This window comes from Algoriphagus sp. SE2 (genome assembly GCF_039563885.1).
Taxonomy (GTDB): Bacteria; Bacteroidota; Bacteroidia; order Cytophagales; family Cyclobacteriaceae; genus Algoriphagus.
Genome location: NZ_JBCLWJ010000016.1, coordinates 1 through 57671 on the forward strand (window position 1 = coordinate 1; position 57671 = coordinate 57671).

The window sequence follows — 57671 nt, forward strand, 5'->3', positions numbered from 1 at the left end:
TGAAGGCAGATCCGTTAAGAAAATCAATTAGCTCTATCGCCATGGCCTGTGTCTTCACAGGACATATTTGTTTCGGCTTGTGAAGACACAAAGTGAGGCGGATAGACACAGACCGAGGCTGAGAGGCTCTGACGCATAGACCTTATATAGCAGGGAAAGAATAGAAAAAAATCTGTTGATTTATTCATAAGGAGAAGGGCTGATACTTGTCCAGCCCCCATCAACTACTATTGTTTGCCCGGTAATATGTTTTGCTGCGTCCGAAACAAGAAAGGCGGCAGCTTTAGCAACATCTTCCGGAGAAGCAGGGTTTCCTAATGGAGTCAGCTTCGACCAGGTCTTCTCGTAATTTGGATCAAGTGCTGTTCTCGAAGTCATAGTAGCACCTGGAGCTACACAATTGACTCTGATTCCAAAGGGAGCAAGTTCCAGGACGAGATTTTTTGCCAACATTTCAATTGCTGCCTTGCTCATCGCATATGCGGCAAGGTTTTCATGACTTTGGTGAGCAGTGACAGAGGAAGTGAGGAGAATAGAGCCGCCGTTTGGCTGGGATTTCATTACCAAAGCAGCTGCTTGCGTGAGAAAGAATGTACCCACCTGATTGACTCTTGTTACCTCCATAAAGTCCTCTCTAGAGTATTCGAGAAAGTTACCAAATAACGTAATCCCGGAGTTTGCAACGACGATATCTACAGATCCAAAATGGGTCATTGCAGCTTCAATCATTTTGTTGATTGTTTCTTGATCACTCGAATCACCCGGAATTGCAATTGTTGGCATTCCAAATTGATTTGAAATCTTTTTACATGCATCCCGGATTAGACCTTCTTCTAAATCATTTAATACAAGATTTACACTTTCAGCAGCCAGTTTTTCAGCAATTGCTAAACCGATTCCCTGGCCTGCTCCTGTTATAATGGCGGTTTTTCTAGTGCTCATGGTACTACTTTAATGAGAATCTCTTTTGACTTCAGAACCTGAGCTTCCCTGAAGGAAGTCAAAATCTACTCCTTCATGTGCCTGGTTTACTTTGTCCAAAAATAAATTTACATACCCTCTTTCGTAAGGGAGTTGAATGGGCTTAAACTCCGCTTTTCGGGCCTCAAATTCTTCTTCAGAAATCAGTAGGTTAAGAGTTCTTGCAGGAACATTTAACTCAATTAAATCTCCTGTTTTCACCAATGCCAATGGTCCACCGATGGCAGATTCCGGAGAAACATGCAGGACGACTGTTCCATATCCTGTTCCGCTCATCCTTCCATCTGAGATCCTGACCATATCCTTGATACCTTTATCCAGGATTTTTTTTGGCAAGGTCATATTTCCTACCTCAGGCATTCCAGGATACCCTTTTGGTCCAACATTCTTCAAAACCATGATAGAGTTTTCGTCTATATCCAAATTGGGGTCATCGATTTTGGCTTTGTATTCATCTATCGTTTCAAAAACTACTGCCTTGCCTGTATGGGTCAATAAATGTGGGCTTGCAGCTGAAGGTTTAATCACAGCTCCGCTTGGGCAGAGATTACCTTTTAAAACTGCGATTCCTGAGTCAGGCTTAATCGGTTTTTCAAAGGTTCCGATTAAATTTCGATCATAACACTCTGCCTTTTCAATGTTTTCTCCAATCGTTTTCCCATTGATGGTTAAGGCATCTTTATGAAGGAATTTTTCCATCTCTTTCATAACAGCGGGAAGTCCTCCGGCATAAAAAAGATCCTCGACCCAAAATTCACCTGAGGGTTGAACATTTGCTATTAATGGGATTTTAGAGGAGAAATGATCAAAATCTGTCAAATCCAATTCCACACCAATTCTTTTTGCAATAGCAGTCAAATGAAGAATGAAGTTAGTAGATCCTCCTAAAGCGGCATTGACCATAATTGCATTTTCAAACGCCTTTCTGGTCAAAATCTTACTCATTTTTAGATCTTCATTGACCATTTCCACGATTCTCATCCCAGCCATATGGGCCAGTACTTTTCGTCTTGAATCTGCAGCCGGAATCGTTGCATTGTCTGGTAATGCTAAACCCAATGATTCTACCATCGCTGCCATGGTAGAGGCTGTTCCCATTGGAGCGCAATGTCCAACAGATCTTGACATGGCGGCTTCTGCTTCTATGAAATCTTCTTGAGAAAGCTTTCCTGTTTTAAAATCTTCTGCAAAACGCCAAACATCGGAGGTGCCGATTTTTTTTCCTTTAAATCTACCAACCAACATCGGACCTCCAGAAACTACCAAAGCTGGAATGTCAACGGATGCTGCTCCCATCACTAATGAAGGGGTTGTTTTATCACACCCACACATGAGGACTACACCATCCATGGGATTGGCTCGAATGCTTTCCTCCACATCCATACTCGCCAGATTTCTGAAAAGCATGGCGGTCGGTTTAATAGAACATTCCCCTAAAGACATAACAGGGAATTCAAGAGGAAATCCACCTGCTTCCCAAATTCCTCTTTTGAGTGCTTCAGCAAGATCTCTGAAATGTGCATTACAGGGGGTGAGTTCCGACCAGGTATTACAGATGCCGATAACCGGCTTGTCACCTTCAAATAGGTGATGGGGAAAACCTTGGTTTTTCATCCAAGATCTATAAATGAAACCGTCTTTTCCAGTTCTTCCGTACCATTCTTGGCTTCTGAGTTTTTTCTTAGTCATAGGTTGTTTTGGCAAATGAGATCAAAATTTACCAAAAATTTTCTGAAGGAGCGGAAGTAAAGAAGAATGTGTGGAAATTAATCTTTTAATGAGCTAATTACTTTTTCAAGCGCATCAAGGTCTATGGTGAAATCTGAGGTGATAGTATCCTGAGAATCACCATGATTTCTAGTGTAATAATATTTTAGCCCTAGCGCATTCGCTAAATTAAAATAACAATTTGTTTTTGCGTCTCCATGATTTCGAAGTTCTATTACTTCGCTATCCTTAGGAAGAAAGATCATATTGGTTAGGGCAGCGCCATGAAGGGAAACTAATGTCTTTGTTTCTGACATTAAAGCAATTTGTTCTTTCAGATTCAGTTTTTCTGTATAAAAAATCTCAAAACCATGTTTGATCATTAATAGCTCCACATCGACTTCATTATGTGTTTTTCTTTTGGGGGCATATTTTCTACTGATATAAATTTTTCGAGTAGGTTTTTTTTCTGACTGTATGCTTAATTTATTACGGGTTGCTTGGGTAAGCTCAATGTTAAAATTTGGGAAAGTGGCCGTTCTAGGTGTCAGCACTAGATTTTCCACATATAGATTTTCATTGGATTGATAAAAGATCGCCTTGACATTTAAGATTTTCAAGGTTTCAGATACATAGGGGAGGTGTCTATATGAATCATGAAGAATTACCTGATCGGAGATCCCCGTATTTAATCCGACCCACAACCTAGGAAGGCAGTCTGTTATCCAGTGAAAATAATCAGCGCTGTATTCGTCTTTTATCCAAATTGCATGAGGAATTTTTCTCCATTTTTTAAGAATGCAATGAGCAATTCTTTTTCCTACTGGTAAAACCCCCAAAGAATTCACGTGTGTGTGAGTGGTGTAAAAACTCATATGTGAGGGTGAGAAGACAGTATCCTGAAGAATAACCGACTTTTCTAAATGAAGGATAGGATGAATTTTGAATTTGCATTCATAATCTCCTTCAAATAACTTTTCATCCTCAGGTTGAAGATTTAAAGGTGGATTTCTCTTAATGTAAATTTCCTCCAACAAAGCCCAAATAGTATTGAAAATAAAAAGATATCTACCCGACAAAAGTCGGGCAGACTTTATGAAATTCTTTCGATTTCTGCTCCTAATGCATTCAGTCGCTCATCTATAAATTGATAGCCTCTATCGATTTGTTCGATGTTATCTATTATTGAAGTTCCGGTAGCAGATAGTGCGGCTATTAGCAATGAAACCCCAGCTCTAATATCAGGAGATGTCATTCGGATACCTTTTAAAGGGTATTTTCTATCCAAACCGATTACTGTTGCACGATGGGGATCACATAAAATAATTTGTGCTCCCATATCAATTAATTTATCGACGAAAAACAGTCTGCTTTCAAACATTTTTTGGTGAACTAAAACTGTCCCTTTCGCTTGGGTAGCTGTAACTAATACTATACTTAATAAATCAGGGGTAAAACCGGGCCAAATTGCGTCTGCAACAGTTAAAATAGAACCGTCTATGAAGGTTTCAATTTCATAATGTTTTTGAGCAGGAATAAAGATGTCGTCACCTCTAATCTCCAATTTTATCCCCATCCTTCGAAACGTTTCCGGGATGATCCCTAATCGATGTACCTGTGCTTCCTTTATGGTAATTTCCGACTCGGTCATAGCCGCCAGACCAATAAAAGACCCAATCTCTATCATATCCGGAAGCATTTTATGCTCGGTACCTCCTAATTTTTCAACTCCTTCAATGGTAAGCAAATTTGATCCTACTCCCGAGATTTTTGCTCCCATCCTATTTAGCATGTCACAAAGCTGTTGTAAATAAGGCTCACATGCGGCATTGTAAATAGTGGTTCTACCTTCAGCCATGACAGCTGCCATAAGGATATTGGCTGTTCCTGTGACTGAAGCTTCATCCAAAAGCATATAACAGCCTTTCAGATTCTTTCCATCAATATGGAAAATTTCATTTTTAGAATCGTATTTGAATTTAGCTCCGAGCTTTTGAAAACCGAAAAAGTGCGTATCCATTCTACGTCTTCCGATTTTATCACCTCCTGGCTTGGATAATTTACCTGTGCCAAATCTTGCCAGCAAAGGCCCTAAGATCATAACAGAACCCCTCAAGGAAGATGCTTTTTTTAAAAAATCCTCTGTTTCCAAATACCCAAGATTCACCTGATCTGCCTTGAATGAATAGGATTCAGGGCCAAGTTTGGTCACTTTGACTCCCATGTCACCTAATAACTCTATCAGTTTATTGACATCACGAATATTTGGGATTTTATGAATAGTGACCTCCTCAGAAGTGAGAAGAACAGCACAAAGGATTTGCAAGGCTTCGTTTTTCGCTCCCTGCGGGATGATTTCACCTTTTAGATGATTTCCCCCTTTGACCCGAAATGATGCCATTAATTTCTACGTTTTTTGTTATGGTTATTAGAGCGACGTTTGTTTGTGTGCGATCTCTTGTTTTTATGGCTATGCTCAGCTTGTAAGGCAGGTTTAAAGTCTCTTCGGGTATTTGATTCAAAAAGCCCGTTTTCCTTAACTTTTTCAAGGTCAATATGAAGTTTTCCTTTTGACAAGGTTTTGATGTCATCTAAGATGATTCCATCGTCAAAATTTTCTCTATTCCAGGTTGTATGAAAACTTCTCATCAATTGGCCAATAAAAATTATTGCAGCCTCTTGCTCCTCATCATTCTCAATATCAATGGCATTTTCAATCAGTTTTTCGATGTTTCTGCCATAGTGTTTGAATTTGATTTCTCCTTTCGGATATCCAATATGTGCCGGTTTCTTCCCAAGCAGTTCTTTTTCAGGCATTGGATAGGGACTGTCAACATCCAGTTTAAAATCAGACATGATATACAAATCATCCCATAATTTCTGGTCATTTTCCTGCTTCAGAGGAGGATTAAGTTGCTTAATAATTTCGATGGCGGTATAGGCACTTGCTGTGCGCTTTTCGCGGTCTTCAATACCTGTGATATAATCAACTAGGCGTTGAACGTTTTTGCCGTATTCTTTCAAAATGAGTTTTTGTTTGTCAGGTTTTAGTTGCTCCATGTGACCTCCCATTTTTGCTTAACAAAAGATAGCAAAAAAATACCAAAAGGCAGGAAGGCAGGTGATTAGTCTATAATTCTGAGCTTCGCAAAGCTAAGTAATAAAGTTTTCTCTCCAAAATGTTCGAATTGAATCCTTGCTTTTCTATTAAGTCCTTCAGTTTCAATTTTTTGAACTTTCCCAAAACCAAATTTGGGATGTTCCACCAGTTGCTCCGCTCGCAGGTTATTCGTATTTGAGGGTTTAAAGTCGGGACTTGGGGTATGTACCTTCATGGTACTATGTCTCCTTGTTTCAGGTTTCTTGTTGATTCCGATGAATCCAGAACTGCCAGATAATCCTTCTTTTCGGAAAGCTCCAGGCATTTCCCTACTGGCAAACCTTTTATTAACTTTTATACATGCCGGATCTACTTCTTCTAAGAACCGACTTGGCTCACAATTTAACAATCTACCAAATCGATAACGAGTTAAAGCATATGTAAAGTATAATTTATCCATAGCTCTTGTCGTGGCCACATAGAATAATCTTCTTTCTTCTTCAAGATCTTCTCTGCTTTGCATCATCATCTGAGAAGGAAATAGATCTTCTTCTAATCCCACCACAAAAACCTGTTTGAATTCTAATCCTTTGGAGGAATGAATTGTCATCAGGGTAATTGCTTCCGTTTGATCTTTATCTTGATCGTTGTCCGTAAGTAAGGCAATTTCCTGTAAAAATGCTCCTAGGCTTTTATCTTCATTTTCGGGGTTGTCAACATATTCTTTGATGGCATTCAGAAGTTCCTGCACGTTTTCGTACCGATTGAGACCTTCGATAGTTTTATCCTCATAAAGTTCTCTCAGCAAACCGCTTTGTTTTGCAATATTGTTAGCTGCCTCAAAAGCATCCTTTCTTTCCACATCGATCTGGAATGCTTTGATCATGGTAGCAAAGTTATCTACCGAATTAGCTGCTCTTTCTGGAAGAAAACTATGTGCATTTTTTACAACTTCCCAAAGGGGGATATCATGGTCATATGCAGCGACGAGCATTTTTTCTACAGAAGTATCTCCTACACCTCTTTTAGGATAATTAATGACTCTTTTAAATGCTTCTTCATCGGCTGGGTTAACCGTAAATCTCATGTAAGCCATCAAATCTTTGATTTCCTTTCTTTGATAGAAAGAAAGTCCTCCCACAATCTTATAAGTAAGATTCATTTTTCGGAGAGCCTCTTCCATAGATCTGGATTGAGAGTTAGTCCTATAAAGAATCGCAAAATCATTATTGCTGAGCTTCTTATTGTTTTTTTCTTCGAAAATTGTATTGGCTACAATCCTTCCTTCCTCATTGTCTGAACTCGCTTTGATCAGTTCGATCTGATCACCTTCAGGGTTAGAAGTCCAGACCACCTTTTTAAGCTGTGCTTTATTTTTATCGATAATTGAGTTGGCAGCTCCCACAATTGTTTTGGTTGACCGATAATTTTGTTCCAGCTTAACTACAAAAAGGTCAGGATAATCTTTTTCGAAGTTTAGGATGTTTTGGATATCAGCTCCTCGGAAAGCATAAATACTCTGGGCATCATCACCCACCACACAGATGTTTTGATGTGCCGAGGCCAGTTTTTTGGTAATCAAATACTGAGAGACGTTAGTATCTTGAAACTCATCTACCATGATGTATTTGAATCGCTGCTGGTATTTGTTCAAAACATCAAGATGATCTCTGAAAAGTAAATTTGTATTAAAGAGCAAATCATCAAAATCCATCGCCCCGGCTTTGAATAGCCTTTCCTGATATCGCTGATAAATCTCACCCATTTTAGGCTTCATTGCAGCCTCATCATCGGCTTTTACAAAAGGGTCATTTTGATAAGCTTCCCAATGAATCAGTCGATTTTTAGCTCCGGAAATCCTGGAAAGGACGGTATTGGCTTTATAAACTTTATCATCCAAATGCATTCCTTTTACAATTGAACGGATTAATGATTTGGAATCATCTGTATCATAAATGGTGAAATTGGACGGATAGCCAATTTTTCCTGATTCTACTCTTAGAATTTTAGCAAAAACTGAGTGGAACGTTCCCATCCAGGTATTTCGTGCTTCAAGGCCAGCCAAAGATTCTATTCTATGTTTCATTTCGCTGGCAGCTTTATTTGTAAAAGTCAGCGAAAGAATATTAAATGGGTCGACTCCTTTGGCGTAAATCAAATGAGCAATTCTATAGGTAAGCACTCGGGTCTTTCCCGAGCCAGCACCTGCAATTATCATTAAAGGTCCTTCAGTATGTTCTACAGCATCTCGCTGAGGTGGGTTTAAACTTTCTAGGTAATCCATTCTAGCTTCTAATCTTTTTTCTATTTACCCAATTTATGAGATTTTCCATCTCTTGTGACTCCAAAGGTATAAGTCTGGTTGCTCCCTAATGTTTTCTTCTAGCTTTTTACAGAAGGTATCGGTAATACTATGCGGCTCATCAGAGTCATAAGGAGGCGTAGCCAAAGGCACAAATTCAAAATTATAATGGCCCCGCTTTACTTTTTTCATTATTCCGAAAAGAACATGAAGATTCATTTTTTTAGAAAGAATCTCAGCTCCCTCGAAAAACACTGCTGGTCTATTCAGAAAATCTCTTTGATATCGCTTTTCGGAAGCTGGTGGGCGCTGATCCGATCCTAAAAGTACGATTCTAGGATCTTTTCTCAAGGTAAGCATACCTCTCCTAAACTCTTTCTTTTCTGTAACATATCCGCCAAATCGTGTCCTGATTTTTTTCATCAGCTCATTGAAAAACGAATTATTTATTTTCAGATAGATGGTCTCAACAGGAACTTCTGAGTATAAATTGATTCCAATAACACCCATTTCCCAATTAAAGAGATGACCAGCCACCATCAAAGAACTTATACCTTTTTTAACAGGAGTATCTAATCCTTCTTGGTTTACTATGACAAACCTGCGGCGGAATTCTTTTTCCGATATTGTCAGGGATTTGATGGTCTCTGCAAATGTGTCAGTAAAATTACGATAAAAACGATTTCGGATCTTTTTTCGCTCTGCCTCTGAAAGTTCAGGAAAGGCATAATAAAGGTTTTCATCTATAACTTTCTTTCTATATCTAATGACAAAACGTGCAACTAGATAAAGCACATCTGTAAATAGATAAAGTACAGAAAGTGGTAGTCGTGAGAACAGCCTAATGAAAAACATAGAATGAGTGCTGGGGATTTGGCAACATAGCGCCTTTTCAACAGACAAAATAAAGGAAAAGCAGGGAAAAGTTCCCGATTCCTAGTTATAATTTGACTCAATCATTACTTTTGAAACATATGTCGGAAGTACAGCGAAGGAAATATTCTCAGGTAGAGAAAAACACCATCTTCGATGGAGAGTTTATGCCACACATAGACTCTATGTACAATTTTGCTTATAGACTCACCTTTGATGAGGATGATGCAAAAGATCTTGTGCAGGATACCTATCTCAAAGCCTATCGTTTTATTAATTCTTTTGAGCAAGGAACAAATGCCAAAGCTTGGCTGTTTCGAATCTTGAAAAATAGTTTTATCAACGAGTATCGTAAAAAAAGTAAACAACCTGCCAAAGTAGATTATCAGGAAGTTGAAACTTATTACAACTCAGATGATGTTGACTATCAAAGCACAACTGATTTAAGAGCTGAATCAGTCAAAGGCATGATTGGTGATGAAATATCAAATGCTCTTAATAGCCTTGCTATTGACTTCAGGACAGTCATTATTCTTTGTGATTTGGAAGGTTTTACTTACGAGGAAATGGCCAAAATTTTGGATATCCCAATTGGAACCGTCCGTTCTAGGCTTCATAGAGCCAGAAACTTATTGAAAGAAAAGTTAAAAGGATATGCCCAGCATATGGGCTACAATACAGAGGAAGAGGAGGAAATTTAAAGTAGAATTACGCATGGAAATGAATGAAGAAACATCCGGTGAACGAAAGTTGAAGTGTGGCGATACTAGCAAATGCTTTGAACTTTTAGAAAGTATTCTTGATGGAGAAATGGATAATTCCAAAGAAGTTTTAAAAGAAAAGTTGGCTAAATGTCAACCTTGCTTTGAGCACTACCATTTAGAACAAGCAATCCGGGATGTATTGAAAACGAAATGTACTAAACATAAGGTTCCAAGTGAATTGGCGGATGGAATTCGCCAGAAAATTCAGGATATCAAATAAAACATGACCCAAGGCAAGGCCATCATTTTTTCTGCTCCTTCCGGATCAGGTAAAACCTCATTAGTCAGACACCTGATTCAAAAAATCCCAAATCTGGGATTTTCTATTTCTGCATGTACCCGTGATAAAAGAGGACGCCATGAAGTTCATGGGAAAGATTATTATTTTCTTTCTCAGGAGGAATTCAAGAAAAGAATTGATGAAGATGCCTTTATCGAATGGGAAGAAGTTTATGAAGGAAATTTTTATGGGACGCTGAAGGAGGAAATCCAACGTATTTGGGACTCTGGAAGAGCAGTGATTTTTGATGTGGATGTAAAAGGTGGATTGGCACTGAAAAAATATTTTGGAGATCAGGCACTGGCGATTTTTGTAAAAGTCCCTTCTCTTGAAGTACTTGCTTCCAGACTCAGTGATCGGGGTACAGAATCTGAAGAATCCCTCTCCAGAAGATTATACAAAGCCCAATTTGAAGCAAAATTTGAACCTCAATTCGATGTGACAATTGTCAATGACGATTTCGCTGTTTCCTCGGCAGAAGCAGAAAAATTGGTTGGGGATTTTTTAGCAAAATGAGGGATAAAATCGAAATAATTGAAAATATTTCCTTTCTCAAGATGATCAAAATTTTGAAGCTTTCGGGTTTTCAATTACTAACAGGTAGTCTGATTTATATTAACCAATTATAAACAGATGAAAATAGGACTCTATTTCGGTTCTTTCAATCCCATTCATATTGGTCATTTGATCATTGCTGATACACTCCATGATAGGACCGATCTTGATCAGGTTTGGTTTGTAGTTAGCCCACAAAATCCATTAAAGAAGAGACAATCGCTTATTCATGAGTTTGATAGACTGAGAATGGTGGAGTTAGCCATTGAGGATAACTTCCATTTCAGGGCATCGGATGTGGAGTTTGCAATGCCCAAACCTAGTTATACCATCGATACGCTTGCTTATCTTACAGATCAATATCCCCAACATCAGTTCTGTTTATTTCTGGGTTCGGATAATCTAAGCCAACTGAAGCGTTGGAAAAACTACCAGATGATTTTAGATAATTATGAGATTTTTGTCTATCCAAGACCTGGTGAATCAACGACATTTGAGCACCCAAATATAAAGCTGATCGATGCGCCTTTGTTAGATATTTCGGCCACTTTTATCCGCAAATCCATATTAGCTGGAAAGTCAGTCAAATACCTTCTTCCTGAATCAGTGGTAGATTATATTCGGGATAGGAAGTTGTATTTGTAACTAGTATTAGATTTTTCATGGTTGAAATTCCTATTAAGTTGAAAATGTAATAAGAATAGAATCTTGGAGAACAAGAAAATTAATATTGAGTTGAATAATCACTTCTAATATCCCTGATTGAGTTATATCCAAAGAGTTTAAACTACCTAAATCATATTATCACTTGGAATAGGGCTTACTTTTTGTTTTCTTGAACTCAAACCCGGTAGCCAATCACTTTTTTAATCATCAAAAAGGACTTTAATGAAAAAACATACCTACGGAAGTGGATTGATAGGCAATTGTGCCTACATAGCTCATGTGGAAAAGGACACCAATATTAGTTGGTTATGCCTACCTAGATTCGATTCTGATTTTATTTTTGGAGGAATGCTGGACCGTGAAAGAGGAGGACAGTTTACAATCTTGCCAGAATCTGGCGAGTTTGAAACCACTCAATCTTACAGGGAAAACACCAATATTTTAGAAACTGTCGTTTCCTATGGAGAAAATAGCTATAAGGTTACGGATTTTGCTCCACGGTTTAAAAATTATGAACGTTACTATAAGCCATTGATGCTTATTCGTAAGGTGGAGTGTTTAAGTGGGACTCCTAGGATTAAAATAAAATGTGAACCCGTTACTGGATATGGAAAATCTAAATTAAATGCCAGCATGGGAAGTAACCATATAAGATATATGGGTATTGACCAAGAACTCAGGTTGACTACAAATGCTCCAATGAGTTATATTATTGATAATAAGGCATTTGCTTTTCATCGACCTGTTTATTTAGTGTTAACCTATGGAAGACCTTTGGAAGCACCTATTGAGACAACTTCTGAAAATTTCTTGCATGCAACAACTTCCTATTGGCAGGAATGGGCAAAATCTACCAGTATCCCCAATTTTCACCAGAAGTTTGTTTTGCGCTCTGCCTTGATTCTAAAAATCCACCAATATGAAGATACGGGAGCAATTATCGCTGCATCGACTACTAGCTTGCCGGAGTCCCCTGACTCGACTAGAAATTGGGACTATCGTTATTGCTGGATACGAGACACATATTACACTTTAACATGTTTCAATAGTCTAGGGCACTTTGAGGAATTGGAAAAGTACTTTGAGTTTATCCACAACCTTAATACAGGAGAAAATGGTCGATATCAACCCTTATATTCCATTACTGGAGATTCCCTTTTGACTGAAGAGATTTCGGATCTTGATGGTTATTTAGGTAACAAACCTGTAAGATTTGGCAACCAGGCGTACACGCATATTCAGAATGATCTTTATGGTCAGGTATTAGTTTCTCTTCTTCCTTTATACTCTGATCAGCGATTTACTGAAGAGGAGAGAAGTAATTCAAAACCTATGATCATGAACTTGCTTAATAAAATTGAAGCAACGATGCATGAAAAAGATGCTGGGTTATGGGAGTTTAGAAATCTCGCACAAGAGCATTGCTATACTTTCTTATTTCACTGGGCTGGAGCTAGTGCGGCTGCGAAAATAGGAATTCGATTGAAAAGCGATGACATGTATCAAAAAGCAATTTATCTCAGAGATGAAGCGATAAAAAAGATAGAGACTTGTTACTTACCCGATAAGAAAGCATATGGCCAGGCCGTGGGGTCTTCTTATATGGACGCATCTACGCTTCAATTGATAACGATGGGGTATTTTGGCGATAATTTAGAGCGTGCAAATGACCATTTAAAAGCATTGGAAGATGAATTGTTGGCAAAGGATTTTCTTTTCTATCGATATAAGCATATGGATGATTTCGGAGTGCCGGAAACTACTTTCCTTATTTGTGCTTTTTGGTATATCGAGGCATTGGCTTGTGTAGGAAGGGTAGATGAAGCAGTTGAAGGTTTTGAAACTTTAATAAAATACTGCAATCATTTGAATCTCTTCTCTGAAGATGTAGATCAAAAAACTGGAAGTCAATGGGGTAATTTCCCTCAAGCATATTCTCACGTAGGCTTGATGAATGCCGCCTTTAGGATAGGGAAGAAGCTAGATAAGCCAAACTTCCTCTAAAAAGTAATCCCGCAAAACTCTTTTTTTGTGGGATTATTTTTTATTTATCTTATTTGAATTCAATCACATGGGCTGAAGTAATAATCTGCTTTTTCCAAATCATCAAGAAAAAGGAAGTTTTCGTTTCAAAAGTTTCATTGATTAGTGCTCTTGATTTAATACTTAAATCAGCATTCAGATACACTTCTTGGCGAGCCGCATTGTAAAGGGAACTTTTTCCAGTCTCTCCAATTCCTAAAAATAAGTCGCTTAAGCATTATTGGTCTCAAGATTTTTGACTAGATAATTGGTTTCAGGCTATACAAAATTAGTTTTAACTTTATTGATAGTTTCAGTTAAGGTATTCTTTCTATTACTAATTATCTGACAGTAATATGGATTATTTTTTTTGTTCGTATTCCACTTTTTTAAAGAGGATAATCTTACTGGTTCTTTTCCTAGAACTTTTGATATTAGCCTGCTTAATCCAATTGATCATATGTTGCTAAAAAATATAGAATATGAGAATACTTGAAAAACTTATAGGAACACTCTTGATCGGACTATTTTTCCTAGGTACTTCTTGTTCCCAAAATACCTACAGGAAAATTAACAAAGAATATAAGAGAAATGTAAAGGAGGTAGCTAAAGCCTATAGAGAAATCCCAAAAACAAAAGAGGAATTAAATTATGATACCTTAATTATTACCGATGAATGGGTAGGCACGACAAACTTTAGTATCAGAAGACCCAACTTTGTCATTATTCATCATACGGCCCAAGACTCTTTAGGACAAACCATCGCTACATTTACAAAATCAAGTACTCAGGTAAGTTCACATTATGTGATTGCAAAAGATGGGACAATAGTCCAAATGTTGAATGATTATCTTCGTTCCTGGCATGCTGGAAGAGGAAAGTGGGGGGCTGTGACAGATTTAAATTCGGTTTCAATAGGAATTGAATTGGATAACAATGGTTTTGAGCCTTTTCCGGAGGAGCAAATAGAAAGTTTGTTGACTCTCTGTAAACGGTTAAAGTGGAAATATGGAATTCCTACAGCAAATTTCATTGGTCACTCGGATATAGCACCTTCAAGAAAAGTTGATCCCAACAAATATTTTCCATGGAAGAAATTAGCGGGGGAAGGTTATGGGTTTTGGTACGAAGAGGAGGTTGTTTTCCCTGAATTGGATGGGGTCAGTTCAATCCCTTTGGAAAATCCTGAGTCTTTTATCCAAGATACTTTTGACCCAATAATAGCACTTAGAATAATTGGATATGATGTCAGTAATCCTGCTTTGGCCATTCAATCCTTCAAGCTTCACTTTGTTCAAAATGAAGTGACGAGTGAGTTAACAGATCTTGATATTAGGATTCTGAAAAATTTATATAAAAAATACCTGTAAAACCTTACAGGTATTTTATGGTTCTAGATATCCGCTAGTTTATGTAAAAGCTGCCGGACTTGTTTTACTGATTTGATGTTATAATTCGCTTGCGTATAGGCATACCCCACTCGAATCGAATAAGCATTTTTTGGCATTGCTTTGAAGGTATCCTCATCAGTCCAGTCATCACCAATAGCTAGGATAAAATCGAATTCATGTCCTTTCATTAATGAATTGGCAGCTCTACCCTTATTGATATCCGGACGCTTAATTTCCAACACCATATTTCCTTCCAAAACCTGTAAATTATGCCCTCTTGCCATATATTTCAAGTGACTGAAAAGCTCACGCATTCTTAGGTCTCCCAATCCACTTTCCACTTTTCTATAGTGCCAAACAAGCGAGTGGTGTTTTTCTTCTATAAATGCTCCTGGAGTCCTTAATACATAATATTCCATGATAGATCGGATATCGTCTTTCCAGCTATCATCCACTTCAGCATAGAGTTCCCATTCTTCGGTTTGATCTTTTCGGTGTACCCAAACACCATGTTCTGCAATCATATCAATTTTCTGACCCTTAAACCACTTGCCAAGCGTGTCCTTGTCTCTACCAGAAATGATCACTACCTGTGCTTTTCCACTCAAATCTTTGACTAGGCCTTTTAGCTCCGCATCTGGCACTGCATCTTGAGGATTGGATTTAAATCCTGTGAGTGTACCATCGTAATCAAGAAAGAAAATAGGGTTTTTGGCTTTTTTAAAACTTGTCTGAATTTCATTCATGACTTTAGCATCTACATCTTTCGATGTGAGTTCTGCTTGTTTAGCTTTCACATGATCGATTCGGTCCATAAAGACTTTTACCCACTGGAAAACATCATATTTCTTCAAGCTTTCCTGCATCGCACTAATTCGAGCTTTCTGCTCCTCTTCATTCATAGAAAGAGCTTCATAGATAGCATCAACAACACCCTGTCTGTCATTTGGATTTACCAAAATAGCGTCTTGTAATTCTTTTGATGCCCCGGCCATTTCGGATAATATTAAAACTCCGGTTTGATTTGTTTTACTCGCTACAAACTCTTTGCATACCAGATTCATTCCATCTCTCAAAGGCGTAACTAGCGCAATATCTGACATACTATAAAAAGCACTTAGTTCCTCAAAAGGGAAACTCCTATAAAAATAATGAACGGGAACCCAGTCCAACGTGGAATATTCACTGTTAATCCTACCAACCAACAGATCAATCTCTTCTTTTAACTCTTTATAAGATTGGACTTTGTCCCTAGAGGGCACTACAACCATAATCATGGAAACCTTGCCACGTAGTTCTTTATGTTGCTTTAATAGCTGATCAAACACTTGAATTCGCTGTGGGATTCCTTTTGAATAATCAAGTCTATCGATCGTCAAGAGTAATTTTTGATCTCCGACTTTTGCTCTAAAGTCTTTTACAATATTCAGTGTTTTTCTGCTCTTTGCCTGTTTCGCAAATTTATTGTAGTCGATTCCCATAGGGAAAGAATCAACATTAATGATTCGGTTTTCAGCCTGAATGTATCCGCTTTCACCGGACATTCCCGTGATTCGCCCAACTGCACTTAAAAAGTGGCGCATATCATCATAGGTGTGAAAGCCTATTAAATCAGCACCACACACACCCTCTAGAATTTGTTTTCTCCAAGGTATCATTCGGATAATCTCGTAAGAAGGGAAGGGGATGTGTTGAAAAAATGCGATCGTGGCATCTGGTAAAATTTCACGCAGCATTTGAGGCAAAAGCATCAACTGGTAATCATGAACCCAAATGGTGTCATCTGGATCTGCTTTTTTGATGATAGCTTCGCAAAATTTTTGGTTTACACGCACATAGGCTTCCCAATGCTCGGGATTGTAAACCATATATTGCGTGAAATAATGGAATGCCGGCCATAAAGTTTCATTACTGAATCCTTCATAAAACTGTTCAACATCATTTTTAGTAAGGAAAACCGGAGCCATTTTTAGATCATGAAGTTCTAATATGATCTCAGCTCTTTGCTCTGCATCATCGACTGTATTTCCGGGCCAGCCTATCCAGATATTTTCTCCAGATTTGTAGATGGAATCCAGGCCAGTTGCGAGACCTCCGGCGCTAGGTTTAAATTCGAATTTGCCATTGCGGTGACGCAAACTAATTGGCAATCTGTTAGATACTATAATGGTTTTAGCCATGGGTGGTATTAAGTTGAAAAACAAGAATGGAATTTATTTCTCATTCAAAAAGGCATATCCGAGAAGATAGGGATAATCCATCTGATTTAAAACAAAAAAAGGGCTAAAAGCCCTTTTTTTAACGATTTCTTAGAATAGAAATAATTCTTTCTCAAATCTGTAACTCGTACATAACGGCCCGAGTGAGACCATACATGTTTAGTTTGATTCTGCTAATCTTTCAGGTTTGGTACTTATATTTTCCCAAATATATTCACCTACCGCTAGGCCTTGTGTAACCCCATAATCAATTGCCGGCATATAATGAATTCCTCCATAAAATCTACTAATAGCGGCTTCTTTATAGGCTTGGCTGAAAGAATCGTATTCTCTAATTGGAAGACCGTAGGCCACCTCAGAACTATCTACCAAATAAAATTCATCTCCAAATAATTGACCTAAAGTATAGCCTGCAGCAGAAGATGCTACACTATGACCACTTGTATGTTCAGGGAACGGTGGAGTTTGCAAAATTGGAACCCACTCTTCATCAATATATTGGTTAATGTATGTTTCTGGGCGAATAAGGTTGCTGCGATATTTTTCATCCCAACAAGAAATAAATGCCTCATTTAGGGCAATTCCTGTCAAAGCAAGAGTTTCAGCAGAACCTTTCCAGTCTTTACCTGCAGCTTTGTTGGCAATTGCCGCAATACTCATCCAGTGGCCCCCCGGAGTTATTTTTTTCTCAGCAAACATGACGTGTCCCTTTACATTCATTTTATAAGGGTTGCAATCCCAAAACAATGCTATTGCCTGTTGTTCAGGATCTGCTTTTACTGCAGCATCATAAACTTCCTTTGCAGCATTGTAAAATTCGGAGCCAGGTTCTACAGAAAATGGAGGAGGTGCCAAGGGCTTAAATTGAGCAGCTGAATCCAAAACAAACGTTCTGATTTTATTCCAATGAGGTTCGATCGCTTCCATATAAGCTGGAGGTGTTGGTTCCCAAGTCCCGAATTCGCCAGTAACAGTGTATTTCGGGAATGACCTGCTTTGATGATAATTATCCTTAGAAGCATAGGCTTTAATCACATCTCCTACCTCTTTTCCAAAGGAAACGGAGGCTTCGAAAACATCATCAGGAATTCCTTTGTCTTTTAACTCAGCAAAAACAGCATCTCTATGTTCGTTCATCATATCTTCAGAAAAAATCAAACTTGTACCTACATAATAATAAGCAGCAAGTGAAGCAAGAGGCAAATAGACTTCTTCTGAAGGGCTAAAGGTTGTTTTTACTGATCCGTTTAACTGTCCTAAAAGAGAAACATAATTTGGATCAGTACAAGCAGCAACTTCATACGCGGCCAAACTAGAATAGGAGTAAATCCTGGCAGCTACAGGAGGCGAGAAAATATCGTGAATGATAACTTCAGTGACTCTATTTTGTGCATTTGCTAAATAAGAACCATCAGTAATGGCATTCGAGAAATCAATTTCTTTTTGGCAAGCAAACATGCTTATGAGCAAGCTTAATCCAAATATGGTTTTTAATAAACGCATTTTATAAATTTCAATATTTAATCAATTAGACTGTAAATTTAAGGTAATCAATAGCGAAGCTCAAATTTTTTAATATTTGATAACCTTTTTTTGGGTTGGCAAAACTATTGGAAATTAACCGCTAAGCAAATGATTTTGATTAGGTTTATCTGTTTTTAACAGGATATATTACTCTATTAATATTAATGCTAAACTTCTACATCTATAAGAGACAGGATTAGTTTAGACCAAGTTAGTATAGAAATTAATTGGTTACATCTTTTTATAATATACTATTGGGTTTTGATTGCTAAAAAGGAATCAATTCCATTGTATTTTCTATAGTCCTTATATATAAGCCATTGAGGAGTTAGGTAAAATACTCAATTAGGAAAAGAGTTTGTAGAAAGCGTTTTATCTGTTTTTCAAATGTCTTCCGTGAGGTTTGAGGCAATTATCTAATTTTCACTAAATGATTTAATAATAGGATGTTATATATAGAGCTGACTCGATATTAATTCTCAAGTGAACCTATAATCATAAAAACGCTTAGAACTTTGATGGGTTTAAATAATGGGAAAAAATATAAATAATTAAGAAATTAGGAGACTGATAATTTGGTTTTTTTTAGAAACAGTTAATCTTAAATCTATTTTTTTTTAATAAATACCAAATTTAAATCAAAAACTTTGTTTACATTCCTAATCGAATTGGTGGACCTTTTTATTTTTAGAGAAACCTTTGGCAATTAACCATTAACCCAACAATAACATGAAAAAACAACTTCGAATGATTTTCGTGTTGTTCTCTTTTCTGATCTTTTGCGTAGGTAATTTGGCTTACGCTCAGCAGGCGAGAATTACAGGAAAAGTAACGGATGCAGCCACAGGAGAAGGAATTCCTGGAGTAAGCATTCTAATTAGCGGCACCACACGTGGAGTGGTGACGGATTTGGATGGGAACTATTCTATAGAGGCCAGTCCAAGTGATATTTTACAAATTTCATTTATCGGTTATATTACCGTAAATGAGGAGGTTGGTAACCGAACCGTTATCGATGTCGCTCTAGCTGAAAACATACAGGCTCTAAATGAAGTGGTAGTTGTTGGCTATGGTACCCAAGAAAAGAAAGAAATCACCAGTGCGGTAACTAGTATCAAATCTGAGGATTTTAATCAAGGTACAGTTAATGACCCAACCCAATTGCTTCAAGGAAAAGTTGCCGGTTTGAACATCGCTAGACCAGGAGGAAATCCTAACTCCGGATTTAATGTTCGTTTGAGAGGGATCTCCTCAATTGGAGAAAATGCTTCACCACTTGTTGTTATAGATGGAGTTATTGGTGCCTCATTAAGCACAGTAGACCCCAATGATATAGAGTCCATGGATGTTTTAAAAGATGGATCTGCTGCAGCTATTTACGGTACTAGAGGATCTGCAGGTGTAATCTTGGTAACTACTAAAAAAGGAAGGAAGGGTAGATCTGTTGTTGAGTTTAACAGTAGTGTAGCTGTTGAAAATGTAGCCAGGACTATTAGTGTCATGGATGCAGAAGAATATAAGTCGATACCTAATTCAAGAGACCTTGGAGGAAGTACCAACTGGCTAGATGAGGTTACAAATACAGGACTTAGTTTTATAAACAATCTTTCACTAGGTGGCGGTAATGAAAGTACCAGTTACAGGGTTTCGTTAAACTCTCGAAATGTAGACGGTGTTGGGATTAATTCCGGGTTTGACCAATTAAATGCCAGATTGAGTCTGACTCAAAGAGCTTTAAAAGACAAAGCAACATTTACTGTAAATATTTCAAATACAAAAGTTGACAGGGAATTTGGTAACGAAAATTCTTTTAGATATGCTATTATAAGCAATCCGACACTTCCCGTATTGGATCCAAATCCTCAAAGTCCCGATTTTGGAGGCTATTCAGAGCGAGATATTTTTGACTGGTTTAATCCTGTATCTATTGCGGAACAGAACATTGCAGATGGCCGAGATAACAGTCTTTTAGCAAGTATCCGTGGAGAATATAATTTCACTAGCAAGTTTACCGGTGCCTTGTTTTATTCCACCCAGAGAGAAACTGAATGGAGAGGGTCTTACTCTCCTAAGACTGCTAAATTCGGAGGTGGATTTGGTAGAAATGGTTTGGCCACTATTGTCAATAATGAAAGGCTTAATGATCTTTTCGAAGCTACACTGAATTATTACGAAACCTTTGGTAAAGTGGGTACGGCATTCTTGGCAGGGTATTCTTACCAGGAATTTCTAAATCAAGGAGATTTTACCCAAGCTGGGAATTTCCTAACAGACGCATTTACTTATAATAATATCGGCGCAGCACTTGATTTTGCCAATGGATTGGCTTCTGTTTCAAGTTATGCTAACTCAAACAAACTGGTAGCCTTCTTTGGACGTGTTAACTTCAATGTAGAAGATACCTATCTATTATCTCTGAGTGCCCGATATGAAGGTTCAACTAGATTTGGAGCGAACAACAAGTGGGGACTATTTCCTGCAATCAGTGCGGGTGTTAACATCGCTAATTTAGTAGACTTGTCAGGCGTAACTTCGATGAAATTCAGGGCAAGTTATGGTAGAACAGGTACGCAGCCAGGAGATTCCTATTTATCCTTACTAAGATTTGGCCGTCAAGGTAACTTCTTCTATAATGGTCAATTCGTGCCATCTTATGGACCGGTGTCAAACGCCAATCCTGATTTGGCATGGGAGACAAAGGATGAATTCAATATAGGTTTGGACTTTGTGATTTTAAATAACAAGCTAGATGGTGCAATTGACTATTACACTAGGGTGACTACTGGTATGATCCTACCTATCAACGTACCCGTACCACCAAATCTTTTTCCTACCACGCAATTGAACATCGGTGAAATGTCCAATTCAGGTTTGGAGGTTATGTTAAACTATAGAGCCATTCAAAATGCTGATTTCAGATGGACAACGGGAGTCAATTTCTCTACATTAAAGACAAATCTTAGAAGCTTATCGGCAGGAGATTTGAGTTTTGGAGAAGTTAATTATCGATCTAATTTTGGTTCTCCTGGTCAAAACCTAACACAATTGATCCGAATCCAAGAGAATGGTCCGCTGGGCCAAATTTGGGGACCAATTCAAGTGGGTGTCAGTGATGACGGAAGCCCGATAATGAAGGTTATCAATGGCACTGCTGAAGATGAAAACGGAAATCCTGTTTATTGTAACTGTAATGACGATAGAACTCAATTAGGTACAGCCTATCCTACTTTGAATTTTGGTTTCAATAACTCATTCAGCTACAAGAATTGGGATTTGAATTTCTTCTTAAGAGGATCATTTGGCCATTATCTGATTAACAGTTACAGAGGTTTTTATGAGAATACTGAAAGCACAACTGTTCAAAACTGGAATATTGTAAACACAAAATATTTCGATCCGAATATTACCAAAGCAGAATATAACAGCACGCATGTTGAAAAAGCTGACTTTGTGGTTTTGGACAATGCTACCCTCGGTTATAATTTTAATGTGCAGCCAGGCAAAGCAGTCGGAAGGATTAGGGCTTATGTTTCAGTGCAGAATCCCTTCATGTTTACCGGGTATACCGGTGTAGACCCTGAGGTAAGATATGGGGATTCAGAGTCAGGTAATGATCCGCTTGCTCCGGGCATTGAGCGAAGAGCAACATATTTCACTACCACGATCACTACTCTAGGCCTAAATCTAAGTTTCTAAGCTAAAATATAAGATATCATGAAAAAATTAATAAACATACGATACTTCTTGATTTGCCTGGGAATGAGTTATTTCGCTTCATCATGCGTCGATTTAGAAGAAGAAGTTTTTAGTGCTGTTACAGCTGATAACTTTTTCCAAACAGATGAAGAATTTATTTCTGCTCTTGGACAAGCATATACATCCCTAGGTGGACTAGGTAACCACTCCGGACTTTGGTCAATCAATGAAATCGCCTCTGATGAAATTGTAGTTTCTCACAAAGGTGGGGACTGGTTTGATGGAGGTGTTCTTTTGCAATTACACCAGCATGAGTTCAAAAGTGATAATCCTTTCTTCCAAAATTCCTGGAATTTCCTTTTTGGAGGGATCAATACATGTAACAGATTGATCTTTTCTTTTGAAACACTGGATAATCCAAGTTCTGAAGCTTTTATAGCTGAACTAAGGGCATTAAGGGCACTTTATTATTACTGGGCAATGGATGCTTTTGGAAATGTACCAATCGTAACTGATTTCAGTGATGTGGAGGCTCCTGATACCAAATCAAGGCAGGAAGTTTATGATTTTATATTGAGTGAGCTCAATGAAATCATTCCTTTACTACCGACAGCAAAAGATGGAACGACCTATGGAAGGATGACCAAATGGAGTGCTTTAATGGTAAGAATGAAACTCTACCTTAATGCAGAAGTATATACAGGCACGCCTCAATGGGCTCAAGCTGCAGCAGATGCCTCAGAAATTATCAATAGTGGCGTATACAGCTTGATGCCATCTTATCGAAATAATTTTGTAATAAACAACAGTCAATCAACCGAGAATATCTTTGTTTATCCTTATGACAAGGTATTCGCGGGAGGCTTTAACTGGGTAATGATGACGCTCCATATTGTAAGCCAATCTACCTTTAATCTTACCCAGCAGCCATGGAATGGCTATCAGACAGTTGAAGAGTTTTATAACTCTTATGTTGATCCAGATAAGAATCCGGGTGTACAAGGCCCAGTATGGAAGGGATTGGCTTTGGAACAATCTACAGGTACAATAGATGGGAGATTAAGTAATTTCTTGGTAGGACCTCAATTCAGATCTGATGGTACAACATTAGTTGATCCGGGAGTCGAACCTACCGATCCTACAGGCAGAAACGGTGATCCAAATGGCCCACCACTAACATTTATGCCTTACCTTAATGAAATTTCTCCTGGAGGGTTGCGTCAAGCAGGAGCCCGAATTGCGAAATACGAATTTGAAATGGGCGGAACTAATAACATGAGCAACGACTTTGTGATTTTCAGACTATCTGATGCCATCCTTTCTCTTGCCGAAGCCAAGTTCAGATTGGGAGAAACTACAGAAGCATTGGCCTTGGTTAATCAAATTCGAGCTAGAGCAGGAAACCTTGAACCATTTAGTACTCTGACCGAAGAAAATCTATTTGAGGAAAGAGGAAGGGAAATGTATGTTGAAATGACCAGAAGACAGGATTTAATTCGATTCAAAAAGTATGGAGAAGCTTGGTGGCCCTTCGAAGGCATGAATAGACCGAAGCAAGTACACTCTCCAGGAAGCTATTTGGAATTATTTCCAATTCCTCAACCACAACTACTTGCGAATCCAAAATTACAACAAAATCCAGGGTACAATTAATACCCATTCAATACTTACTAAAAAGCAGGCTGAGATTTCAGCTTGCTTTTTTTTAGATCATTTTATATCAAGTTTGCTTATAAAAAGATTGAATTATAGATTCAAATTCATTTAATTTCTATTTCACCCAATGTAGATGTTTAGAAAAAAGATCTTCTAGTTTCTTATTAGCGATTTATCAATGCGTAGATATTTAAACATATTATTTTCTTTACTAATTCTTAGCACTTTCATTCAGAGTTGTGATTCTTCAATCTTTGACTCTTCTGAGGATAATTTATCGAAATCGGATAGCTTGTTTTTAGGCTTTTATTTAGGGATGCCCCAAAAAGACTTTTTTGATCTTTGTACTGAGTTGAATAAACAGCAAAAAATCACCCAGGGTCCTGGGGGATCAACCAATGTTGAGTACAGAATTGTGGATGAATATGACAGTGAAATCAGCATGAGGTTTTTTCCGACATTCATTGACGAAAAAGTATTTGAAATGCCTGTCATCTATTCGTATGTGGCCTGGGCACCCTGGAACAGACAGTATTGGGCTGAAAATCTCCTTCCTAAAGTCCTTGAAAAATATAAATTGACCTACGGTGATGATTTTGAATTACTTAATCATCCTACTCAAGGAAAAGTATATTATAAAATTGATGGTAAAAGGAGAATCAACCTGTTTGTTAAAGATGAACAATTTGTTCAAGCTGTTTTCACCGATTTAAAGGTAGAGAAAAGACTTAAGGAAGAATTTGAAAAAAGTCAGTCCCAAGAACAAACTCCACCGAATTGAGCCAAAAATGGCCCAAGTTGTGAAATATCGATCTGTAATTGTTTTATACAGGGTATGATTAGCAAGGGCATTGCAAGTGGTTGTTGAAACAAATTATAACCCATGAAAAATGCATGTTTTCATTTTTTGATTTTTTCGCTATTAATTTTGACTTCTTGTTCAGAAAAATCTGATTTGCAGGTACAGGAATCACTTTTTGAAAGTCTTCCTTATCAAAAGACGGGCGTTGATTTTATCAATACCCTAATAGAAACAGAGGATTTTAATATTATTGAGTACCTCTATTTTTATAACGGCGGGGGCATCGCTGTAGGTGATGTTAATAATGATGGACTTATTGATATTTATTTTTCTGCTAATCAAGGGCCAAATAAACTCTATTTGAACAAAGGGGATATGGTATTTGAAGATATTACATCAAGTGCTGGATTAGCCTCAGAAAAACCTTGGAAAACAGGTGTTAGTATGGCCGACGTCAATGGTGACGGACTGCTGGATATTTATGTTTGCAGACTAGGTAATTGGAAGGGAGTAACTGGGGTTAATGAGTTATATATCAATAATGGAAATTTGACTTTTACTGAAAGCGCTGCCGAATTTGGGTTGGATTTTCAGGGATTTAGTACTCAGGCAGCATTTTTTGATTATGATCGAGATGGAGACTTGGATATGTATTTGCTTAATCATGCTGTTCATACTGCTAAGAGTTTTGGTAGATCGTCTTTAAGATATTTCGACGACGGGTTTGCTGGAGATAGGTTATATAAAAATAATTTGGATAAAGGAGAAAAGAAATTTTCCGGAGTTACGAATGAATCAAAGATATTCTCCAGCCAAATAGGATATGGACTAGGAATTGGAATTACTGATATTAACAATGACGGGTGGCCGGATATATACGTTTCAAATGATTTTAATGAAAACGATTACCTCTATATCAATCAAACTGACGGGACTTTTAAAGAACAGATAGCCTATAGTGTCAATTATAGCAGCAGATTTTCTATGGGGAGTGACTTTGCAGATTTCAATAATGATGGTTGGATAGATTTCATCACATTGGATATGCTACCAAAAGACGAGGTTATTCAAAAAAGATCGGCAGGTGAAGACAGTGAAGAGATCTATGAACTCAAGCTCAATTTTGGGTTTGAAAGACAGGTTTCCAGAAACAGTTTGCAATTAAATAACGCGAATGGTACTTTTTCGGAGCTTGCACAGCTTTCAGGTGTTTATGCAACCGATTGGAGCTGGGCAGCCTTGTTGGCAGATTTTGATAACGATGGACTTAAAGATATTTTTATTTCAAACGGGATAGTCCGAAGGCCCAATGATTTGGATTATATCAACTTTATCACAAATCCTGAATTGAAAGAAGGATTGAAAAATAAGCCTGATATAAGTGATCTCGAACTTTCTAAAGAAATGCCTCCCGGAAATGTTTCAAATTTTCTTTTTAAGAACAAGGGGAATTTAACATTTCAAGATGTAAGCAAGGAATGGGGAATTTTAAATAAAACTATATCGAATGGGGCTGTTTATTCTGATCTGGATAATGATGGGGATCTTGACTTACTGGTTAACAATATCAATGAACAGGCAAGTATTTTTGAAAATAGGTTAGATCAATTTTATGACAGTATTAAAAACAATTATTTAAGGGTAAGATTTAAAGGTCTAAGTAAGAATAAGTTTGGAGTTGGAGCGAGAGTTGAAATATATAGCAATGCTCAAATGTTTGTTCAGGAAAACTTCAATAGCAGGGGATTTCAATCATCTACTGCACCCGAACTTAATTTTGGGTTGGGAGATATAACAAATTTAGATTCTTTAATAGTTATTTGGCAAAGTGGAAAAAGTGAGACTCTCAGAAATATTCAGGTCAATCAAATGCTGACACTTGAAGAATCTACAGCCTTGGAAGAGTATCATTACCCTACTCTAGAAAAGAATCAAGTACTAAGAACTATCGACAAAGAAATCACTGGATTAGATTTTTACCACCTTGAAAACAACTATAATGATTTTAATTTAGAACCTTTGCTTCCCCATAAATTGTCTCGGGAAGGCCCAGCATTGGCTATAGGAGATGTGAATGGGGATGGAAAAGATGATATTTATGTTGGAGGAGCTTCCAAACAGGCAGGAGGATTGTTTGTTCAGGGAAAAGAAGGGAAATTTCATTTAAGAAATCAGCCTCTTATTGAAGAAGATGCTGGTTTAGAAGATGTTTTTGCTACTTTTTTTGATAGTAACCAAGACGGTTTTATGGATTTGTTGGTTGGTAGGGGAGGGAATAACCCCGAAGATGAATATTCTGGTGTGCAGTCCAAAATATATCTAAATAATGGGAAAGGAGAATTTTCAAAAAGCATAGTAATTCCCTTAGAAAAAAATGCCCAGGTGTCCGTGGTGAGAGTATTCGATTTTGATCAAGATGGCCTAGATGACCTAATGATTGGTGGTAGGAATGTGGCCGGGAAATATGGCCAAAGTCCAAGAAGTTATTTGTTGAGGAATTTGGGAAATAATCAATATAAAGATGTTACAAAGCAGATTGCTCCCGATTTGGAATATGTCGGAATGGTTAAAGATGCAATCTGGCAAGATCTAGATTTAGATGGAAAAACAGATTTGATAGTCGTTGGAGAATGGATGCCTATTACAATTTTTATGAATAGAAATGGAAAGTTGAAAGACGAAACTTTGGCATTTGGATTAGAAAAATCAGCTGGCTGGTGGAATTCGATTGCCTCCGAAGACTTCAATGGCGATGGGTTTCCAGATCTGTTGCTTGGTAATTTGGGTTTGAATAGTCGTTTAAAAACTTCCAGTAAGTACCCGGTCAAAATGATGGTCAAAGATTTTGATGATAATGGAACGATGGAACAGATAATTTCTTACCCGATAGATGGAAAGTATTATACTGTGGCGACCAAAGATGAACTGACAAAACAAATCCCATCTTTAAAGAAAGATTTTGTACACTATTCTGATTTTTCTGGTAAAACAGTGGAGGAAGTATTTCGAAGTTTTGATATAAAAGATGCAAAGATTCTAGAAGCCGATCAATTCGAATCAGTTATCCTATATAATCAGGGAGGTAAAGACTTCCTTCCAAGAGCGCTTCCTATTGAAGCACAATTTGCCCCAATTGAAGCGATTGCCATAGAAGATCTAGACAAGGATGGCTATTTAGATGTAGTACTGGGAGGGAACAATTCATCTGCCGCGCCTTATTTTGGGGCTTACCAGGGAAGTTGGGGATTGGTCCTGAGAGGAGATTCCAATGGTGATTTTAATGTGGGAAAAGGAAGCCAACTGAAAATAAAAGGGGATATTAAGGCCATAGAATCAGTTTCAGTAGGGACTAAAAAATGGATTGTGATTGCAAAAAATGACGGGGAGCTGGAAGTGATGGAAATAATCGAATCCCAGTCTAATAAATTAAATAGGAATTAGTTCTTATTTTATTTGGATTGATACAAGAAGTTGAATTATGCTATTGATAAGTTTTAGGGATTAAAACCTGTGTCTTTCTTATCTTTAATATTAAGGCGTCAACCAAGAGTGAGCTTTTTAATATTTCCAAAACTCTACTGAAGCATTATTCTTTACGACCTGTAGTAGTTTCTGATCATTAATTATCACGCTATGCAAGTCTCTGATATCACCTTCCAGTTTTAATCCATGTTTTCTATTATCCATGAATTCAAAAGTGCCATCTCCCTTTCCAATCAATACTTCTCCATAAGACGCATCATATTGGCCTACTTCCGGCTTTGCACCTCTTAGGTTTCCTCCCATTATCAAATCATCTATTCCATCCACATTCACATCAGTAATCAAAATTGTATAGATCCAGGATCGTTGAGCCATCCTAGGCAATTGGTCTACTTGAAACTTACCGTTTCCCTGATTGATCATTATTGCTGAGGAAAGGTAATTTATCTCCTGAATGATTGAGTTTTTAAGATCCTTTGGATTGAAGATGTCTTCCAAATATTTATCATTATAGCTATTGTATTTCAGGAATCGCTTTTTAATAGAAGGAATTTGCCGTTCTAATTCATGTTTCAATGTAAAAGGAATATGTTTTCCATTATCATCCTGTATGGCAAATAGGTGCTCAATTGAACCATTTTGGTCAAAATCATTAACAAACATTTTGATTGGGTTTTCAATAGTGGCCTTAAACCTTGTATTCAAACCATGATTTCCCAATACAAAATCCGGTTTGCCATCATTATTAAAATCGCCAACTTCAATCGACTGATACCAACCTTTGAAAGAGTTTATTTCAGAGATACTAGCTTTTTCAAGCTTACTCCCTGTATTTTTAAAAAAAGTAGGAGCCATCCATTCACCCACTATTACTAAATCTTCAATTCCATCTCCATCATAATCTACAATCGAGGCATCTGTCACCATGCCAATCTCTTTAAGCTCTGGGGCAAAATCCGGAGTACCATCCTGAAATTTCCCAGTGCCATCATTGACGAGAATATAACTGCTGGGATTTACTCCATAGGCAAATGGAACAACCCGTGACCCAACAAAAAGGTCAAGATGTCCATCATCGTTGATGTCAATGGTTTTGACGACCGATGTACTTGTAATAATACTAGATAAACCACTATGCTCCGCTTTTTTGAAATCCCCCTTACCGTCGTTCAGATAGAGCCTGTCGGCTAAATCAGGGGAACCAAAACCAGATTCATTTCCTCCTGAACTAACAAGCAGGTCAAGAGTCCCATCGGAATTTGCATCAAAAAATAAGGCATCTGTGTCTTCAGAGAATTTATCGTTTTCAAAAATATTTGTTTCAACTTTTTTGAAAGTCCCATTTTGCTTTTGTTTAAACAGCTGTCCCGCAAATCCTTTGGCTCCGCCAATATAGACATCCTCCAACCCGTCTTTATCGATATCCCCCCAAGTTGCTTTTGGCCCTTCCGTTGAAAGCATATGATAGGTAAGTCTGTCCCTGTCAAAGTCTACCATGTAATTTTCCTCATGGATATAAGATAAAATAGGCTTTGTTTCTTTACTAAATATTGGGGAATCAGAATCCTGAAAAAACTTAAATGAAGAAGGAGGTTCTATTCCCTCTTCCCATTTTAAAATCAGTGTTTGATCGGGTGCTATATCCTCAAGTACGGTAATTTTTCCATCGGGCCATCTTACCTGGAGTTCATCTATTTTACTGGTTTCCCCTAAACCAAAATGGAGAGTTGGGTCCACAGATGATTGAAATCCCCTGTTGGGAATGTTTTCTTGATAAAAAATCTCATCACCTGAAACAAGCTTTACCTGTGCTCCTATAGCGGCTGTGTTTTTATATCTCCCTTCAAGATGAACTTTTAAAAAATGGTTTTCGGGATTGAATTCACGGCTTCGATTTTTGAAAAGTAAAACCTCGTTGTTCACATTGTTAATGATAAGATCCATTGCACCATCATTGTTAAGATCACCGTAAGCTGAACCATTTGAATGAACCGGATCCCCCAATCCCCATTCATGAGCGAGGTTTTCAAAAATCAGATCGTCTTTGTTTTTGAATGCATAATTGGATACTGGGTTGATTGGAATAGGATCTACTAGCGCTTTAAAGTTTACTCCATTCTGTGAGATTAATTTTTTCTTGGTTTCCTCATTGTCAATAAAATTCAAGTAATCTAGATCAGTGAGATCCTGGTATATTCCATTCGAAACAAAAAGATCTTTAAGGCCATCATTGTCCATATCAAAAATTAAGGCTGCCCAACTCCAGTCAGTCGCTTCTATATTTGCTAATCTTCCCATTTCACTAAAACTACCATCCCCATTGTTGACATGAAGCATGTTTCGCGTATACTGATAGTGGTAGCCGTGCGTTACATTGAACTGAAATTTATCCCAGCTCTCAAAGGTGGTAATCTGTTTGACTCTCTGCAGTGGTTCAGGAAGCATTTCTGTTACAAAAATGTCTAGATATCCATTGTTGTCGATATCTGCGATATCTGCTCCCATTGATGCCGCAGATGTCGAGCGCATATAATCTGTTAGTTTTTCAGAGAAAGTACCGTTTTGATTGTTGATATATAGATAGTCTCTTTCAAAGAAGTCATTTGAAATGAAAATATCCATCCAGCCATCTCTGTTTACATCACCAATAGTAATGCCTAATCCAAAACCAATTACGCTTCCGAAAATTCCTGCTTGTTCCGAAACATCCGTGAATTTTTCCCCATCATTTCGAAACAGTTTATCTCCACCCACTGGATCCCTTTTAGGTCGCTCATTTTGCATCTTATTGAAACTTCCTATAGCTTGATAGCTATTGTTCAAAAGATAGACATCTAAATCCCCATCATTGTCATAATCGAAGAAAGCTGCATGAGTTGAATACCCTTGGTCTGCTAAGCCGTAAGCTTCCGCCATCTCTTTGAACGTACCATCCCCCTTGTTGATAAACAATTCATTTTGTTTGTTGTCTCCTTCAATATCTCCTGAATTACAGACGTAGATGTCTAAGAATCCATCACCATTGATATCTGCGAAGGCTACTCCTGTACTCCATGCTCGTGTACCAGCAGTTCCAGATTCTTCTGTCACATCTTTGAATTTGAAATTGCCCTCATTGAGGTACAATTTATTTTGCCCCATGTTTGAAGTGAGGTAAATGTCCAGTAAACCGTCGTTATTTATGTCTCCGAGTGCTGTTCCTCCTCCATTATAGAAATTTCTGTAGGTGAAAATGTTGAACTTTTCATCAAACTCGAGGTCATTTCTGAAAGTTAAGCCTGAAAAAGAAGAATCAATTTTTTGAAAAAGAGTTTCTGTGGAATTAGATTCTTTGCTCTGACAAGAAATAAACATAAGGTTTATCCAAAGTGCAAAAAACACGTTTTTGGTGAGCCATCTTATTCCCTTGTTCATAACATTAATACCTTCGGGTGTTAAATCTAGCATTTCTAAACATATTGTGGCAATTATCGAGTTAAATCCTGAACAGATTAAGGGTATTTAAGAATTGATTTAACCAAGAAGAACGAGCTTGTCTTTCAAGAAATTTTATGAAAATGAATTTGAATCAATTTTCAATTTCATTACCCTTATCCAAGATAAACTATCAATTCAATGATGTTAATATAATTTTATCCAATAGACAGAATCTGAATTTGTCGGTGCTAGCAAATATTTTTTTTCATTGATTGTTATTGGAGCTAATCTCCTTACTTCTTTGTGCTTTGGTACTTTTGAAAGTGATTTACCATCAATCCAAATTCCATTATAGTATTTCCATGATTGGTAAGAAATAGTATTGCTTTTTCCAATGTCTGTTCTAAACCCGGAAAAATTTCCTGCTAAATGAAGCGTTTGGGTCAATTCGTCCCAAAAAGTGTCCATTATTTGAGTCCATTGTGCAGCGCCCGGCAGCGGTTCAAACACAAAACTGCCATTTGCTTGTTGGAAAAAAATTCCGGATCTCAATTCATAGACAGGATACTTCTTTGCAGCGTTCAAAGCCGGAGCTGGAAATAAGTCTTCAGGTCTTGATATCCTGGAGTATTCCGCATAGGAATTATGTAATTTTTTGATTCCTGGGATTTGTTTGATCAAGTCATCTCTGGTTGCAAAAGGAACTAATTTATTTCCCATGAAATGAAAAATAATAGGATCAGCTTGTCCATTCCCATCAAAGTCAGCGTGGTAAAGCCATAGTGGTCTCTCAGTACTTGCTTTAAGTTTTGAATTTTCCCCCAAATTCCCGGAAATTATATCTTCTAATCCATCTCCATTGATGTCAGCGATTTCCAAAGATTGAATCCATCCCGAAGACTTTTCTAAACCGGTAATTTGAACCTCTTTCAGTTGATTATCATTTGTTTTTTTAAAAACCCGAATGGTTTGCCAATCTCCGGTAAGAATTAGTTCTTCTATCGAATCTGAATCTAAATCTGCCCATATAGCAGAATTGATCATCCCCAAATATCCTTCGGATCCAAACCAATTATTGGTTTCATCCCGGAACTTTCCATTGCCAAGATTTATTAATAAACTACTTTTTGGAGAGGCTCCATAATCTCCGGTTCCTACTGAAGCTCCTAAAAAAATATCTATATCTCCATCTCTATCCACATCGTGAATTGCTATCGAGGAGGTATTCTCACCAATAGGGGGGAGAGCATTTGGGATGAATTGAAATTCTCCATTTCCCTTCCCAAAATAGATTCTATCAAATAGGAAAAGATTTCCCTCCTCGTATTCATTCCCTGCACTTCCCACATATAAGTCTAAGTTACCATCCTGATTGAGGTCAGCAAATTTTGCTACGACATCCTCTGCTTTTGCTAATTGTTGGAATATTGGGTTTTGGATTTGTTCAAACCCACCATTTGAATTTTGCAGGAATATTACGCCCGGTTGATCCTTTGCACCGCCTAAATAGACATCCTCCAGTCCATCGGAATTTACATCGCCTATTGCTATTGCAGGGCCTAAAGAGGCAAAAGATCGAGGAATTAAATATTCTCTCTTTACCTCGTCGACATCAGTCTTTTCCTGATGTTTCCAGTCAATAACGGGTAAATCAATTTGTTTGGATTGCTCTTCATTGAATTGTTGATACCCCTTTCCGCTACCTTTTTCTAGGATGAGATTTGAATCAATTTTTATGTCAAAAAACACTTCGCTTTCTCCTTCTGGCCAATCTACAACCACGGAATCAATAACTTCCGCTTTACCCAAACCAAAAACTAAATGAGGGGGAACAGCGGACTGAAAACCTCTACTGGTACTCACATATTGGGAAAAAAGCTGCTGTTTACAGAAAACAGAAACTTTAGAACCAATCCCAAATCTATTGAGAGCTTTCCCCTTTAGTACAACAGAGAGGAAATGATTTCCGGATTTTTCTGAGTGATTTTTATAAATAAATGCAGGCTGATTTAAATTATTAATAATTAAATCCAAATCTCCATCATTGTCCAAATCAGCGTAGGAAGACCCGTTGGAATAACTTGGCTGATCTAAACCCCATGCACTAGCTTTATCACAAAATTTCAGATCTCCGGTATTTTGAAAGGCATAATTTGGAAGCTTAACTGTTGGGAGCATTTCTATTTGAGTTTCCCTTAAACTCTCCATTGAACTCGTGGGATCTGGTTCCTGACTATATTGAATGAAATCAAGATCATTGGGACGTTTAACAATCCCATTTGTCACATGAATATCCATAAGGCCATCATTATCCATGTCGAAAATCAAAGGGGACCAACTCCAATCTGAAGCAGATACTCCTGCAAATAAGGCCAATTCACTGAAATTACCATTACTTTGATTTACCTGAAGATGGTTCCTCACATATTGGTCGTTGTAGCCAAATTGCTTTTTGATCTGGTAAACTTCTGATTTATCTTCTCCTACAGATTTCATCCAGATTTCTGGATTCTCCGGGAGCATATCTGTAGTGAATATCTCTGGCTTTCCATCACCATTTATATCCGCAAGGTCATTTCCCATGCTATATCTACTGGTATTGGAAATCATATTTTCCAAAGATTCTAAAAACGTACCATCTTTTTGGTTTAGATAGAGGTAATCATTTTCAGTGAAGTCATTGGAAATATAAATATCTGGCCATCCGTCATTGTTAAAATCTTCTATTCCTACACCCAATCCAAATCCCAAAATGCTGGAATAAATGCCTGCCTCTTGTGTTACATCTTCAAAGCCTCTTTTTCCTTCTGCAGCTAAATTTTTAAAAAGTTTGTCTCCTTTCTCATTTGGTGTAGTTCGAGTTGAAGCTTTCGAAAATACTTCCGGGGATTTGACAGAATGATTCAGTAAATACATATCCAAATCACCATCTCGATCGTAATCAAAAAATACAGCTTGTGTACTGAAGCCAACAAAGTCCACTCCAAACTCTGCTGCTAAATCGATGAATGTTTCATCTCCCTGATTAATGTAAAGCCGGTTTTTTCCACGAAGCTCTTTGTATTCTCCAACTTGAGATACGTAAATATCCAATAAACCATCTCCATTTACATCAGCCATTGTGACTCCTGTGGACCATCCATTTTCTCCTGTCACTCCTGCCTTTTCAGTAATGTCATCAAATTCAAAATCCCCTTTATTTAAATAGAGTTTATTTGAAACTTGATTTCCAGTAAAATATAGGTCTATGAGACCATCATTATTGATATCTCCTGCGGCTATACCTCCTCCATTGTAGAAATAGAGATATTCAAGAATATTAAATTCGGGTGAAGAGGAAAGTTTGTTTTCAAATTCGATCCCAGATCGCTCGGATGGAATGAGCTCAAATAATTTGGTTTCCTTTTCTTTTTCGCAGGAAAATAGAAAAACAGTAAACGCCAGAAAACCTAGTGATTTAATCTTCATTTTACTTGTTTAGAACTTTCCAAATCTCAGCTGGCCCACTGTTTTTCACTATTAAAAATTGATGCTCATCAAGCTTATCTATAGCTCTAATATCACCGTCTAATCTCATTCCATGTTGTGAATTTGGCCAATATTCAAAAGACCCATCGCCGGTTCCCATTAGTATTTCACCATAACTTGCATCATATTTCCCTACCTCGGGTTTTGCCTGCTCCAGATTTCCTCCCAAGATCAAATCCAAATGCCCGTCTCCGTTAAGATCTGTCACCTGAATCGCAAAAATCCAGGATTTTTGTGCCATCCTTGGTAATGCTTTCCAAGTAAAATTCCCATTTCCTTGGTTGATTAGAATCCCAGAAGCCAATTGATTCACTTGTTTAATAATAGAATTATTAATGGCTTCTTCCGGGAATAAATCCTTTAGCATTTGATTGTTATAATTGCTGTAGCGCATATATTTCTTACGGATTCCAGGAATCTGTTTTTCTAATTCATGCTTTAAAGTATAAGGTACCTGTCCTCCTTCATTTTGTCTCGTGAAGATGTGTTCAATTGCTCCATTTTGATCAAAATCATTCAGATACATGGATATTGGATGTTGGGTGTCAGTTTTAAATCGAGAATTCAACCCATGATTTCCAAGGATTAAATCGGGTTTTCCATCCTCATTAAAATCTCCAATCTCCAAACTTCTATACCAACCTTTAAGGGAATCCATTTCTGGCATTTCTATCAAATCTAGTTTGCCACCAGTATTCCTTAAAAAGGTAGGTGCCATCCATTCTCCAACCAAAACGAGGTCATTATTTCCATCTTGATCATAGTCCAATACTACTGCACTTGTTACCATCCCGATTTCTTTAAGCGCTGGTGCAAGTTGATTGGTTTGATCAGAAAAGTTTCCATTACCGTCATTAATCCAAATGATGCTATTGGCGGGAGCTCCATAAACAAATGGAACTAACCTTCCTCCCATAAAAAAGTCTATCGCTCCGTCTGAGTTTAGATCAATAGGTTGGATAACCGAAGTGCTTCCTAATACGAATTCAAGACCAGAATCCTGTTTCTTTTGAAAATTCCCCTTTCCATCATTAATGTAAACCCGATCCGCCAGATCAAGTGAACCAAAACCAGATTCGTTTCCCCCAGAAGCGACAACAAGATCTAAAAACCCATTTCCATTTACATCCACAAAAACTGCGTCTGTATCTTCTGAAAGTGCATCAGCTGCAAAAGAAGGTTGTTCTGAAAGCGTGAAGGTTCCATCTTTTTGTTGCAGGAATAATTTACCAGAAAAGGTTTTTGCACCTCCAAAAAATAAGTCTTCTAAACCATCACCGTTGACATCGCCTTTTGCATATGCGGGACCTTCGGTTGAAAACATATGGTAAGTAAGTCTGTCCCGATCAAAATCCACCATTGGATTTTCCTGATGAGTAAAATCTAAAACTGAAGCACTCTCTTTTTCAAAGAGAGCTCCTGTTGGTTTTTCGAAAAAATCAAAACCGACAGGCATCGCTCCGGATTCATCCCAATCCAAACGGATCAATTGATCTACAGGTATACTGGTTTGATGAGTAAATGAACCGTCTGGCCAGAGGACATTGATCTCATCAATTGTTGAGATTTCGCCAAGCCCAAGTGTTAATTTTGGATCTACTGAAGATTGGAATCCACGATTAGGCATTTGTTCCAGATAGAATTTTTTACTACCTGCTTTCACGATAATCTGGGCTCCTATAGCTTCAGTGTTTTTTCCTTTGCCCTTTAATTGCAACTGAAGAAAATGATGATCTGGGTGTAACTGACGCGTATCATTTCTGAAGATAAGGGCGAGATCATTTACATTGTTGATGACCAAGTCTAAATCCCCATCATTATCCAAGTCTCCATATGCAGCACCATTGGATTGAATTGGTTCTCCAAGCCCCCAATCATTTGCTTTGTTTTCAAATTGTAAATCACCCAGATTATGAAAAGCATAATTAGAAATCGGGTTGATGGGTATCGGGTCAATTAATGCTTTATAATCAACTCCTCCCTCAGAAATAATTTTGATTTTGGTCTCCTCATCATCGATGAAATTCAGATAATCCAAATCAGTAATATCTTGATAGATTCCATTCGCAACAAAAAGATCCTTCATTCCATCGCCATCCATATCAAAAATTAAGGCTCCCCAACTCCAATCAGTAGCTTCCACATTGGCGAGTCTCCCCATTTCACTGAATGTGCCATCTCCATTGTTGACATGAAGCATATTTCTTGAAAACTGATAGTGGTACCCGTGGTTCTTGTTGAATTGAAATTTATCCCAATTCTCAAATGTGGTTATCTGCTTGAGCCGAGTTGGAATCTCGGGTAGCATATCTGTAACGAAAATGTCCAGTAAGCCATCTCCATTGATATCTGCAATATCAGCTCCCATGGAGGCTGCGCTTATCGATCTCATGCTGGCTTCCAGTGATTCTGTAAATGTGCCGTCTTGATTATTTATATACAGATAATCTCTTTCAAAAAAATCATTGGAGATGAAGATGTCTGGCCAGGTATCTTGGTTGACATCACCAATTGTAATTCCCAAACCAAAACCTATTACAGACCCAAAAATCCCAGCTTCTTCACTAACATCTGTAAATATTTCTCCATCATTTCGGAAAAGTTTGTCTCCGCCGACAGCATCCCTTTTGGGACGCTCATTTTGCATTTTGTTGAAACTTCCTATCGCCTCGTAGCTATTGTTCAACAAATAAACATCCAGATCCAAATCTTTGTCGTAGTCAAAAAATACGGCATGGGTAGAGAATCCTTGGTTAGCTAAACCATATTCTTCCGCTTGCTCTTTGAAAGACCCGTCTTTGTTATTGATGAATAACTCGTTTTTTTTATTATCACCTGCAATATCCCCAGAATTACAAACATAGATATCCAGGAAACCATCTCCATTTACATCTGCCATAGCCACTCCGGTACTCCAGGCACTCTTTCCAGCAACTCCAGCTTGGTCCGTAATATCTTCAAACTGAAAATTACCTTTATTCAGGTAGAGTTTGTTATCGCTTAGGTTTGCGGAGAAATAGATGTCTAAAAGTCCATCATTATTGATATCCCCTAAGGCGACTCCACCTCCATTGTAATAATTTCTGTAGGTGAAAATGTTAAACTGTTCATCAAATGACAACTCATTTCTGAAATCAATTCCAGACTCCTCGGGATCAATTTTTTGGAAGAGGGTAGGGGTTGTTTTCTGTTCTTTCTGGCAAGAAAAAAGAATTGAAGACAGAATTATTCCAACAATTATTTTTTTCATGAGGGGTCCACTCCAAGTTCTTCCTGTACTTTCAAATCCAAAATCTCAGCCCGGATAATAGACAGGTGTTTCTTAAATATCCTGATTCTTCTATTACCATCCACTTTAACAAATACGATCTGACTTTTGTCTTCATTGCTCACCTCAATAAAACCACTTCCATACCACTTTTCAAAAAGCTGAACCACATCCTCTCTCAGTTTTTCCACAGATAATTCCTCATTCCATGGAGCCCATCCATCATATGCAAACTCTACGGGCATCATATAAATTTTATCATCCTCAAACTTTGGGTAAAACCTCATTTTAGCAGGATTACCTGAAGGCAATGGAGCATCGTACTCTACACTTAATTCTGTCGGTCCGTTCGTTAGGATTCCTTGACTATTTAACTCCCAACAAGTTTCAAAAAAGTCTTTCCTTGACATACCGAGCTCAATCCCTAGGAAGATTTCTTTCACTTCTTTACCTGATGCTATTTCCCTTTCCACCATCTTCTCATAAGGTGTTTGGCAGGAAGTAAGGCATATAGAAATAAAAAGTCCTAGATTAATGAATCTTGAATGCAATTGTATTTTCATTATTTCTCAAAAAGAGTAAATGATTCTCTTTATTAATTTTAATAGGTAAAATGTCCCTTATTTCTCCAGGAACGTAAATACCACTTTGTTCTGGAAGCAAGACTTCCCAATTATTTTCTTCTGATTTTTTCAGCACCCAAGAAAAACTCCCCATTTGACTGCCTAGTTCCGGTTTAATCTTGCTTTGGTTTCCTCCAAATATCAAGAATTGCTCTCCTTCATTTCCTTGGAATGATTGTATAGCATAAACTGGGGCAGATTGTACCTCTTGGGGAAGTGGGATTTTTTCAAAGGTTCCCTCTCCTGTATTTATCCAAGCGGAAGTACTAAGGATATCCCCTTTTAGAATTAAAGATTTTGACAATACATCCTCTGGAAAGAGTTCTTGCAGGCTCTTGTTTTGATAGGAAGCATAAGTTGGTAATTGTTTTTTCAAAGAAGGAATTTGTTTCAATAAAGTATTTTTCATGAGCCAAGGAATAGCTTTTTGGCCGTCAGAAGAAACCATGATATGGTCGAGGGATCCATTTTGATCAAAATCATTAATGTAAAGTTGAAGTTGATTTTTTGGTGATGTCTGCAATCTTGAATTAAGTCCAAGGTTACCTGCTAAAATATCTGGAAGACTATCTCCATTGATATCCTCAATCAAAAGTGTATTCCAGAGGCCGCTGGTATTTGAAAAACCAAATTCTTCAGTCTTTTCCTCAAATTTCCCTTGTGAAAAACTAAAGACTCTGATTGGCATCCATTCCCCGGCAAGAATTAACTCAGCATTACCATCTCCATTTAAATCATCCCAGCCGCCACTTGTGAGCATTCCGATTTCAGAAAAATCAAATCCAAGAGTTTTAGAGACATCTTCGAAATTACCTTTACCATCATTCCTCCAAAATGAAATAGGAGCTGGAAGCCCATATGCAAAAGGAAGGGATCGATGTCCCATGATCAAATCTATATCTCCGTCTTGATCTATATCTTCAGAAAGGATAAATCCGGTTGGAAACGAAGGAAAAACAGTTTCTTTTTTCTGAAAACTACCATTTCCATCGTTGAGATAGAGTCGGTCTTTGTATTGAAAAGCACCATATGCAAATTCAATTCCTCCAGATCCTACTATTAAATCGAGATGGCTATCTCCATTGGCATCAAAAAAATGGGATAATACATCTTCAGAAAGACTGTCTTTTTCGAAAACTTCTCGTTGTTTTGGGATAAAGCTCCCGTCCGGTTGCTGTATCAAAAGGGCAGAACTTTGGCCTTTTGCTCCTGGAATAAATAAATCCTCCAGTGAATCTCCATTAATATCTCCTTTGGCGGCTTTGGGACCTTCATTACTGATCATCCAAAACCTAAGTCGATCCCGGTCAAAATCTATAAAATTGCTTTCTCGATGAGTAAAAGGAATCCTATTTTTTGAAGTGGTGAATATGGGTTTTGGAGTGGAGGGTACTGAAGGGGAAAGATTTAGACTTGAAGGTTTAAATGTAATGATTTGATTAGTTGCAATTTCCTTGAAAATATTTATTTCTCCATTAGCCCATCTGATTTGTACGGAATCGATCTTGGATGCATCTCCTAAACCAAAATGAATTCTGGGGTCTACCGATGACATGTATCCTTTGACCGGCTGAAACTCTTGGTAAAGTTTTTTTCCTTGAACAAAACAAGTTACCTGAGCTCCAAATTCCTGTCCTAGGTTTAATGTCAAGTAATTTGAGTTTTGGGATTTTTCGGTATTATTTTGATAGATGTAGGCTCGATCGTTTAGATTATTAATAACCAAATCCAAATCTCCATCATTATCCAAATCCCCATAAGCAGCCCCGGTACTGAAAGTTTTTTGAGAAAGCCCGATTGAATCTGCAAGATTTTGAAAATTCCAGTTTCCTAGGTTTTTAAACCAATAATTCTGCTGAGGATTTGATGGGAACTCATCGATCATTTTGGTCAGTAAAACAGAGTCTCTTCTAAAACCTTCTATTTTCTCCTGATCGTTCACATAGAAATCAACAAAGTCAAAATCAGTAAGATCTTTAACGATTCCATTTGCAACAAAAACATCTTTGAGGCCATCATTATCTGCATCAAAAATCAAGGCTCCCCAGCTCCAATCTGTAGCTTCCATCCCCGTTTGTCTGGAAACCTCTGAAAATATTGGTTCGTTCGTTTCTGGTTTGAATCCAAGATTCCTTTGAAGCGTGTTTCTGGTAAACTGATGATGATAGCCGGCTTTTATATTTGCCTCATACTTATCCCACTCTTCAAATGGAGTTTTGGTTTTTGCCCGGCTCAATTCAGCCGGTAGCATTTCTGTAACAAAAATGTCAGGTCTTCCATCATTGTCTAGGTCGGCAATATCTGCTCCCATGGATCCCATACTTAACTCTGAAATCAATTCAGGTAATTGCTCAGAAAAAGTACCGTCTTGGTTGTTAAGGTAAAGGTAGTCCCGTTCGAAAAAATCATTTGAAATATACAAATCAGGCCATGTATCTGCATTGAGGTCAGCCACGGTGACTCCGAGACCATAACCGATTGCACTTCCATAAATTCCGGCTTCCTCGCTCACATCTGTGAACTTGTCCCCATCGTTTCTGTAAAGTTTATTTCCACCATTTTCATCTCTGATTTCTCTTTGACCTTTTCGCAAATCAAAAATCCCAACTGATCTTGTCGAATTACTTAGTAAATAAAAGTCTAGATCTGAATCTTTGTCATAATCAAAAAACACGGCATGTTGGGAAAGGCCTTCATCATTCAATCCATAGGAGGCTGATTTTTCTGAGAAAGTAAGATCTCCATTATTGATAAAAAGTTCATTATGCCTTTTAGTGCCTCCGGGAGGTCCGGATTTGCTGACAAAAATGTCAGTTAGACCGTCCCCATTGATATCAGCCATACTGACTCCAGTAGACCACACGTTTTCTGATTCTAAACCTGCAGAAACTGTGATGTCCTTGAATTTTAAGTTTCCTTCGTTGAGGTAGAGTTTATTCGAAGTTTGATTTCCTGCTAGAAAAATATCGATCAAACCATCCTGATTGATGTCAGCGAGAGCGACTCCTGCTCCGTTATAAAAATTTCTAAAAGTATATGGGTTGACCTTTTCAGTATATGAAAGATCATTTCTAAAACTAATCCCTGTTTCTTCCTCAGAGAGTAATTGGAATAGGGTGATTTCTTTCCTGTCCTGATTGCTGCAGGAAGCGAAGATAATGGTAAGAAATAGGATGTAAGTCCTAATTTTCATAGAGTTTTGAAAAAAAAGGAAGTGTACAAAAATACACTTCCTTTTCTGTAATTTACCAAATACTTTTAGTAACCTGGATTTTGAGTCAGATTAGGGTTAGCATTGATTTGTTGTAATGGGATTGGAAATAAAGCTCTGTAAGGTTCAGATGCTTCTTTTTCCCACCATGGTTCATTCCATTTTCCAAATCTGATCATATCAGTTCTTCTGGATGCTTCTGCAAACAATTCATACCCTCTTTCATTATAGATATCATCTAGAGTCAAGGAATTATAGGCAGGCATTTTAGCTCTTGTTCTTACTTGATTGATTGCAGTCAAAGCATCTCCTGTTTTTCCTTGACGGAATGCTGCCTCTGCTTTGATTAATATGATATCTGATAATCTGATCAAAGGATAATCATTACTCATGTTAGAAGGTGAGCCGGAAGCAAATTCAAATTTACCAACTCTTACTCCTGCTTGTCTAAAAGCGTTTGGAGCAAGCATATTAATTTCTGGAGTGAAAGTCAAAGGTTCTCCATCTGGATCATTGGCTTCTGCAGAAATATCATTTAATCTAGTTCCATCAGCAGCAAATTGTGGGCCTTCCAGGAAACTTTGTTTTCTCACGTCGTTGTCATCAAAACTATTATAGAACTCTTCTAAAGAAGCATATCCATTCCATGGCTGCTCTTGCAAGTTGAATGTATTTTGACTTAGGTAGTGAAGTGTCATTTGGACCAAGTTGAATCCACCTGCATTGTTTTCATCATACGGTAGTGTTAAAATATTCTCAGTTGATCCTCCGTTTCTGGTTGCAAAGTTGCTAAAGAAGTTTGAAGACAAAGAATATAAACCACTGTTAATAACAACATCAGCAGCAGCTTCTGCATCAGCCCATCTAGGTGTACCTGTATAGATTTCTGCATTAAGATAAAGCTTAGCCAGCATTGCATGAGCTGTATAATAATTGATGGTAGTTTTAGTATTAGACTTAACTAAAAGATCCACATTATCCAAAATAGAAGACTCGATAAAATCAAACACTTCTTGCCTTGAATTATTGGATGGATTTCCACCTGTTGAAACTTCTGTTATGATAGGTACATTTCCAAAACTATCGATGAGCCAAAGGTAAGATAGGGCTCTAAGTACTTTTAATTCTGCATTTAATGCTTCCACATCTGGGAATGAAATGATCAAGTTGTTGATTTCTCCAATCGCAGTGAAGCAATAGTTCCAAGAGTTATTGAAAGCTTCATCAGAAGGAGACCAGGTGTGTCTGTGCATTCTTAACCATAGTCCACCATCTTCCCAGTCGGCTCCTTTTTGAGGTATTGCCATTTCATCCGACGCCACTTCATAGATTGACCATATGCTATTATGACCACCCCAGCTTCCTACTATTCTTGAATATGCAGAAGCTTTCAATACGTCAATCAACTCTGGATTATTACTGTTAGCTACATCTTCAGGAGTAACTCCATCGAGGACCTCCTGATCCAATTCCCAACATGATCCCAATAAAAACACCATTGGAACCACTAGACAAATTTTACTTATATATTTTAGCATGTCTCTGATTTTTGATTGATTATTTAAAATTTACAGTTACACCCAAAGTCAGTGATCTAGTCTGGAAGTAGGTATTTCTTCTTTCAATACCTGGCGATAATGAAGTAGTAAAACCATCTCCATTTTCAGAATCTGTAATTCTTACTTCAGGATCAACCCCTGTGTAATTTGTAATTGTGAATAAGTTCTGTGCAGCAAAATAAACTCTGAAAGAATTTAAGTTAGGAGAACTTGTTTTGAAATTATAACCCAATTCCATATTGTCTAATCTTACGAAACTAGCATTTTCGATATAAGAGCTATTGAATGTAGGTGTAGACGTAACTAGAGGTGATGTTGGAGTCTTATCAGTGACAACAGAATTCCAAGTATTTGATCCAGCATCAGCATTTTCATAGAATCCTCTGTAAGAATTATACAAGTCATGACCCCATGCTCCTCTTAAAAAGAAACTTAAATTCCATTGTCCGTAGACAAAGTTATTTGCAAAACCGAATTCACCTTTTGGTAGACCGTTTCCTAGTTTTTCAAATTCATTTGGATCAGTGGTAGATAGAATGTATTCTCCACCATCTGTTAATCCATTTAATCTCGGACCGTAGAAATCACCAAGCGTCTGACCAACTCTGTTATAAATCATTGGGTTGTTATTCTGTCCAGGAGATCCCGGAGGGGCAAACCTCAATTCTTCAAATCCAAGATCTCCAGCTGATAAACTTTCAATTGTTGTCTTTTGATATATAGTGAAGTTGATACTTGGGCTCCAATTGATGGGGCCCAATTCTATTGCGTTTGCTGCTAATGCGAATTCAAAACCTCCAGCTTTCAAATCTGCAAGATTTACCCAAGTGGAAGATGCTGTATTAAATCTTCCAGGATCGAATGGGTTTGGTGCTCCAGTTGCAACAGGCACATTAAATAACAAGTCAGAAATATTCCTAACATAGTAATCCATGCTACCGGTGAATTTGTCATTAAACAAACCGAAGTCAATACCGAAGTTAATCTCGCTTTTAGTTTCCCATTTTAGATCTTTGTTGGGATTTGAGTTTTGAACAATACCTACATAAACGTCATTTGTTGTCAGAGGATCACCGTCCAAATCAATTCGGTTCCCGTTTCCATAAGCACCTAATGCTAAGGTAGGAGAAGGGGGAAGGTTTCCAGTGATACCATAAGATACTCTTGGTTTGAATTGGCTGAAGATTCCCATGTCAAAAATCTGATTGAAATCAGCACCGGCACTGAAGGCGGGAAAAATACCAGTCTGGTTGTTATCACCGAATCCTGAATAAGTTTCAGCTCTTACCGATGCAGAGAAGAAGTAGGTATTATTATAGTTGAAGTTTGCTCTTCCGAATAAAGAATTAAGCTTGTCTTCGTTCGCAAATGATGAAACATCCGTATTGTTTCCAAGTCTGATAGAACCTGCCCCAAGATTATTCCATCCTAGATCAAAGAGATATTGTCTAACTCTTGCATTGAATCCTTGGTTTTTAGTTGTCTGAGTTGCCCCGCCGCCTAACAAGGTTAAATTTAAACTAGGAGATAAATCAACTTCATATCTGATTGTTGATTCAAAGATTTTTTGAGATCTGTCAAAAGTATTTCTTTGTGCAGAACCACCGGCTCCCAATCCAACTTGGAAATCATATTGTGACCAAAATGCTCCTGAAAGTGTATTTCTTCTATCCTGAGAATACTGAGCAGAAACAGTCAAATTTGGAAGAATGTCATATTCTGCTCTGTAAGATGTCAAAGCAGTTTTAGTTTCACCAATAAATTGCTGTTGGTTTGCTAATGCAACAGGATTGTAGAAGTCAAATAAATCTCTTTGGAAATATCCATCGAAACGATTAACTGCATCTTCAGAATTTTCGAAAACTGGAGCAGTTGGATTATATAATGTCGCATATCTAAATGCTGCATCATTGATTGATTCTGAGTCTACATTGGTAAATGACAAGTTTACATTAAATCTCAATTTATTGTCAAGAACTCCCTGTTGTAAATTCAATCTTGTATTAAGTCTCTTGTTAGAAACACCGTTTACAATACCTTGGTTATCTCTGTAGTTAACTGAAGCCATGTAGTTGGTATTGTTAAAGCCACCGGAAACGCTAGCATTAGTAGTATAAGAGAATGCATCATCAATCAATTCATTTCTCCAATCAGTATTACTTCCAAAATCAGTTCCACCTCTTTCCACAAATTCTTCTGCAGAAAGTATTGGAATTAAATTGGTTGCCTGATCCATTGTTCCAAAAGCATTAATTGAAACACTTGCTCTACCATCTTTACTAGATTTCTTCGTTGTTGTAATAAGAATAACACCTGAAGAACCTCTAGCGCCATAAATAGCAGCAGCAGATCCATCTTTCAACACATCAATAGATTGGATATCATTTGGATCCACATTTTCAAGGGATGCTCCAATTACTCCGTCTAGTACAATTAGGGGAGAAGAGTTTGCTCCAAATGTAGATAGACCTCTCAGTCTAACATTGAATCCTGAGTTTGGGTTACCACCTGGTCTTGTGATTGATAGACCAGCAACTTTACCCTGTAATAATTGAGCTGGGTTGGAAACATTACCTCTGTTAAAATCTTCAGGTTTCACCCCTACAACTGCGGATGTAATCTCCTTTTTATCTTGAGAACCATATCCAATTACCACTGCTTCCTGCAGACTTTGGATATCTTCTTCCAAATTCACAGTGATTGTAGATTGGTTCCCGATTTCAATTTCCTGGGTTAAGTATCCAACAAATGAAATCACCAAAATTTGATCTCCGGCTTGTAGTTCAATAGAGAATTTACCGTCCAAGTCAGTGGCTACACCACGAGTGGTACCCTTCACCAATACCGTAGCACCTGGAACAGGGTCTCCAAAACTAGCATCCAGGACTGTACCAGTCACAGATCTATTTTGGGCGTTTACAGCTGTTGAAATCCCTACTAAAAGGGTCATCAATAGCAGAAACGACTTTAGTTTTTGTAAATAATTTCTCATAGGGTTTTTTGTTTGTTTAAAAAGCGAAATAGGTATGAGTACTTAATTTCGAGGCTAAAGTGGATGTAATTGTTTGATTTTGCAATTGGTGACAAACCCCTGAACTGTATGTTTAAAAAACTATATTTAACAGATTATTCCTTCTATTAGATAATATTTATCTAATCGAGTAAATTATAGTTGAATAAACAATGGAAATCGATTTCTATTTACGAATACTTAAAAAATTGCATTTTTATTAATTTTTTCGAAATTCTATCGCCTTTTGAAACATCCTCATACGGCCCAAAAAACATATTTTTAATTTTTTTTAGGAAGTTCGGCTAAATGTTTAATTATTTCTTTGGCTATAAACGATCAGATTACGTATCAACTATAAAAATTTAATTAGAAAAGTCTAACTAATTAATTGATACTACTCAGAACCCATTCAAAAATTTGGTTATTAAGCTCAATATTTCTTAAATGATATGAATAAATTCTAGTGTCAAGACATTTTAAAGATATATTTATCCTATAAGAATTAATATATGATTCAATATTTAAAGTTTTTAAAGTATCCCATTTTTGGAATTTTATTTTTCATTTCTTTTTTCACTTATTCCCAAGGTATAAGAGGCAAGGTGGTTTCTTCAGATGGAGAGATTTTACCTTATGCTTCAGTTTATATTAGGAATTTGGGAGATGGGGTACCTACCAATCAGGACGGACGATATGAGTATAAGCTTGATCCTGGTGTTTATGATGTTTTGATTCAGTTTTTGGGCTACAAATCACAGCTCAAAACAATAGAAATAAATGATACTTGGGTTGAGCTTGATTTTACTTTAGAACCACAAGTATATACGCTCAGTGAAGTGGAAGTGAGAGCAGGTCAGGAAGACCCCGCTTTAACAATCATGAGAAAGGCGATCTCAAAAGCTAAGTTTCATAGACTACAACTTCAGCAGTACAGTATGACTGTGTATTTAAAAGGTACAGGACAATTAACGGATGCTCCTTTTTTCCTGAAGAAAACTCTTGAAAAAGAAGGAATGAAACTTAATGAAGCTTATACCAGTGAGTCAGTTTCTCGAATCACTTTTACGCTACCAAATAAAGTAGAGGAAAAAGTAATATCAATTAGAACCAATGGTGATAATCAGTCAACTTCGCCAGCTCCTTACATCCAAACCAGTTTTTACCAAGACAAAATCAATGATATTATTTCGCCACTTTCAAGGTCTGCATTTGCTTATTATAGGTTTAAATATGAAGGTAGTTTTTTTGATCAGGATGTCTTGGTAAATAAAATACGAGTAACCCCAAGATCAAGAGGAGAGCGAGTATTTGAGGGATATATTTATATTATTGAAGATCTTTGGGCAATCCATTCACTTAATCTGAAGACTTCTCTTCTTGGATTTGATATTCAAGCAACCCAGCAATATGCACTTGTTGCGGAGAATGTTTGGATGCCACTTACCCATACATACACCTTTGGCGGCAAGTTCTTTGGTTTTGAAGGGGAATTTAAATATCTGGCTTCTACCCGTGAATATGAAGTGACATTAAATCCAGATTTGGCCTACGTTCCGGATATTATTGATGAAAAAGTTCAGGAAGTTCCCGAAGAAGCGGTTGAGTTTAAAAAGTCAGAATCAGCTTTGGAGCAATTGGCAAAAGAACAACCAACCACAAGAAAGGAATACAGAAAACTTATAAATGAGTATGAGAAAGAGGCGTTGAAAGAAAGAGATGAGCCTGAGGTGATTTCGGAGAGCTACTACAGTATCGATTCTTTAGCAAAAAAGAGAGCGCTGTCTTATTGGGATAGTATTCGCCCTGTACCGCTTACAGAGAAAGAAATAGAAGGATACAAAAGGGATGACAGTCTTGCTGTGGTAGAAGTAGCTAAAATAAGTGAGGTGGATTCTGTTGCAAAAAAAGCCAGAAGTAAATACAAACCTCTAGATTTTATGAACGGTTCTTCTTATAGCTTCGGGAAAGGGATTTCTGTAGGTTTTAAACAAAATTGGACCAAAATTTCATTCAATACAGTAGAAGGATTTAAACTCGGCATGGGGCTTTTCTATAGAAAATATCAGGAGGAAAAACTTGCAGATAGTGTAAATCGCATCCGAAAAAGCTTCAATATAGAACCCGAGTTAAGATATGGATTTTCTAGTAATCAGTTCTATAGTAAGGTTGATTTTAGATGGTCAACAACAAAACCAATATCGGGAACAACTTTCGGATTGGAGGGAGGTAAATTTATCTACCAATTTAATGGAGGTGAGCCAATTAATGAACAGGTAAATGCCCTTTACTCCCTTTTGTTCAGGCAAAATTACATGAAATTATATGAACAAGATTTTGCAAGGGTCTATTGGGCACATCGAGTGAATTACGGATTTACCTACAGGGCAAACCTAATGTATGCAAAAAGAAATCAACTTTTCAATAATTCTAATTACAGTTGGTATAATAAGGAAGAAAGAGTATATACTTCAAACCAACCTGAAAATGTAGAAATCGAAGATGTAGCATTTCAAGATCATGAAATTTTAAAGTTCAATACAAGTATAGAATGGAGACCTGGCGTGAAATATGGAATTAGAAATGGCAGGAAATATCCGATTACAAGTAATTCTCCCCTGATTAAATTTAATTACACTAAGGGGATCGGTAGTTTATTGGATTCTGAAACTGCTTCAGATTTTGACCACATTGAGTTGGGAATAGAACATTTCTTTGAATTTGGAGTCAGCGGTAAATTTGATTTTAATGTTTCAGCAGGTACATTTTTGAATAATAATCAAGTGTATTTTCAAGATTATCAGCATTTCGGCGGGAATAGAACAATCTTCTCCAATTTTGGGCCTGCTTCAAATTTCCGATTCATGGATTATTACAAATACAGCACCAATACTTCTTATGTGTCGGGAATATTCCATTACCAATTCCGCAAATTTCTACTTACTCAATTACCTATGTTGAGGTTTTCAGGAGTTAGGGAGAACATTTTCTTTAATTATCTGAAAACTGAAAACTCTCCAAATTACATGGAAGTAGGGTATTCTTTGGACAACCTTTTCAGGATTTTCCGATTGGAGGTGGGAGCAGGATTTGAAAATGGCAATTATCTCAGAGGCGGAGTTCGATTCGGGATTGCTACGTTTATCCAGGTTAACTAAGCTGAAAAAAAATAAAACCCGATATAAACCGGGCTTTTTCTAATCTATCAAAAATTTAAACTTTCATGATATCTGCTTCCTTCTTAACTAATAGCTCATCTATTTTAGATGAGTATTGATCTGTTAATTTTTGAACCAGATCTTCAGCTCTTTTTATTTCATCTTCTGATGCGCCATCTTTTTGGAGCTTTTTTAATGAATCATTGGTTTCTTTTCTAACTGTTCGAATTGAAATCTTTCCGTTTTCACATTCATTTTTAGCTTGTTTTACCAAATTGATTCTCCTTTCTTCAGTGAGTGCAGGTATTGTCAAAATTATAAGTTCCCCGTTGTTTTGAGGGGCTAATCCCAGGTCAGAATTAATGATGGCTTTTTCAATTTCACCAATAAGGTTTTTTTCCCAAGGCTTAATCGAAAGGGTTCTTGCATCTGGTGTATTCACAGAAGCAACTTGAGTTAGGGGAGTCGGAGCCCCATAATATTGGACCATTATTCCATCCAACAAATTTGGCATCGCTTTACCAGCACGGATTTTTAGTAATTCAGCTCCGGTATGGTCTACGGCCTTTTGCATCAATTCTTTGGCTTCGTCTAAGAATAATTCGATTTCTTCCATAATCTTAAGGTTAAAGTGTTGTAATCAAAGTTCCAACTTCCTCTCCTTCTACGAGTTTACTTAAATTACCAGTTTTGTTCATGTCAAACACAATGATTGGTAGGTTGTTTTCCTGACAAAGTGTAAATGCCGTCATATCCATAACATTCAGGTTTTTTTCATACACTTCATGGAAAGATATGGTTTTATATTTAGTCGCAGTAGCATCTTTTTCTGGGTCTGCAGTGTAAACCCCATCAACTCTAGTACCTTTCAAAACCACATCCGCTTCTACTTCTATCGCTCTTAAACTAGCGGTAGAATCAGTTGTAAAATAGGGGTTTCCTATTCCCGCACCAAAAATAACAATTCTGCCTTTTTCCAAATGGCGGATTGCTCTTCTACGGATAAATGGCTCACAAACGCTTTCAATTTTGATCCCAGACATCAATCTAGTGTAAAGGCCAGATTTTTCAAGGGCACTTTGTAAAGCCATTGCATTAATTAAAGTTGCTAACATACCCATGTAATCTCCCTGTACCCGGTCGATTCCAGATTGGGCAGCTTGAACTCCTCTAAAAATATTCCCACCTCCAATTACGATCGCAATTTCTACTCCCATTTCCTTAACCTTCATGATTTCTTTGGTGTATTGCTGAAGTCTATTTGGGTCGATTCCGTAATTTTTATCTCCCATGAGAGCCTCACCACTTAGTTTAAGGAGTATTCTTTTATATTTCATAGATGGATTTATTTGCAATGGAGTTGCTGAATAGAATTTTTTTGATCAAATAATCCGACAAATATAATTCCTTCATGGCATTATGCTAGGGCAAATCTAATTTTTGCCTTTTGTAAGTATAAATTACTTTTTAGAATTGAATCAATACTTGATTTTTTTCTACGCTCTGTTTAAGGTTTACTTTTACCGCTTTTACCAAACCATCTCCAGGAGCTTTGATAATATTTTCCATTTTCATAGCTTCTAAAATCAAGACAACATCCCCTTTCTTAACTTCATCCCCGGGCTTTACTTTGAGTTCTAAAATTAAACCTGGCATCGGGGCTTTTATATCTTTTACTAAACCAGCAGCGCTATTATTCATGCCCATTTTTTCCAGCAAAAGATCAAATCTGTCCTTTAATTGCAGAGACACGGTTTTATTGTTTAGTCGAATCTGAAGAGTTTTGGTTTCCCTTTCAAATGAAATCAATTCAGCTTCAAGGGATTGATTGTTCCGAATGAGATGAATCTTTCTATCTGAAATCCATTCTAAATCCCATTCTATTTTTTTATCGTTAACCTCTGTCAGGTTTTCGGCTTTTTCTACCGAAAAGGTTTCGTCCTGGATAGTTACTGAAAACATTACCATTTATTTGAAGCTGAAAATATTATATCCGATCTTTTCGGTCTTTCTTTTCTCAAATATGAAACAAATGCAAACTAAGGCAAAAAATATTTTGCAAAAGTCTACCAAGTTAGGACTTGGATTACTAATTATTCTCCTCGGTTCTTGTAAATCTTCTCAGGATATTTCTCAAAAAACTGAAGAGAAAGAAGATTTGGAATTAAGTATGGACACCAACCCAGAAGAGATAATTGATACGATGAAGATTTTGAAACTCATCGATGAGAAAGAAAAAGAAATTTTAAACTATAAAGGATCTGCAACCCGTTTTTTTGATTTGATTCATACAGACTTAGAAATAGATTTTGATTATCAAAGACAAGCTGTTCTAGGAAAGGCCGTGCTTACCATGAAGCCTTATTTCAAACCGCAAAGAGAAGTCGTTTTAGACGCTCAGGATTTTGAAGTGGGTAAAATTTATTTTGTTCAGAAGTCTGACAGCACAAGTTTAGCTTACACTTATAACGAGCAACAATTACGAATTTTTCTTCCAAGGGAAGTTTCAAAGGATGATACCTTTGATATCTCAATGACATACACTGCTTTTCCTGAGAGAAACTCAGGAAATGGAAGTCAAGCTATAACAGATACCAAAGGCCTTTACTTTATTGATCCAAAAGGTGTGGACCCATTCAAATCAACAATGATTTGGACTCAAGGAGAGACTGATCATAATTCTAAATGGTTTCCTACTATTGATCATCCCAATGAGAGAATGACTCAACTTTTTAAATTAACGGTACCAGATTCCATGATTTCAATTGGGAACGGGGAATTGATAAATCAAAAGGATCTGGGGAATGGGTTTCATTTTGATTATTGGGAAATGAAAATGCCACATGCCCCTTATTTGGCTGCTTTTGCAATCGGTAATTTTGGAAAAGTGGAGGCAAACTGGGAGGGTGTTCCCCTCGGATATTTTGTAGAAAAAGGATTCGAGAAAGGGGCTAAAATAGTTTTTCAAAATACACCTGAAATGATTGGATTTTTTTCTGAAAAGCTCGATTTCAAATTTCCATGGCCTAAATATGACCAAGTTGTAGTGAAAGACTTTGTTTCCGGTGCAATGGAAAATACCACCGTTTCGATTTTTATGGAAGAACTGAAACTTAGCGAGGTGGAAGCGGTAGATTCGGAATGGGATTATATTATCGCACATGAACTTTTTCACCAATGGTTTGGAGACTTTGTAACCACGGAATCATGGGCTAATCTTACTTTGAATGAGGGATTTGCCAATTATAGTGAATATTTATGGAACGAATATAAATATGGAAAAGACCAGGCAGCATTAAAGCTGGTAGCTGAAATGGAAACCTATTTCCAGGAAGCTTTGAGCAAGCGAGTTGACTTAATCCGCTATCAATATGAGGATTCTGAGGATATGTTTGATTCTCATAGCTATTCAAAAGGTGGAGTAATCTTACATATGCTAAGAAAGTATCTCGGAGACGACGCTTTTTTTCAGGGACTGAATTTTTACCTAAATGAGCATGCACTTTCGAGTGTAGAAGTTCATGATTTGAGGCAAGCTTTTGAACAAGTGAGTGGGGAAGATTTGAATTGGTTTTTTAACCAATGGTATTTGGATAAGGGGCATCCTGAGCTTTTAATAGAAATAGATTACACTATACCGGAAAATGTCTTGATTTCTGTAACCCAAATTCAGGATTTGGAAATTACGCCTCTTTATCAAATTCCATTTGAGGTGAGCTGGTATGAAAATGGGGAAAGACAAGTGAAGCAGTTTATGCTCAAAGAAGCTTTCCAGCAATTTGCATTAGAAAATGGGAAGGAAACGGACTTGGTGATGTTTGATGAAAATAAGGATCTCTTAATTGTAAGAAATCAGCAAAACTCTAAAGAGCAATGGGTAAGTCAATTTGAGAGGTCCGAATTAGGAATAGCCAGATATGAAGCATTAGATAGTTTGGTTGCTTTAGAGGCATATGAAGAATTAAAATTATTGATTCCAAAGGCCATCGAGGATGATTTTTGGTCCATAAGAGAATTGGGTTTGGGAATTCTGCAGAGTCATACTGAGTGGATGGTTGAAAATCCTGGGTTAGAAGAGGCAGTTTTTAGAATTTTGGGAAGTAAATCTAAAAATTCAGTCAGAGCGGGAGCTATAGATGTCTTATCAAGTTTTGATGCTAAAAAATATGAACGAACTTTTTTGGAATTGTTAGAAGAGCGATCTGTTTTAGTGACAAGTTCAGCTTTAATGGCTCTTACAAGTATTGATGAATTAGAGTTAGATGAGGAAATAGTCGGTAAATATTCCGAAGAAAATAATTATCGGTATGTCATTCCCATTTCAGAGTATTTTATTACCAAACCCATTTTGGGAAAGGGAGAATGGTTTAATGATAAAATTAAAAGACTTTCAGGTGAGGGCTTATATTTCTTTTTAGGGTATTATGGAGAATATTTTAGCAGGTTCCCTGAAGAAGGAAAATTAAAAGCAGTGGAAAATCTAAAAGAAATTATGAAGTCTGATCCTCAAAATTTCATTCGCTTAGGAGCCTTTCAAGCGATTTTAGCTTTTTCAGATGACCCGAAGGTTTTGGAAGAAATTTCTGAGATTGCGGCTTTAGAAAAAGACCCAGAGCTTAAAAGCTATTATGATTATTTTATGGAAGCCTTAAAAGATGAAAATTAATCGATTGATTTTTAGTTGGTTGTGTAATAAGTGAATAAAATCTTTTCAAATTTGAAATTCATCCTTTGATACTTTCAGAAAAGGCTATAATTTTGCCATCCGTTACGATAGATAGGTCTTTCAAAAAGACTTAAAAAAGTAGCGAAAGTTGGGGGAATACCAAAGCGGCCAACTGGGACGGACTGTAAATCCGTTGACTTATGTCTTCACAGGTTCGAATCCTGTTTCCCCCACAATTGTCTAATGCAAAATTTTTTCCTAGTTTTGCAGGGCTAAAAAAATTCGGCTTAGCCGGAAGAAAGCGGGAGTAGCTCAGTTGGTAGAGCGGCAGCCTTCCAAGCTGCAGGTCGCGGGTTCGAGCCTCGTCTCCCGCTCAATACTTTTCTTAGGGAAAGTATCGGGCTTAAGCCGACGTAGCTCAGGGGTAGAGTACTTCCTTGGTAAGGAAGGGGTCACGGGTTCAAATCCCGTCGTTGGCTCATATGGCTTTAATAAATTAATATAAACATATCTTTAAACTTAAACTGAGGATTTTCACGCATGGCAAAAGCACAATTCGACCGTTCCAAGCCGCACGTTAATATCGGTACGATTGGTCACGTAGATCATGGAAAGACCACTTTGACTGCTGCCATCACTACCGTTTTGGCTAGTAAGGGTCTATCTGAATTAAGAGATTTCTCTTCTATCGACAACGCTCCAGAAGAAAAAGAAAGAGGTATTACCATTAACACCTCTCACGTAGAATATCAAACTGCAAAAAGGCACTACGCTCACGTAGATTGTCCTGGTCACGCTGATTACGTAAAGAACATGGTAACGGGTGCTGCCCAGATGGACGGTGCTATCCTTGTGGTAGCTGCGACTGATGGACCAATGCCACAGACAAGAGAGCACATCCTTTTGGCTCGCCAGGTAGGTGTACCAGCTCTTGTAGTATTCATGAACAAAGTGGACATGGTAGATGATCCAGAACTTCTTGAGCTTGTGGAAATGGAAGTAAGAGAACTACTTTCATTCTATGAGTTTGATGGTGACAATATTCCTGTAATCGCTGGTTCTGCACTAGGTGCATTAAACGGAGAAGAAAAGTGGGTTAATACTGTTATGGAGTTGATGGATGCTGTAGATGAGCATATTCCACTTCCTGAGCGTGCTATTGACAAAGACTTTTTGATGCCTGTAGAAGACGTATTCTCGATCACTGGTCGTGGTACAGTTGCTACTGGTAGAATCGAAAGAGGAGTAATCAACTCAGGTGAAGCAGTTGACATTATCGGTATGGGTGCTGAAGGACTTAAGTCTACAGTTACTGGTGTTGAGATGTTCCGTAAGATTTTGGACAGAGGTGAAGCTGGTGATAACGTAGGTCTTTTGTTGAGAGGTATTGAAAAAGCTCAAATCAAGAGAGGTATGATTATCTGTAAGCCAGGATCTGTAACTCCTCACGCTCATTTCAAAGCAGAAGTTTATGTATTGTCAAAAGAAGAAGGTGGACGTCACACTCCTTTCTTCAACAAATACAGACCTCAGTTCTACTTAAGAACTACTGATGTTACTGGAGAAATCAAACTTCCAGAAAACGTTGAAATGGTAATGCCAGGTGATAACGTAACTATTGAAGTGAATTTGCTTAATGCAGTTGCACTTGAGAAAGGACTTCGTTTTGCGATCCGTGAGGGTGGTAGAACTGTAGGTGCTGGACAGGTTACAGAAATCCTAGACTAATCAAAAATTTCAAATATTGAGCAATGCGATCCTGAAGTATTTTGGGATCGCATTTGTTTCTTTACTGAACAATACCTAATTTTGCGTTCCCATTAGCGGAACGTTCATTCACACGGGCATAGTTCAACGGCAGAATAGCGGTCTCCAAAACCGTTGATGGGAGTTCGAATCTCTCTGCCCGTGCCAGTAAGTATTACAATATGAATCTAAAAAACTTTGTTCTGGAATCTTATGATGAAATGAAAAACAAGGTCACTTGGCCGAAGTATTCTTTTCTTCAAAATAGTGCAGTTTTGGTTTTAGTTGCTTCTTTGATCTTTGCTCTCTTCATTGGGGTAATAGATTTAGGTTTCGAAAACATCATGAAATGGTTTTATGATTTATTTTAATTGAATTGATATTACAGAATGGCTGAACATAAGTGGTACGTACTCAGGGTAGTAGCTGGGCAGGAAAAAAAGACAAAAACCTACTTGGATAATGAAATTTCCAGGCAGAAGATTGACGAATATATTCCTGAAGTGCTAATTCCTTCTGAGAAGGTATATGAGATGCGAAATGGCAAAAAGCGTGTAAGGGAAAGAAATTTCTTTCCTGGATATGTTTTAGTCAATGCGGATCTCTCAAATGGTGAGGCCAATCACGTAATAACGAGTATCCCAGGTGTTATCGGTTTCTTAGGATCAAACCAGGGGGGAGCTTCCAAAACCCCTGAACCATTACGCCAATCAGAAGTCAACCGTATTTTAGGTAAGGTTGAAGAGATTGATGAGTTTGCTGAGAAATTAGATACTCCATTTATAGTAGGAGAAACCGTAAAAGTAATGGACGGTCCATTCAGTGGATTTACTGGGACAATAGAGGAGATATTTGATGAGAAGAAGAAATTGAATGTTATGGTCAAGATCTTCGGAAGAAATACTCCGGTAGAATTAAACTTTATACAAGTAGAAAAACAAGACTAAGCAATGGCTAAGGAAATCACTGGTTATTTAAAACTACAAGTGAAAGGTGGCCAGGCTAACCCGTCGCCTCCAGTAGGTCCAGCTCTTGGTTCCAAGGGTTTGAACATAATGGAGTTTTGTAAACAGTACAATGCACGTACCCAAGATAAAATGGGACAGGTGCTACCAGTATTGATTACAATTTTCTCGGATAAGTCTTTTGAATTCGTAGTAAAAACTCCTCCTGCGGCAAATATGTTGCTTGAGGCTGCGAAATTGAAAGGTGGTTCTGCTGAGCCTAACCGTAAGAAAGTAGGTTCTGTTACCTGGGATCAGGTAAAAGAAATAGCAGAGGTTAAAATGCCTGACCTGAATGCTTTCAAAGTAGAGTCAGCTATGAAAATGATAGCTGGTACAGCTAGAAGCATGGGTATCACAGTATCTGGACAAGCCCCTTGGGAAGTATAAATAAAAAACAATGGCTAAGTTAACAAAAAAGCAAAAAGAAGCTCTTTCTAAGTACGACCCAAGCCAAGAG

At 37.5% G+C, this 57671-nt stretch carries 37 protein-coding genes and 4 tRNA genes (1 of these 41 running past the window's edge); 21 read left to right on the forward strand and 20 right to left on the reverse strand.

The window, feature by feature from the left end; all coding sequences use genetic code 11:
- Positions 1–180: 180 nt before the first annotated feature.
- From AAGF08_RS16560 to AAGF08_RS16590, 7 genes are all read right to left on the reverse strand, one after another.
- Positions 181–942, reverse strand: a complete 762-nt coding sequence (locus AAGF08_RS16560) for an SDR family oxidoreductase (RefSeq protein WP_343512435.1) — start codon at positions 940–942, stop codon at positions 181–183.
- A gap of 9 nt (positions 943–951) precedes the next feature.
- Positions 952–2670, reverse strand: coding sequence for an IlvD/Edd family dehydratase (locus AAGF08_RS16565; protein WP_343512436.1), 1719 nt, complete (start codon positions 2668–2670; stop codon positions 952–954).
- Positions 2671–2747: 77 nt separating this feature from the next.
- A complete protein-coding gene (locus tag AAGF08_RS16570; protein WP_343512438.1) occupies positions 2748–3767 on the reverse strand; it encodes a glycosyltransferase family 61 protein in 1020 nt (339 codons plus the stop codon).
- Between the two features lie 14 nt (positions 3768–3781).
- Entirely contained in the window at positions 3782–5089 is a 1308-nt protein-coding gene (gene murA, locus AAGF08_RS16575) for a UDP-N-acetylglucosamine 1-carboxyvinyltransferase (protein ID WP_343512439.1), read from the reverse strand.
- Entirely contained in the window at positions 5089–5748 is a 660-nt protein-coding gene (locus AAGF08_RS16580; RefSeq protein WP_343512440.1) for a DUF4290 domain-containing protein, read from the reverse strand. The genes murA and AAGF08_RS16580 overlap by 1 nt, the downstream gene beginning before the upstream one ends.
- Before the next feature lie 65 nt (positions 5749–5813).
- A complete protein-coding gene (locus AAGF08_RS16585) occupies positions 5814–8072 on the reverse strand; it encodes a UvrD-helicase domain-containing protein (RefSeq protein WP_343512441.1) in 2259 nt (752 codons plus the stop codon).
- Between the two features lie 33 nt (positions 8073–8105).
- A complete protein-coding gene (locus AAGF08_RS16590; protein WP_343512442.1) occupies positions 8106–8945 on the reverse strand; it encodes a lysophospholipid acyltransferase family protein in 840 nt (279 codons plus the stop codon).
- A gap of 119 nt (positions 8946–9064) precedes the next feature.
- Between AAGF08_RS16590 and AAGF08_RS16595 the strand changes: the two genes are divergently transcribed.
- From AAGF08_RS16595 to AAGF08_RS16615, 5 genes are all read left to right on the forward strand, one after another.
- On the forward strand, positions 9065–9664 hold the full coding sequence (locus AAGF08_RS16595; protein WP_343512443.1) for a sigma-70 family RNA polymerase sigma factor: 600 nt from the start codon (positions 9065–9067) through the stop codon (positions 9662–9664).
- Positions 9665–9677: 13 nt separating this feature from the next.
- Complete coding sequence (locus AAGF08_RS16600) at positions 9678–9947, forward strand: anti-sigma factor (protein ID WP_343512444.1); 270 nt, start codon at positions 9678–9680, stop codon at positions 9945–9947.
- 3 nt (positions 9948–9950) lie between these two features.
- A complete protein-coding gene (gene gmk, locus AAGF08_RS16605) occupies positions 9951–10523 on the forward strand; it encodes a guanylate kinase (RefSeq protein ID WP_343512445.1) in 573 nt (190 codons plus the stop codon).
- Positions 10524–10640: 117 nt separating this feature from the next.
- Positions 10641–11207: a nicotinate (nicotinamide) nucleotide adenylyltransferase gene (gene nadD / locus AAGF08_RS16610; RefSeq protein ID WP_343512446.1), complete on the forward strand. Its 567-nt coding sequence runs from the start codon at positions 10641–10643 to the stop codon at positions 11205–11207.
- 243 nt (positions 11208–11450) lie between these two features.
- A complete protein-coding gene (locus tag AAGF08_RS16615; RefSeq protein ID WP_343512447.1) occupies positions 11451–13232 on the forward strand; it encodes a glycoside hydrolase family 15 protein in 1782 nt (593 codons plus the stop codon).
- 49 nt (positions 13233–13281) lie between these two features.
- Here the strand turns inward: AAGF08_RS16615 and AAGF08_RS20570 are convergent, their stop codons facing one another.
- Positions 13282–13464 carry a DUF6567 family protein gene (locus AAGF08_RS20570; protein WP_353527560.1) on the reverse strand — a complete coding sequence of 61 codons (183 nt, stop codon included), beginning with the start codon at positions 13462–13464 and terminating at the stop codon, positions 13282–13284.
- A gap of 268 nt (positions 13465–13732) precedes the next feature.
- On the opposite strand from AAGF08_RS20570, the gene AAGF08_RS16620 reads away from it, so the two are divergent.
- The gene (locus AAGF08_RS16620) at positions 13733–14620 is read left to right on the forward strand and encodes an N-acetylmuramoyl-L-alanine amidase (RefSeq protein ID WP_343512448.1); all 888 of its coding nucleotides are present in this window, start codon (positions 13733–13735) and stop codon (positions 14618–14620) included.
- Between the two features lie 23 nt (positions 14621–14643).
- On the opposite strand, the gene AAGF08_RS16625 is transcribed toward AAGF08_RS16620, so the two are convergent.
- Both AAGF08_RS16625 and AAGF08_RS16630 read right to left on the reverse strand, forming a co-directional pair.
- On the reverse strand, positions 14644–16821 hold the full coding sequence (locus tag AAGF08_RS16625; RefSeq protein ID WP_343512449.1) for a bifunctional alpha,alpha-trehalose-phosphate synthase (UDP-forming)/trehalose-phosphatase: 2178 nt from the start codon (positions 16819–16821) through the stop codon (positions 14644–14646).
- Between the two features lie 198 nt (positions 16822–17019).
- Positions 17020–18363, reverse strand: a complete 1344-nt coding sequence (locus AAGF08_RS16630) for a vanadium-dependent haloperoxidase (protein ID WP_343512450.1) — start codon at positions 18361–18363, stop codon at positions 17020–17022.
- Between the two features lie 750 nt (positions 18364–19113).
- Between AAGF08_RS16630 and AAGF08_RS16635 the strand changes: the two genes are divergently transcribed.
- The 4 genes from AAGF08_RS16635 (at position 19114) to AAGF08_RS16650 (ending at position 27979) form a co-directional block, all read left to right on the forward strand.
- Positions 19114–22080, forward strand: a complete 2967-nt coding sequence (locus AAGF08_RS16635; RefSeq protein ID WP_343512451.1) for a SusC/RagA family TonB-linked outer membrane protein — start codon at positions 19114–19116, stop codon at positions 22078–22080.
- Between the two features lie 18 nt (positions 22081–22098).
- Entirely contained in the window at positions 22099–23733 is a 1635-nt protein-coding gene (locus AAGF08_RS16640; protein ID WP_343512452.1) for a RagB/SusD family nutrient uptake outer membrane protein, read from the forward strand.
- Positions 23734–23914: 181 nt separating this feature from the next.
- Positions 23915–24517, forward strand: coding sequence for a hypothetical protein (locus tag AAGF08_RS16645; protein WP_343512453.1), 603 nt, complete (start codon positions 23915–23917; stop codon positions 24515–24517).
- 102 nt (positions 24518–24619) lie between these two features.
- The gene (locus AAGF08_RS16650; protein WP_343512454.1) at positions 24620–27979 is read left to right on the forward strand and encodes a VCBS repeat-containing protein; all 3360 of its coding nucleotides are present in this window, start codon (positions 24620–24622) and stop codon (positions 27977–27979) included.
- A 117-nt stretch (positions 27980–28096) separates the two neighbouring features.
- Here AAGF08_RS16650 and AAGF08_RS16655 read toward each other — a convergent pair whose 3' ends face one another.
- From AAGF08_RS16655 to AAGF08_RS16685, 7 genes are all read right to left on the reverse strand, one after another.
- A complete protein-coding gene (locus AAGF08_RS16655) occupies positions 28097–31468 on the reverse strand; it encodes a VCBS repeat-containing protein (protein ID WP_343512455.1) in 3372 nt (1123 codons plus the stop codon).
- Positions 31469–31642: 174 nt separating this feature from the next.
- On the reverse strand, positions 31643–34906 hold the full coding sequence (locus AAGF08_RS16660; RefSeq protein ID WP_343512456.1) for a VCBS repeat-containing protein: 3264 nt from the start codon (positions 34904–34906) through the stop codon (positions 31643–31645).
- 1 nt (position 34907) lies between these two features.
- A complete protein-coding gene (locus AAGF08_RS16665) occupies positions 34908–38216 on the reverse strand; it encodes a VCBS repeat-containing protein (RefSeq protein ID WP_343512457.1) in 3309 nt (1102 codons plus the stop codon).
- Positions 38213–38797 (reverse strand): hypothetical protein, encoded by a 585-nt coding sequence (locus AAGF08_RS16670; RefSeq protein ID WP_343512458.1) that lies wholly within the window; start codon positions 38795–38797, stop codon positions 38213–38215. The genes AAGF08_RS16665 and AAGF08_RS16670 overlap by 4 nt, the downstream gene beginning before the upstream one ends.
- Positions 38766–42050 (reverse strand): VCBS repeat-containing protein, encoded by a 3285-nt coding sequence (locus AAGF08_RS16675; RefSeq protein ID WP_343512459.1) that lies wholly within the window; start codon positions 42048–42050, stop codon positions 38766–38768. Before AAGF08_RS16675 ends, AAGF08_RS16670 begins: the two co-directional genes overlap by 32 nt.
- A gap of 65 nt (positions 42051–42115) precedes the next feature.
- Positions 42116–43606 carry a RagB/SusD family nutrient uptake outer membrane protein gene (locus tag AAGF08_RS16680; RefSeq protein WP_343512460.1) on the reverse strand — a complete coding sequence of 497 codons (1491 nt, stop codon included), beginning with the start codon at positions 43604–43606 and terminating at the stop codon, positions 42116–42118.
- A 19-nt stretch (positions 43607–43625) separates the two neighbouring features.
- Positions 43626–46619: a carboxypeptidase-like regulatory domain-containing protein gene (locus tag AAGF08_RS16685; RefSeq protein ID WP_343512461.1), complete on the reverse strand. Its 2994-nt coding sequence runs from the start codon at positions 46617–46619 to the stop codon at positions 43626–43628.
- A gap of 530 nt (positions 46620–47149) precedes the next feature.
- Between AAGF08_RS16685 and AAGF08_RS16690 the strand changes: the two genes are divergently transcribed.
- Positions 47150–49795, forward strand: coding sequence for a DUF5686 and carboxypeptidase regulatory-like domain-containing protein (locus tag AAGF08_RS16690; protein WP_343512462.1), 2646 nt, complete (start codon positions 47150–47152; stop codon positions 49793–49795).
- A gap of 55 nt (positions 49796–49850) precedes the next feature.
- On the opposite strand, the gene frr is transcribed toward AAGF08_RS16690, so the two are convergent.
- The 3 genes from frr to AAGF08_RS16705 form a co-directional block, all read right to left on the reverse strand.
- Positions 49851–50411, reverse strand: coding sequence for a ribosome recycling factor (gene frr / locus AAGF08_RS16695; RefSeq protein ID WP_343512463.1), 561 nt, complete (start codon positions 50409–50411; stop codon positions 49851–49853).
- A 10-nt stretch (positions 50412–50421) separates the two neighbouring features.
- Positions 50422–51132, reverse strand: a complete 711-nt coding sequence (gene pyrH, locus AAGF08_RS16700; RefSeq protein ID WP_343512464.1) for a UMP kinase — start codon at positions 51130–51132, stop codon at positions 50422–50424.
- Between the two features lie 130 nt (positions 51133–51262).
- A complete protein-coding gene (locus tag AAGF08_RS16705) occupies positions 51263–51757 on the reverse strand; it encodes an acetyl-CoA carboxylase biotin carboxyl carrier protein subunit (RefSeq protein WP_343512465.1) in 495 nt (164 codons plus the stop codon).
- Positions 51758–51827: 70 nt separating this feature from the next.
- Here AAGF08_RS16705 and AAGF08_RS16710 point away from each other — a divergent pair, with 70 nt between their 5' ends.
- The 10 genes from AAGF08_RS16710 to rplA form a co-directional block, all read left to right on the forward strand.
- Complete coding sequence (locus AAGF08_RS16710; RefSeq protein ID WP_343512466.1) at positions 51828–54461, forward strand: M1 family metallopeptidase; 2634 nt, start codon at positions 51828–51830, stop codon at positions 54459–54461.
- 150 nt (positions 54462–54611) lie between these two features.
- Positions 54612–54694, forward strand: a tRNA-Tyr gene (locus AAGF08_RS16715).
- A 68-nt stretch (positions 54695–54762) separates the two neighbouring features.
- A tRNA-Gly gene (locus tag AAGF08_RS16720) sits at positions 54763–54835 on the forward strand.
- Between the two features lie 33 nt (positions 54836–54868).
- Positions 54869–54940, forward strand: a tRNA-Thr gene (locus AAGF08_RS16725).
- 61 nt (positions 54941–55001) lie between these two features.
- Positions 55002–56189: an elongation factor Tu gene (gene tuf / locus AAGF08_RS16730; RefSeq protein ID WP_343512467.1), complete on the forward strand. Its 1188-nt coding sequence runs from the start codon at positions 55002–55004 to the stop codon at positions 56187–56189.
- Between the two features lie 112 nt (positions 56190–56301).
- A tRNA-Trp gene (locus AAGF08_RS16735) sits at positions 56302–56375 on the forward strand.
- 14 nt (positions 56376–56389) lie between these two features.
- The gene (gene secE / locus AAGF08_RS16740) at positions 56390–56578 is read left to right on the forward strand and encodes a preprotein translocase subunit SecE (RefSeq protein ID WP_075349308.1); all 189 of its coding nucleotides are present in this window, start codon (positions 56390–56392) and stop codon (positions 56576–56578) included.
- Between the two features lie 18 nt (positions 56579–56596).
- Positions 56597–57154, forward strand: a complete 558-nt coding sequence (gene nusG / locus AAGF08_RS16745; protein ID WP_343512469.1) for a transcription termination/antitermination protein NusG — start codon at positions 56597–56599, stop codon at positions 57152–57154.
- A gap of 3 nt (positions 57155–57157) precedes the next feature.
- Positions 57158–57601 (forward strand): 50S ribosomal protein L11, encoded by a 444-nt coding sequence (gene rplK, locus AAGF08_RS16750; protein WP_074226865.1) that lies wholly within the window; start codon positions 57158–57160, stop codon positions 57599–57601.
- Between the two features lie 10 nt (positions 57602–57611).
- On the forward strand, positions 57612–57671 hold the 5' end (the start) of the coding sequence (gene rplA, locus AAGF08_RS16755) for a 50S ribosomal protein L1 (protein ID WP_343512470.1). It continues 639 nt past the right edge of the window; 60 of the gene's 699 nt are visible here — the first part of the coding sequence; it begins with the start codon at positions 57612–57614; the stop codon falls past the right edge of the window.

Coding starts and splice junctions, on each gene's coding strand:
- AAGF08_RS16560 (WP_343512435.1), bottom strand. CDS start 942: ATGAGCACTAGAAAAACCGCCATTATAACAGGAGCAGGCCAGGGAATC.
- AAGF08_RS16565 (WP_343512436.1), bottom strand. CDS start 2,670: ATGACTAAGAAAAAACTCAGAAGCCAAGAATGGTACGGAAGAACTGGA.
- murA (WP_343512439.1), bottom strand. CDS start 5,089: ATGGCATCATTTCGGGTCAAAGGGGGAAATCATCTAAAAGGTGAAATC.
- AAGF08_RS16580 (WP_343512440.1), bottom strand. CDS start 5,748: ATGGAGCAACTAAAACCTGACAAACAAAAACTCATTTTGAAAGAATAC.
- AAGF08_RS16585 (WP_343512441.1), bottom strand. CDS start 8,072: ATGGATTACCTAGAAAGTTTAAACCCACCTCAGCGAGATGCTGTAGAA.
- AAGF08_RS16590 (WP_343512442.1), bottom strand. CDS start 8,945: ATGTTTTTCATTAGGCTGTTCTCACGACTACCACTTTCTGTACTTTAT.
- AAGF08_RS16595 (WP_343512443.1), top strand. CDS start 9,065: ATGTCGGAAGTACAGCGAAGGAAATATTCTCAGGTAGAGAAAAACACC.
- AAGF08_RS16600 (WP_343512444.1), top strand. CDS start 9,678: ATGGAAATGAATGAAGAAACATCCGGTGAACGAAAGTTGAAGTGTGGC.
- gmk (WP_343512445.1), top strand. CDS start 9,951: ATGACCCAAGGCAAGGCCATCATTTTTTCTGCTCCTTCCGGATCAGGT.
- nadD (WP_343512446.1), top strand. CDS start 10,641: ATGAAAATAGGACTCTATTTCGGTTCTTTCAATCCCATTCATATTGGT.
- AAGF08_RS16615 (WP_343512447.1), top strand. CDS start 11,451: ATGAAAAAACATACCTACGGAAGTGGATTGATAGGCAATTGTGCCTAC.
- AAGF08_RS16620 (WP_343512448.1), top strand. CDS start 13,733: ATGAGAATACTTGAAAAACTTATAGGAACACTCTTGATCGGACTATTT.
- AAGF08_RS16625 (WP_343512449.1), bottom strand. CDS start 16,821: ATGGCTAAAACCATTATAGTATCTAACAGATTGCCAATTAGTTTGCGT.
- AAGF08_RS16630 (WP_343512450.1), bottom strand. CDS start 18,363: ATGCGTTTATTAAAAACCATATTTGGATTAAGCTTGCTCATAAGCATG.
- AAGF08_RS16635 (WP_343512451.1), top strand. CDS start 19,114: ATGAAAAAACAACTTCGAATGATTTTCGTGTTGTTCTCTTTTCTGATC.
- AAGF08_RS16640 (WP_343512452.1), top strand. CDS start 22,099: ATGAAAAAATTAATAAACATACGATACTTCTTGATTTGCCTGGGAATG.
- AAGF08_RS16645 (WP_343512453.1), top strand. CDS start 23,915: ATGCGTAGATATTTAAACATATTATTTTCTTTACTAATTCTTAGCACT.
- AAGF08_RS16650 (WP_343512454.1), top strand. CDS start 24,620: ATGAAAAATGCATGTTTTCATTTTTTGATTTTTTCGCTATTAATTTTG.
- AAGF08_RS16655 (WP_343512455.1), bottom strand. CDS start 31,468: ATGCTAGATTTAACACCCGAAGGTATTAATGTTATGAACAAGGGAATA.
- AAGF08_RS16660 (WP_343512456.1), bottom strand. CDS start 34,906: ATGAAGATTAAATCACTAGGTTTTCTGGCGTTTACTGTTTTTCTATTT.
- AAGF08_RS16665 (WP_343512457.1), bottom strand. CDS start 38,216: ATGAAAAAAATAATTGTTGGAATAATTCTGTCTTCAATTCTTTTTTCT.
- AAGF08_RS16670 (WP_343512458.1), bottom strand. CDS start 38,797: ATGAAAATACAATTGCATTCAAGATTCATTAATCTAGGACTTTTTATT.
- AAGF08_RS16675 (WP_343512459.1), bottom strand. CDS start 42,050: ATGAAAATTAGGACTTACATCCTATTTCTTACCATTATCTTCGCTTCC.
- AAGF08_RS16680 (WP_343512460.1), bottom strand. CDS start 43,606: ATGCTAAAATATATAAGTAAAATTTGTCTAGTGGTTCCAATGGTGTTT.
- AAGF08_RS16685 (WP_343512461.1), bottom strand. CDS start 46,619: ATGAGAAATTATTTACAAAAACTAAAGTCGTTTCTGCTATTGATGACC.
- AAGF08_RS16690 (WP_343512462.1), top strand. CDS start 47,150: ATGATTCAATATTTAAAGTTTTTAAAGTATCCCATTTTTGGAATTTTA.
- frr (WP_343512463.1), bottom strand. CDS start 50,411: ATGGAAGAAATCGAATTATTCTTAGACGAAGCCAAAGAATTGATGCAA.
- pyrH (WP_343512464.1), bottom strand. CDS start 51,132: ATGAAATATAAAAGAATACTCCTTAAACTAAGTGGTGAGGCTCTCATG.
- AAGF08_RS16705 (WP_343512465.1), bottom strand. CDS start 51,757: ATGTTTTCAGTAACTATCCAGGACGAAACCTTTTCGGTAGAAAAAGCC.
- AAGF08_RS16710 (WP_343512466.1), top strand. CDS start 51,828: ATGCAAACTAAGGCAAAAAATATTTTGCAAAAGTCTACCAAGTTAGGA.
- tuf (WP_343512467.1), top strand. CDS start 55,002: ATGGCAAAAGCACAATTCGACCGTTCCAAGCCGCACGTTAATATCGGT.
- secE (WP_075349308.1), top strand. CDS start 56,390: ATGAATCTAAAAAACTTTGTTCTGGAATCTTATGATGAAATGAAAAAC.
- nusG (WP_343512469.1), top strand. CDS start 56,597: ATGGCTGAACATAAGTGGTACGTACTCAGGGTAGTAGCTGGGCAGGAA.
- rplK (WP_074226865.1), top strand. CDS start 57,158: ATGGCTAAGGAAATCACTGGTTATTTAAAACTACAAGTGAAAGGTGGC.